This is a genomic window from Methanospirillum stamsii (assembly GCF_003173335.1).
GTDB lineage: Archaea > Halobacteriota > Methanomicrobia > Methanomicrobiales > Methanospirillaceae > Methanospirillum > Methanospirillum stamsii.
Map to the genome: position 1 here is coordinate 1 of NZ_QGMZ01000014.1, position 57,671 is coordinate 57,671.

The following is a 57,671-nucleotide window of genomic DNA, read 5'->3' on the forward strand; positions in this document are numbered from 1 at the left end:
AGTTAGAAGAATTAAAAGAGAATGAGGGGATTTATCGTTATGCGTCAGCGGGAATCAAGGTTGTAAATGATGAAACATATGTCGATGTCTATGCTCAACCTAAAAAGCAAGTGAAATACCATAATGTCCGTATTCCTGTCGCATATACCCTAGAAGAGGCCTTAAAACTGTTATCTGACACGATAAAAGAGATGAAGAAACCAGATCCTGATCCGATTTGAGGGTTTTACCCTCTTAATGGATCCGGTTTTTCATGGAAAAAGATGAGTAATGTCTGAATAAACAGTGGGATCGCAATCCAGATAATAGTCAGGGGATCCTTTAGGATCACTTCACCCTTAAAGCTGAAAAGTAAAATCAACGTAACTAATAGTGCGATTATTGTCACCGGTGTCAGAAAGTGCATGAACTTAGTTTTGAACCATTCCTCTCCTTTATACCGGATAAGAAGAATCCTGGAAAAATATCCACAGAAAAGGGGAAGAGCGACATATATTGCGATTGATAATGCTAATGCTTCCCAAGGAACGGGCAGTTGTCCGACGCCGAGAAGAAATCCTCCGAGTGGACCATACAATAAGAGCATTGAAAGGGAGTTAATCGCAACCATGACCAGAGTATGCCTGTCATTTCCTTTAGCTAGGTATCCCCAGACCAAAACCATGGCCGTGCATGGAGCGATGCCAAGAAGAATACATCCGGCGAGGTAACTTCTCCAAAGAGGAATTTCAAGCATTTTAACCCCGTTTTCCCGAACAATTGTTCCCTCTCCATAAGAAGTCCCAACCGGAAGATCTACACCAAATGGCATCTTTACAAGGTCTACTGCATCAGGTCCGATGAACTGAAGAAAGAGGTAACCCAGGAAAAATGTGGCAATGATATACATGGTAAATGGTTTAATTGCCCAATTTACAAAGAGGGTCAGACTTACAGGTTTGATGTTTTTTCCCGCTTTCAGGACTCAAGAAAAATCTATCTTTACCATGATGGGGTACATCATAAAAAAAAGACAGATAGCTATAGGAATTGAGATAACTGGGGCTTCTCCGATGTATATGGATAGACTATCAAGATATGTTGCAACTTCGGGAGCATACCGTCCAAGAAGTATTCCAAGAGCGATACAGATCAATACCCAGACGGTCAGATACTTTTCAAAAAAACCAAGGCCCTTAGATTTTTGTGAAGATTTTGTTGATGTCTGTTGTGTAGCATTCATAATGTATCACAAAGGTGATTCAAAATCATTTGAACTTTATGAGTACTTAAAGTTCTCTACGTTATTCAGTATCTCCAGTATGTTCGATTTTAGAGTGATAACTTTTAAAAATCGATATTTTCCGAAAAATAGTGGTGAATCCAGTTACTTTGTAGTTCTTGTTAACTTAAACCTACACTCTTCAAAAAATTCTGGTGATACGAGAGTTTTGAATCGGGTATTTTCAGAAAAAAATTACTTTTTCACCGATGTAGCATTGATTGAAAAGGTATCGTCTTCTCCCCGGGTCAATTTTCCGGATACTAATACAATCTCTCTCTTGTCAGGTATTTCTCCGGAAAAGATGACGTTAAGGGTTTCAGAATTTTTTCTTGCAGCCTGACAACTTGCACATCCCATAGAATCGGAGAGAATGAACCTGTGTTCCTTTGGATAAGATGTTGCAACGATTCCTTTCATGATTATTGTCTGTCCTAGATATGAATCCGGATCCAGATAGAGTGTAGCAATATTAGGGGGCAAAAGGGGATCAGAGCCCGAAATATTTCCACTAGGTTTTTCTGCCTGGATTGGGACGACGAGGAGGATACAAATGGCAAGGCAAAGAATTTTTAATTTCATCTCTTCAAGGGTTTAGTGGTTTTATGTAAAAGAGTAAATTTTTCTGAAATGAAAAGTTATCTCTTTCCTTTTGTTTTTTTCTCTTCAGAGCACAAGGACAGAGCCTTCACTCCGAGATCGGTTAATTCATATATGATCCAGTTCCCCTGGGATGTGCCTTCAATGAGTCCCATCGAACTTAATTTTTTCAGGTGGTATGAAAGTCTGGTATCAGATATTTCAAGCAATTCCCGGATGATACAGACACATAACGGTTGTACTGAGAGCATTGAGAGTATTTTTATCCGGAATGGATCCGAAAGAGCTTTAAAGAGAGAAACATTTTTTATTATTACATCACGGGGCATAGTAAGGCTTGAAAGCCCTTCAAGTCCGCCTATTGTCATTAGAGGTTCGAGAACTTCCGGAGGTATTTTGGCTGGAATTGCAGGGTCTGTACAATTCGTACTGCAAGCGGCCTTTTTCATTGTACAACTTATCTCCCTGATAAGAAGTTCAATATTTCGATGGAGGTGTAGTACCTATAGAGAATATAGAGAAAATCCTCAAATTGTTATAACGGATATTTAAGGATACTAATATCATGAATAAACCGATTGTTTTGTTTATTTGTACCCATAACTCTGCCCGATCACAGATAGCTGAAGGGTATCTTAAAAACCGGTATGGAGAAAGATATTCTGCATATAGCGCAGGAACAGAAGTAACCAGCGTTCATCCTCTTGCCATTAAGGTAATGGATGAAATTGGAATTGACATTTCAAATCATCGATCAAAACCACTCCTTGAATTTTTCGATACTGATATCGATATCGTTGTAACGGTCTGTGATGGAGCAAAATCCGTCTGTCCTGTCTTTCCCGGAGCGAAAAAAACCATTCATCAGGGATTTACTGATCCATCCTCATTCATGGGTTCGGATGATGAAAAACTGGCAATATTCCGGATTATTCGCGATGAGATTATCCGGTGGATTGATGAGAATGTAGATCCTGGCGGATTTCTCGTTCTGTAAGTAATACCTCGAAATATATTAAAACTCCTGCAAATAGTCGGTATTATCTGAGTGAAGATTGAAATAGTAAGCCATGGACAATACCGGTCGGGTTTCCATCCGAATGAATCCTCCAAGCCCCAAATATTTCACCACTCGTTGACGAGGTTGTTTTTTCCAGTTTTCATTGTGATATGTACACTTCCAATTTTTGTCATCAGGATATCACAATGGTATTCCTCCGAAAAGGGATGACGGTTCCGGGTTCATTATTCTGACCTGACTTCAATCCGGAGGTTTGGGGAGACCTTACACAGGTGTCAGAGAATATTGGGTGTCACCTTGATGAAAATAAATGTCCGGAAAAAAAGGGTTACTGGTCGTATATTTTTATTGACAACAACACGATCCTTTGGAATCGGACGAAGATTCGTCTCCCCTAATAATCCTGATGAGTACATTATGGATAATTTCTGCCGGAATTGACTCATATAATTCATCTGATATTTCAATAGCTCTGCATTCTGCAGTTTCGTTGTTAACGATACAGGCACAGGACTGGCAGGGCGTCTGGATTACCCTGGCATTCTTCAGGTAATCTTCGAGAGCTTTTCCGTTAATGATGATCCGATTGGATTCTGGCAATTGATCATTCGATAATACGGTTTCTTTAAATGCAATATGTACATCATTTTTCATTAATTCAGGTTTTAAGTCCTCTATGACCTGTAATAATGTTATGCCAGTTGCATTACACCGAACGCAGGTTGTTGATATATTTTTCCCGATATGTTGCCATTCGATGGTGAGGTTTTTTTGCATTGTTATTAGTGGATGCTATGTAATCTTATTAGATTTTGTTGTCTTTGGGTTCATAAGAACCGTTTGATGTATTCTCATAAAAATTAATTAATATAATTATGCTTGATGGTTTACCGAAATTTCACTCCGTAAATAAGTTCGATACGCTCTTTTTTTATGAAAATACGCTGATTATTTCTATTAGGTTATTCATAGGAAAAAATACGCCTATATGGGGGTTATTTTGAAATATTTCCACGAAATCTTCTTTTTATAACGGGTTTTAAAGGTCTCATTATAAAAGGGATATAAAGTATCGATTGAAAAAAGATAGGGCAATAGTGTTCTTCCAGTGAAGAGATAAATCCGGTCCATATTTGGTGGCAGCAGCACATTTGAGATGCCTCTCATAATTGGAAACAATCCGTTATGAATCTACAATCAAATGTTCCAAATTCCATTAATCTCATATACTATCCCTGAATATTCTCCTTAATGACTCCGGATAATCCAAGGTCATAGACTGCATACCGGATTGTCTTTATTCTTGGGATTGTTGCACTTTGTGGTGACATTATCTACGAAGGAGCCCGGAGTATCAGCGGTCCATATCTCATGTCACTCGGAACCATTACCGGAGTGGAACACTCAGGTTCATCAGCGAATTTGAATCAGTCATGATTAGGATTATTGATGTTACAAAAGGAGGGGTGGATACAACTCTCCGTTACAGAAATGAGATTGCAGAGAAGATTACTGACCGGCTTTCTGAATCCAGAAATGTCCTCAATTATTAAGAAGAACAGGAAAAATGTATCAGAGTGATTAATTATGGTAAAATGTCCTTGTTGCGGGTCTGATTTATATGGGTATGAACGGCCCTATGATCGTTTGAACCGATCAAAGAATGTTGGTGTGGCTTGTTGTCCATGGTGTAAATGGACCGAGACCGGGGAGAAATATCGGGATTTGGAAGATGACAAGGTGAGAATACCATACTGATTAGTATTTAATATCCCGGGAACTATCTAATCAGAAATACATCTGTTTCCCGGAATAATTCTGCCGATTGATGATTCAGGACTAAATATGGTAACATATTTTTGTATCCATTGTTGGCACGCCAGCCCGAACCCAACAGATCGGTGTCCGAAATGTGGAAGTACTGATAAGTTCTGTACCGAGCAGAAGTATGGAGAACTCATGGTCCGGTACCTGGACCACCCCATGCGAAGGTATCGTCTGGTGGCTTTAAAAAATCTCAAATGGATGAAGTGGAAAGATGCAATTCCTGATATCCGTGAACGTATCCGGATTGAGAAAGAACCCGATGTAAGGGCGGAGGCCAGAAGGACGCTGGAAGCTATCGAAACCTATCACAATCGGACTGATAAACCCGTTTCTTTAACCACTTCATCTGAACACACTCATATGTATGACCATATTTATGAACCAACATGCCGGGTAATATCTGTCAGGAAGGTGCTTCGAAAACATGGTCATCAAGGACTCAGATTTCACAAAAAGAAATAGTTTTTTTATTGTTTGATATTTTGAAAAAATGAGTCATCCGTACGTATTTTCAATAGTGGATGAGCAATTTTATTGGCCTGGCTTTTTAAGTGATTTTATGGAACAACTTCATAATTTCGTACTTTCAAAAAGGTAAAACACATCCTGAAAAAAGTGATAATTGGAACCAAGGTAATCCGGTTTTCACCGTGAACACCGAAGATGGTGGATAGATAGTGAGTGATTGTATCGTTCTATGAAATCAGAGGAATTATGAAATGAAATTCACCCCGTCTGAAAGTATCCTTGTCGGTATTGGCGGGTGTATCGGTTCAATTGCCCGGTATCAGGTTAATGAATGTATTCCTTCTCTCATTGGGACTTTTATTGTAAACGTCATAGGTTGTGTCGCTATTGGCATTCTTATGTACGAGTCAATTTATTTCGGGTCGTTTAGCCGGAATTCACGACTTCTTCTCGGAGCCGGGATGTGCGGGTCATTTACTACCTTTTCAGCCTTTGCAACCCAGAGTATTGAAGCCGGACCTGTTTTTGGCCTGATGTTTATTACAGCAAATATCATATGTGGTCTGCTTGGAGTGTACCTGGGACGTGACATTATCCTCCGGGGAGTGGCATCATGGAACATGTAATTCTTGTGGGAATTGGTGGGGCAATAGGCTCCATGCTCCGGTTTGAACTCTCAAAAATCAGACCCTTCCGGAATATTCCTCTTGGTACCGCCATGGTTAATATTCTTGGTAGTTTTCTCTTTGGATGTGTGTTTTTCTCCCGTTCACCCGGCGATATTTATTATCTTTTGGATGTTGGAATGTTCGGTGGTTTTACCACATTCTCAACATTTTCCTTTGAGACATTCCGGATGATTGAAGATCATGAATTTCGGACAATGATGCTCAACATTGGAATAAATCTTATTGGAAGTCTTGCAGGGGTTTTTATTAGTTATTTACTCATTTTGTTACTATTTAGAGGTGCATAATGTTTTCAGATGGTATGTTATTACGGGTATACATTGCAGAATCAGCAAAAATCGGGAAAAAACCTGCATATAAATATCTGGTAGAGATGTTTAAGGCGAGGGGATTTCCGGGATGTACGGTATTTCGGGGGATGATTGGATATGGACATGAAAAAACCATCCATACCGTCGATGTCCTGAACTTTTCAATGGACCTTCCGATTGTCATTGATGTAGTGGATACAAAAGATCGGATTTTGAGTATTGTTGACGAAGTGGAACAATTGGTGGAACACGGACTTGTCATCACCCAGGATGTGAAGATGGGAAGAAAACGGTGAGAAATCGGTTTTCCATCATGCTACACCAAAAGGTATAATCAAAAAATGAGCGGTTTTAGGTGAACCCTGTCACTTTTTTTTATGTAATCCCCGGTCAAGGGTGGTTTGACTCTCTTCATTGAGTCCGGTTACAAAAACCGATCTTCCCTGTGCCTGAAACTGATCAATCACCCTGGCGATTCCCATGACTGCGGACTGGTCCCATATGTGAGAGTTTGAGAAATCTATCTCGATTTTTTTCGGTCCGTCTTCATATCTGAAGAGATCTATAAAATGGTTCATTGTTCCAAAGAATAATTAATGTATATAACCTTCTTGAGGAAGACGCAAAGAAAGCAATGACCAGAACAATAGATGCATTAACCCAGGCCGGGATAGATTATCATCTGAAAGTCGCGATTGGTGATCCATCAACTGAAGTCGTGGAGATTGCAAAGAAAGAACAAGCTGATCTTATTATCCTTGGCACCCGGGGTCTTGGAGCAATAAAAGGCGTTCTTATGGGAAGTGTAAGCCAGAAGATTATCCAGGCTGCCTCCTGTCCGGTTATGATTGTAAAGTAAGCATTCCTGATAAACAGGCAAAAAATTCTTGTTATTGTGGGTTATTCCGGAAGGATAATTTTTTGTCTGCAATAAACAAAGAGGAGTTATGAAACGCATTACCATTAATGCAATAATCGATCTTTTTGCCCTGGTTTTTTTATTCCGTCACTAATTTCTGGAATTGTGCTGTACTTCTTCCTTCCATCCGGAGGAGGAAGGGGCGGATATCGGACATTTTTGGATATCTCTCGCGACCAATGGGTGCACATGCATGATTTTTCCAGTTTTATCTTCGCCGGATTGATAATCATTCATCTGGTTTTGCATTGGAAATATTTCCGGAATATAAACCGAACACTGGTCCCCAGGAAAAAATAACCGGTGGCTTGGTAATTTACTGGTAATATGTAAAATGGTCAATGTCGTCTTTCAGGGAATTCAACCGGTATGCTTGTCTTTCATTGAATTTTGTGGTAAATTTACTTTGTAATAGAATAATCTCTATCCATAAGAACTATATTTAAAAAAATGTAGGAGGAGAATCGACTTGTAGTTATCTGGCCGGATTCTATCGTTCCGGTTCCCTTTTTAACTACCTGTATATGAATTGTCATGGTAATTGTCAGGTCTGATCGAAGGATGCTCAGTACTACCGCACCAATTATCAGTGGTATTGGAGGGATTGCAGGGAACGCCCGATACAAGCCCGAGAATGGGCGATGATATCCGGTACTCATGACAGTATAAGAGGCCAGCACCCGTACTCAAGAAGTATGGATGATCCCTGGAATTTTTCGCGGAGGATTGGAGGAGGAGAGGAAGAAGGAAGAGAGGTATATGACGAGAGTGAGGGTTCCACTACCAAGTAACGAAAAAGGTGGGATTATTAGCGAATAGAATAGATAACAATGAGATTAAAGAAAAGGGCCACCTCTTTCGAAGACGTGTTAATATGAGAGTATATTTAGATGTCTGTTGTTATTGCAGACCATTTGATAATAAAACTCATGAGCGAGTAAGCCTTGAAGCAGATGTAGTATTAGCTATTCTTGATTTATGTAAGAATGGAAAACACACATTAATTGGAAGTGTTGTTATTGATGAAGAGATATCTTACATTTTGGAAAACGAGCGAAAAACGGCAGTTTCTAATTATATTGCACTAATCAAAGAATATATTCCAATAGATTCAGATATTATCACTCAAGCGAATGTTTTTGAGCAATTAGGCATGCATCTTTTTGATGCTCTTCATTGTGCATGTGCCAGGATTGCCAATGCAACTTTTTTGACAACTGATGATCATATAATAAATGTAATGCATAAAAATCCGCAATCTGGATTAAATGTTTTCAATCCTGTGAATTGGTTCATGGAGGTGAATTATGAAGACTATTAGTGAAATACGACGAGAAGGGATAGAAGCATTATCGAAGGCTCTTGGTCCTATTGATATGGCCAGATTTATTTCAAGTTTTGATCACGGATCTGGCGATTATACAAAAGAACGACACCAATGGTTGCCGACCGACCGCGAAATGGTTCTTAAGTCCCTTCTTGAGCGCCAAAAAAAGAGAGATAGATGATTCATCCTCTTCTCATAATATAAACTTGGATATTTTTCCTGGTAAAACCAAATTTTTCCTATTCTATTTAATTTAAAAATCGTTTTCTCATCTTTTCTAATCATAACGGTATATTTCATGCTTCGAATCATACATTTAAAATGTAAAAATGAATTTTTTCCGATAGAAAACGGAAAAAATATTTGTATTAATTTCTCCCATCAACGAAAGACCAATCTATTGAAGCTCACAATTAATATGTAACTGCCAGATCAGTAATAACGATTAATACTCTGATACCTTTGTATTATTTGGAGAATTACACAATATGCCAGCCATCCTATCAGGAAAACCTCATATATGACTCTATCTTTTGAAATTTTAGAAAAAGACATCGCCGGAAGAATCGGGAAGCTCTCCGGACAGGGAAAAACGGTAAAGACCCCTACCCTGCTTCCAGTAATTAATCCCCATCTGAACCTTATAACTCCTGCGGAAATGCAGAAGATGGGAGTAGAAGCAGTAATCACCAATGCGTATATCTTCTCCCGGTCTGAAGAGTTCCGGGAGCGTGCCCTCACCGATGGTCTTGCAAAAACCCTTGATTTTGACGGGGTAATCATGACCGATTCCGGATCATTTCAGCTTTCAGTCTATGGCGAGGTTGAGATAACGAATGCACAGACCCTTGCATTTCAGCAGGCGATAAAAAGTGATATTATTGTCCCGCTGGATATCCCGACTCATCCGGATACACCACGTGAACAGGTAGAGCAGGAACTCGCCATCACCATGGACCGGATCATGGAAGCAAAAGGACTTGCTGACCATGAGCATCACACTCTGGCCGCTCCGGTCCAGGGCGGACTGAACCTTGACCTCCGGGAACAGACCGGGCGAAAACTTTCTGAAGAGGGGTTCAAATTCTGTCCTATAGGTGCTGTTGTTCCCCTGATGGAAGCATACCGGTATGCTGAACTGGTTCAGGTGGTCATGGCAGCAAAACGCGGGCTTTCACCCTCAGTCTGTGTTCACCTCTTTGGGGCCGGACATCCTTCGATGTTCGCTCTTGCGGTGGCGATGGGGTGCGATCTCTTTGATTCCGCTGCATATGCACTCTATGCAAAAGACGGACGGTACATGACTACTCACGGCAGTTATCACCTCAATGAAATGACTTATCTGCCTTGTCCCTGTCCGGTCTGTGAAGGCCATACAGCAAAAGAACTCAATGAATCTCCGGATCGGGAACGGCTGCTTGCCATGCACAACCTCCGGGTAACACTTGCGGAGATAAACCGTGTCAGGCAGGCGATTCGTGATGGGGTGCTCTGGGAACTGGTCGATGAGCGGTGTCGCAGTCATCCGGCCCTGCTTCGTGGATACCGGACCCTTCTTGGATACAATGAAGAACTCACGGCAAAGGATAGGGAGACCAAACGCCGGTTCTTTTACCGGGGTGATGAGAGCTGCAAAAGAACAGAAGTTGTCAGGTATCAACAGATGGTCGGGAGACTTTCTGCCGGAGATACTGCCCTTATCAGTTTTAGCAGGCATATCAAAAAGAAACAGACCGAAGGATTTGACTCGGTGTTTTTCTTTAAACCTCCGTTTGGTCCATTTCCTGCCGAACTGACCGAGACATTTCCAATCGGACAGAGTGAGATCCCTGATTTTGACGAGGCCATGGTCCGGACCGGCTGCATGGGTATTGCAAAACTGATGGAGGGAAATCCTGACACCCGGTTTACCATCCGGTGTCGTCCGGTATGGATGGATCTGATACGTCAAATCTTACCAACAGTGGAGGTAGAGGATGAAAGGAGTTGAAATTTTAAGTCGTGACGGAACAGCACGGTACGGGCGGTTTGGAGTCGGGGAAGACACCTTTATATTCCCAGCAGCATATCAGACCACAGATCTCTTCCCTGCCATCTCGAAAAGAGATTTAACGAATATTCCGGTATTAGAAGACAAGGAATTTGTTGACCGGTACCTGGTCCGGGATGGAGAAGAACCGGTGCCTCTTCATATCCGGGCTGATAATGAAGTACCATCCGGAACCACCGTTATTACCCCGAACTGGCACACACTTCTGACCCGGCCACGGGATCTTTGCTCGTTTCTGGATACCCTGAAAAGTACCATTCCTCCGGATACCTGCTGGTATCTTCCCGGAGCGGCCCTTCCGGAAAATGCGGCAATTCTGGTTCATGCCGGATTTGATCTCTTTGATTTTATTGCCGTGGACCTGGCAACTGCACAGGGCATTTTCTGTCTTCCTGATGGGCGGTATCCGGAAAAAGTAATGGAAGAAGGTCTTTGTTCATGCAATGGATGTTCCTCCGGAAACCTTCTGGAACATAACCGGATAGCCTTACAACAGGAACTTGCACATATTAGCAGGAGAATCCGGGATGGGACATTCCGGGAATATCTTGACGGCCGGTGCCGTACAAAACCTGAATTTGTCTCTATTATGAGGCACCTGGAACGGTCAGAACGGATGGAACAGTATACGCCGGTATCAAGGAGTGGTCCGTTTTATGCAACGTCCGGGGACAGTATTCACCGAGTTGAGGTAAAGAGGTTTGCAGACCGGCTCGTAGACCGGTACATTCCTCCGGTTACTGATGTTGCGGTCCTTATCCCATGTTCGGCAAAAAAACCATATTCCCTCTCTCAGTCCCATCGGAAATTCAGTCAGGCCATAGGCCGGAGAGCACATGAACTTATTATGACCTCTCCTCTTGGACTTGTCCCGAGAGATGTTGAACTTGCATATCCTGCTGCAGCCTACGATGTGCCGGTAACCGGATACTGGGACCATGAAGAACGGTACCAGATAACAGAAACCCTTGTCCGGTATTTCACTCGCCATCCGTACAGGCGGGTGATTGCGCATCTTGATGGAGATGCCCGGTTAATTGCCCAGGATGCAGCTGATAAAGCCGGATTTGAACTTGAGTGCACATGCCAGAGTGAACGGCCGACCGATCATGAATCACTTTCTGCGCTCAGCCAAGCACTTAGCGGAGAGAGAAAGATAAAATCCCACCTGGTACGGGGGATGATCTCGTTCCAGTTCGGATATGATCTTAAAGCTCCAAATCTTGAGGTCAAAGGTTCATATCCGGAACAGGTAGTTAAAAGGGGCCGGAATCTCTTATTTTCAACCGATCCATCTCATGGGCTCATGAGACCAACCTTTGACGGGTGGTCCCTGCTTGAAACCGGATACCGGGTGTATATCGACGATTTTGTGCCCCAGGGAGATATTCTTGCACCCGGTGTTATGGACGCAGACCCGGTAATCCGGCCGGGTGATGAAGTTCTTGTCATCGGAGATAAGGCCATGACAACCGGAAGGGCAGTAATGGGTGCCGATGAGATGATTAGATCCTCACGTGGAGTGGCAGTGAGGGTGCGTAAAGTAAAGAAGCTTGAAGGGTAATAAATAAGGGCGCGAATAATTTTTCCGGATGTGACATCTGGTGTATATAATCGAAAAATCTCTCAAATTATCTGAAAATGTGTACGAAATATGGGTGAACGCCCCTCATGTCACCCGTAATGCAAAAGCCGGTCAGTTTGTTATCATCCGGACTGATGAAAAGGGAGAACGTATCCCCCTTACTATTTCTTGTATTTCCGGAGATCTGGTCCGTATAATCTTTATGGCCGTTGGAAAAACCACGCATGCACTTGCTGCAATTCCTGCAGGGGGTTCAATCAGTGATATTGCTGGTCCACTTGGGACTCCCAGTGAGATTAAACAATACGGAACCTGTGTTCTTGTCGGTGGCGGTGTCGGAATTGCTTCCACACCAGTGATTGCAAAGGCACTCAAAGAAGCAGGAAACCGGGTTATTGGTATTCTTGGTGCACGAAATGCCAACTTCCTAATTCTTGAGGATGAGATGGCAGAGATTTGTGATGAACTCCTTATTGCAACCGACGACGGTTCAAAGGGTCATCATGGATTTGCAGCAGATCTTTTAAAGAAAAAGATCGACGAAGAACAGGTTAATGCGGTCTGGATCATTGGTCCGACTATCATGATGAAAGTCACATCCAATGCGACCCGTGATAAGGGAATCAAAACATTCGTTTCATTAAACCCGATCATGGTCGACGGGACCGGGATGTGTGGGTCATGCCGGTGTGTTGTCGGAGGAAAGACCAAGTTTGCCTGTGTTGATGGTCCGGAGTTTGATGCACATGAGGTTGATTTTGATAACCTGATGCAGAGGCAGCGGTATTACATGGAACATGAGAAGGAAGCCCTGTCAACATGGCAGGAACACCAGTGTACCTGTGGGAGGCATGAATAAGATGGGAGATCGCAGTGTTTCAGACCGGCTGAAGGATTTTGAAGAAGTCGATATGGGTCTTTCACAGGAGGAAGCAATCGAAGAAGCATCCCGTTGTCTTCAGTGTAAAAAACCCGGATGCGTTGATGGCTGTCCGGTTAATATTGATATTCCTGCTTTTATTGCACTTATTGCCAATGGTGACTTTATAGGGGCGGCATCAAGTATCCGGGAGCAAAACCTCCTTCCTGCGATTTGCGGAAGGGTATGTCCCCAGGAAACCCAGTGTGAAGAGCTCTGTATTCTTGGGAAGAAAGAGACTCCAATCCGGATCGGACAACTTGAACGGTTTGCTGCTGACCAGGAACGAAACAAGGGTCTAACGGTCCCGGCAAGAAAGCCTAAGACCGGAAAGCGTGTAGCAGTTATCGGATCAGGTCCGGCCGGAATCGTTGCAGCCGGAGAACTTGCAAAAGACGGGCATGATGTGGTATTGTTTGAGTCACTTCATACACCCGGAGGAGTTCTGACATACGGGATTCCTTCTTTTCGTCTGCCTAAAGACGTGGTAAAGGCTGAAATCGATCTCATTCTTGCAATGGGAGTGGACTTAAAACTCAACCATCTTGTCGGTAGAACCGTCTCCCCTGACGAGCTTGAAGGATTTGATGCAGTTCTGCTCGGAACCGGTGCCGGACTTCCGTATTTCATGGGTATTCCGGGAGAAAACCTGAGCGGGGTTTATTCTGCAAACGAGTTCCTTACCCGGGTAAATCTCATGCATGCCGAACGGTTTCCGGAGTATGATACCCCTATCGCCCGTCTGAGCCGGGTTGTTGTAGTGGGAGGCGGAAATGTTGCGATGGATGCCGCAAGAACCGCACGACGGATGGGAGCAAAAGTTACACTTGTCTACCGTCGCCGGGAAGAAGACCTTCCTGCACGGGCTGCCGAAGTTCACCATGCAAAAGAAGAAGGCGTGGAAATTTTCACCTGTGCAAATCCGGTAAAAATCCTTGGTGAACAATCAGTCACTGGAATTGAATGTATCCGGATGAAGATGTGCCAGTTGGATAACGGCGGCAGACCTGTCCCTGAACCGGTTGAAGGCGATACTTTTACGCTTGATTGTGATATTGTCATTCTGGCTATTGGTCAGGGTCCAAATCCAGTCCTTGTCAGTCAGATTAAGGGTGTTGAAAAAGGCAGGGCAGGTAATGTCGTGACCGGGGAAGATGGCCGGACATCTCACCCGAAGATTTTTGCTGCCGGAGATGTTACTACCGGAGCTGCAACGGTAATTCTTGCAATGGGCGGGGCAAAACAGGCTGCACGCTCAATTACCGCGATGTTTGGTAACTGATACCTCATGACAACCGTGCAATCTCCTGAACAACTGGAACAGGTTTCCGGGTATTCTTTCAGGGATAAAACTCTCCTTATCAGGGCCCTTACACGACTTGCTTACTCAAAGGAACAGAGCCTTCCTGAAGATTCACACCTTGATGCTCTGGCAACCCTTGGAGATGCAGTTATTGAACTTATTATTCTTACAAGGATAGTGAAAGGCGGTGAGCATGACAAAGGTGCCGTTTCATTGAAAAAAATGGACCTTGTCAATATGTCTGTTCTCCGGGATGCGGCAAAAGCAATTCACCTTGAAACATATGTACGGTGGGGAAAGGGAGAGAGCCGGATGCATGTATGGACGTCGGGCCGTGTTCTGGCTGAGTGTATGGAGGCTCTTGCCGGTGCTGTATACCTGGATGGAGGAATTGAAGCAGCTGAGAAAGTCCTTGATAAATTTTCCCTCCTTCCAGAATAATCACACGAAAAAAGATATACTATCAAAAATAACATCTGCAGGAAATTTCGAAAAGGCTACTCATCATGGATAAAAACCAGAAAAAATGGATATATGTCTCTCTTGCTTTCAGCATGGTGATTCTTGTTTTTATCCTTCTTTCAACCTTTAACGAGGAAACGCTGCAATATTTGTTTCATATCAATATCTGGTTCCTGCTTCTTGCAATAAGTCTCCGTTTTGTTTCTTTTTCTCTTTGGGCTGCCAGGATTAAGGTTATGGCCGCATCACTCGGGTATCAGGTGAAGTACAGCCATTGTTATAACATGGTCGTTGCAAATCTCCTTATCGGCGCTATTACTCCCGGACAGGCCGGAGGTGAACCGGTCCGGATACATGAGCTCTATAAAGCTGACATGTCTCTTGGAGATGCAACCGCTGTGGTAATCATGGAACGGGTACTCGATGCCGTGATACTTGTGGCATTGACGGTTTTCAGTCTCATTATCATGGGAAAGGTAATCTGGGATATGGGAGAAGGGATTGTAATAGTTATCTTCTTTTCACTTGCGGTTCTTATCTTTTTCATCGGGTTACTTATTTATGCAACACGAAATCCGGAATCTGCTAAAGATAAGGTGATGCGTTTTCTTCACTGGATTGAGCTGAAGATGAAAAATCCGGGTATCCATAAAATTATTGCCAGCACCGATGTTGAGTTTGATAATTTCTGTTCAGGCATCTCGGCATTTACCAGTCATGGTAAGAAAGGAATTGCACAGGGAACGGTTTTTTCAGTCCTTTTCTGGTTTTCTGAATTTATTGTGGCATCGGTAATTCTGATGGGGCTTGGCCTTCCGCCTTCTATTTCAGAATCAATGCTCAGTCAGATTATTATCGCTCTTATCAGTATGATTCCCCTGACTCCGGGAGCATCAGGGATAGCAGAACTTTCAGCAACGTCGTTATATGCTTTGTTTGTTCCTACGGCAATCCTGGGAGTGTTTATCATTCTCTGGAGACTGATAATGTTTTACCTGAATATCGTATTCGGGGTAATTGCAACCGTTCTGATATTCAAGCGGGAAATATCTACCTGATCAATTGTTCAATGCCATGCGAATCAGGTCCGAATCCTAAGACTTAATACTCAATTCATCCACTATGGACTGGATATTGGGTCTTATCTTTCCGATATCGCGAGATGCAGTTTTGTAGATCAACCTGACATCAGCTTTGAAGTAGGCATGTATAACCAAACTTTGCCACTTTGCCTTCAAGCACTCATTGAGATCATCTATTATTGGGGAAAAAAATTTTGTTTCTCCTGCCATTCTTCGAAATATCATCTATGGATGTATGAATTCTTCTCGTGTTTTGTCATCCTGAATCACTCAATTTTGGTGTAAGAAAAGGACACCATTAGTAGTTTTTCTGTGGCTAACGTCCAAGATTCGTTCCCAATGATATGTCAGTACCAGTATGTAATCCCGTGTTTACCTTTATTAGAAAGACGTCTCTTAACACATGAGTAGAGCATTCCTTTTACGATGTGGTCAAGTCTGTAGAACTCATCTGAAGACACTGCATGTTTATGGTAAAGTGTCAATGAAGTAATCCGTCTCCACGAGATGATTATTTATCCTGAATCTATTTAGATGGGCCTTATTCTTGTCAATACTTCCTGAATGGCTTTTGCTTTTTTTATCTCCCGGACGACTGTTCTGGCTCTGGATTCCGGTTGTTCTTTCTGCAGCTTTTTATAAGAAGTAGAGATAGTAAGTACTGTTGGGTTTCTCTATTTTAATTCCTTGAATCCCTGATTCTTTATCAATAACCTGAGTATTATATGTTTCAAACTTAGTGATTACATTGTCATCGCTTTTGTAGATCTGCTTTCCGGTGATGTACTGGAGATTATCTTCCATTCGGACATTTCAGGAATGCTGTTCGCAGCCAGTGTTCCATACCTATTAGAGCGAAGAAATTGGATTACTGATACCATATGATGGATAATTAACACATCACCATTATGCGATGAAGGAGATGGAAGCAAAGAGGACCTGGAAGAATGAGTACTTCAAACGTGATATGGATGGGTGGATCTGGTGTTGTGGAGGCAGTATCTGTTCGATTTCGGAAAAAAGATGCCGGGAGAAAAAGTATTTTAACTTATGGTCACTGAAACCGTTCCGTCTTCACTCACGATTACCGTAAAATTTACCAGATCTCCAAACGGCACCCTGACCTTTTTTCCGGTTGTCGGATCAGTTGTCACCAGTACCGGCTGGAAGGTATACTGATAAGAACCCGGAGTGGTGGGGATGATCAGGGAACACATGAACACATATAGTCCGTCTTCCAGATCTCCAGGGAGTTCTCCTACTTCATTAGCCAGGTCATTTTCCGGTATCAGCCTGATAATACTCTTTGCAGGGGGAGAGATTTGTCCATTATTTTCGAGGGTAATGAACAGATTTGCGGATGATCCCGGAGTGGCATCCTCCGACAGTGTCACTGATACCACCTTCAGTGAATACAGAGGTGAATCAGGTAATGGATCGTCAAGGGATGTATCCCGGAGCGATGAGGAGGGTTCAGAGGGATTAGAGGGATCATTTATCGGGACCGGAGAAGGTTTTGACGTCGGAGTCGGACTTGGGGTTCTGACCAGCGGTGCATTGTCGTAAACCCCGGTGCTGAGTTCATAGGGTGTCGTTGAATAACCGGTGGAATTTCCTGGCTGATTGTCAGACCAACCGGTTCCCGTTTTATTACTCCAGAAGTTTCCGGCAACATTCGGACCGCCGACTATGTTTTTTCCCGGTGATGGTGTCTGGCTCCAGTCATAGACACCGGGGTTTCCATCACCGTCGACATTCTTTGTGTTGCCCAGGTAATTGTCCACAATCAGACCATTCCCGCCTCCTCCATCATTTGAGATATAAATGCCAACATCATTGTTCCAGATAGTATTTCCGGTGACCCTCACTGACTGTATAGAATCAATGACTGCAACTCCGTAGATATTTTGTGATACCTTGTTATTCTGGATAGTGAGATTTTCTGATTCAATTTCGTTATTCAAATTTTGAATACCCAAGCTATTTTTATAGACAGTATTGTCTGATATGACGGCATCACTTCCCTGGTTGCAGATCCCGAAAGTGTTATTAAACACGGTATTTCCGGAGATCTGACCGCCATTATCATTCACATATATGCCGTAAAGATTGTCTGAAGCGGTATTATCACTGACCTTCGTATTTCTGCCTGATTGCACATTGGTCCCGTGATCCTCGTTATTACTGATCACATTCCCTTCGATGATGGCATTGTCTCCGGTTGTCCGTATCCCATCATACCCGTTATATGATGCCGTGTTCTGTACAATCGTTACATTCTGCCCTGTCGCTACAATCCCTGAATTTTCATGTTTTGAAGCTAAATTATGTTCAATCAGGGCATTTTTTCCAATGGATTGAATGCCATAATCAGTCTGTTTTAATCCACTGTCGGCATTGTTCGAAGTGATAACCGCGTCATCCCCGCCGGAGTAGATATCTGCGTATCCGTCATTGGAACTTACATCATTATCAGATATGGTAACGCCTAAACCGGTTGAATAGATGCCATAATACGAGTTATTATGGATGTTATTCTCTGATAGAGATGCATAGTCACCGGAGGATTCGATCCCATAGTAGTACCCTTCTGCAGAATTACCCGAGATGGTGGCATTATCGCCTCCGGAATCGATCCCTCTCAATGAACCATAAGCCGAACTTCGAATGGTGTTATTAGAAATTGTGGCATCGTCAGCCCCCGCATAGAGGCCGTATGAATTATCGGTCAGGGTATTGCCTGACAGGTTCGCTCCCCTTCCATGGGATTCTATTGCCTGAGTATTTCTCTCTGCAGTATTATTCGTGATCCGGGCGTTCATCCCGGATGATTGAATTCCGTTAATCACATTATCATTTGCCGTATTCCCGTCAACGACGGCATTATCTCCTGCAACATAGATACCTCTGGCCCAATTATCAGTAATGACATTATTCCGTATGGTTGTATCAGCACTCCATGAGTCAATGCCAGAATCAAAATTAGTAATTGATCCGAAATTCTGAATCTTGACACCATTGGATCCGGAAGTGATATTTATCCCGATATTAGAAAAAGACCCGGATAGTGTTTTCCCGTTTCCGTCAAGCGTAACACTGCTTGCCTGGATCTCAATGGCAAATGAATGGGAAGTTGAAAGGTCCTCATCGAGATAATAATCGCCGCTATCGGTAATTATGTAATATCCACCGTCATCGGAAGAATAGGTATACCCGGTCCCTCCTGCAGATGAGAGTTTTGTCCCGGTTGCTGTGATGACAATCTCTCCAAGAGTTAAGACCTCCGGTAAAGCACCGGAGTCAGATGTATCTATATCTTTTGATTCAGACGAGAATGAACCGGCCAGGGTTTCGATGCTTTCCGAAGATCCGGATGGCGTGGAATTTGCTCCGGCATCGTATCCATCACTCCCGGTAGGTGAGACCGTAACGGTTGGAGTAGCGGTAATCGTTGGCTCAGGAGTCGGAGCAAGGGTGGGATCTGTAGTAGGTATAGTAGTAATCGTTGGCTCAGGAGTCGGAGTAAGTGTAGAATCTGTAGTTGGTGTAACAGTAATCGTTGGCTCAGGAGTCGGAGCAAGGGTAGGATCTGTAGTTGGTATAGCGATAATCGTTGGCTCAGGAGTCGGAACAGAGGTGGGCTTAGCAGTCGGGGTAGTATTACTATCTGCAAGGACGATTGTCCCAGATACGGAGAGTATGAAAAGAAGGAGGATCAGGCAGAATCTCTTCATATTGCACCCCCTGTCATCACAGTTAATCTTTTGAGGTAGGCGGCTGCTTTCGTCATTCCTGAAGGATCATTCCGGATTGCCGTTACAAACGACTTCTTTGCCTCACTCATCCTTCCTTGTGCAATCTGAAGGACCCCGAGGTTCGTCAAGGCAAGAGCAGCACCGGAGGGATCCACGTGAATTGCTTTTAGAAAATTCTTCTCTGCTTCATCGGTTTTATTTTGCATGAAATATACTGCCCCGATTCCGGTGTAGAGGTCTACCTGAACAAGGCCGGTCGCTCCTGATTCAGCCTGGTGAAATGCATTAAGAGCTTCATCAAGTCTTCCCAGAGAAGAGAGCAGAGTTCCTTTTTTAACCAGTGCTTCCGCATATAATGCAGGATCCTGTCCGGAAACTTTTCCATAACTATGCAGGGCATCATCCGGGTTTTCAAGTTTTTCCTGGACGACTCCAAGATTCAAATACCCCCGGTCATATCCGGAATCTACTGATACTGCATTTAAATAATACTCAAAAGCGATATCCTGCAGGCCGAGCGCCATGTACCCGGTACCGATATTATTGAGAATTGGTGCCTGGTCCGATCCTTCGGTCTGGTTAAGCATGTCCTGGTACCAGGAGATCGAACCTAAATAATCTCCTGCAGCGTACCGGTCTGATCCGGTGTCCGCTACTAACGAGGGGATCAACAGAGCAGTCAAAAGACAGGGAATCAACCTACTGGTTGAAAAAACAGGAGAAATCATATTGGTTCATGTTTTTTATGAGTGCAACAAGAAAAGAAGGATGGAAAAACCAGAGAAAAAAATTATGCAGATGCACACAAAAGTCACAGAATAAGATTTATTTCACTATTAATATAGAATACAATATCAGGTAAAGGAATCTATCTGCAATAAATGTGCAGACCCTAGGAAAAAGTATTCATAATGTCAGAACATTATGAAATTACTAATGTTCAAAGAGACAAACAGTCATTTTTTTAAAAAAACTGCATATTGAGTTGCACATTCTGATGATTAAAATTCAGATGCGAGGAGAAAACCTTTCAAAAATATCAAAACGTTTTCAACCGGTTTTATCAAACAAGAATAAATGTGCAACCATTAAAATCCCGTAGCCGGATGTGATAAAAAAATAATCCCATTGATGAGTCAGAAGAGATATTTTCTGAATTTATGCGGATAAAGAGGTACTATAATCATTTCTGAAATACTTAAGTAGAAATCCGACCAAAATCGCGGACACTAATAAAACCTACGGCCATCAACCGGGTAGTCGTATTGTGCAGTTATCTTAGTTTATATCTTTAGATACCAAATAACCTGAGAATGAAGGTTCTGTAAATAACGGGATTCGAAAAGGCCGGGGATCATATGCATCAATATTCTGTTTTCCAGATTCGGACAAATTATTGCAAGTTTTTACCAAAATGAAGATTTCTGCTGTAGATCAAGAAGTAATTCTTGCCACGTTCAAACAAAATATTCAGGGATTATCTATCTCTGATCTCGCACGTAAAAGTGGAGTCAACCGGAATAAAGCTGCAAAAATTGCCGATGATCTCCAGCATGCTGGAATCGTCAATTGTGTGCAACATAGCACTGCAAAAGTATATTCATTAAAAAACAGGTCTGCAGTACATGGTCTTCTGGAGATGCGCCATGAACCTTGGGTTATCATTGATGAGAAACTTAATATAATCGAAGCCAGTGATTCTTTTTTCAGGAAATATAACACAAATTCCGGGAAATTACTGGGGCAACCAATCTCTGATATTGCGTATTTTGCCCTACATCTTCGTTCCGGAGATCTTCAACAGATCATTGATACGAAGCAGGAAGGAGAAAAACGGATACTTGGATCAGATACAGAGTCAGAGCAATGGATGAGTATCCGGGTAACACTGTATGAACAATCCCGTGCCATCCTGCTGGTTTTGTTGACAGAACAAAAAGATAATCTACCCATCAGAGATATTTTTCCACCATCTGATATTCTCGAAGAACTATCTGCCAACCTCCCGAATGTCATTGATAAAAACCTGAATGAGGCAATTACTCACATTGTAAAGATTATCAGTTCAAAGTTTCCTGATGATCTTATCATCACTCTTACTGTCGACGAAAAGGCACAGATCGGGAGATTCAATGACATTCGGTTTCCGAAATCCGCCTCCAGGAGATTAACCGGTATCATTCCTTCTCTCTTTACCAGGGAAATATCAATTCCTCCGGTCAGCATTTTTAAGTACAAAATCGGAAGACCCTATTTGCACGAAGATATATCTCATTTCCTGGATCCGATGATGAGTCAGGAAGAAATCCGGATCGTGCGGGAAGCATTTCCAATCCCTACCATTTCACTGATAGGAATTATGAATCAATCCTCTCTAATCGGCATTTTCGGGATTGGAATACAAAATAAACCCCTTAAGACAGAAAGATACCAGAAAATCCTCGATGTCATATTCCGCTGTTTTATGGTGAAAGGTATTGTTCAACAAAAAGATGAAGAAATCAAGAAAAATTTGCTGGAATACCAGGATCAATACCGAAAGATCTATTCGGAGCTCTCTGAAAAAACCCTGGAGTGTCATTCCCTGGTATCTGAAACCCATCACCTCATGAATATTCTCTCTACAATAATGGATCAGAGAAAAAATCCCCTCCTTCTAACCCAAAACGACGGGAGAATTTTGTCTACAAACCAGACGGCTTTAGCTCTTTACCATATGGGAAACATTCCTTTGAAGAATGAATGGTTCCTTCAGGATATCCTGTCCCCGGAAATTGCTGACCGGATTTTGAACCATATCAGGGCATACGAAGATACACCAGAGCAAACCTGTTCATCAGATTCTATTATTGATTTTCATTGTGATTCTCCGATGGTCTGGCACATCCTGCAAAACAAGGATCCCCAGACTCAGAAGACCTACCTCTGTATTGGCGAACCTACTCCGGCACCCCTTATTCAGTACCTGACAGATCGGGGATTATGATCTTAAAACCGGTTCTTCGTCAGCCTTCGGGGATGAATCCGGTTTGACGAAGTTTTGATACGGTACTATCCTCTCGATATTTCTTGTTGCTTTAATCAGGATCTCTTGTATCTCCTTCATTGTATCAGATTTTGGATCAGAATCGCCTGATATCACATCTGATGCAAGACTCCACAAGTGGATCTCCTCATACAGGATATTCATCAGATTCCGGTTTATCTCAGAGAATTCATCCAATTTCCGGTAAATATCTGACATACCCCTGATACTCATCTCAACCAGGATCTGATCGCCATATACCAGGCGACTGAGCCTGACCTCTGCAGGGATTTCTTTATGATACGATTGGAACACCCACGAAAAATCAATCACCCGGCCTGATGAGGCCTGGGTACAATAATATCGTAATTTTTCAGGCACATCATCAGGATTTCTCTGGTGACCGGCAGACAGACTGACCGGATCCATCCCGATGATCGCTTCACCAAATTCTGGAAACATCCCATATGCCACCGGATTTGCTTCAATTATCCGGTTTTCTGATATAATAATGATGGCATCCCGGTGGGACAAGAAAAAATCCCTATATTTTTGAACCTGTGCAAGTTTCTCTTTCTCCCTGATTAACTGGGATTTTGTTTCCTGAATCTGTTTCTCAAGGTTCATACTGCTCGTAATATCGGTAAAAACTACCAGGTACCCTCCTTTTTCCCCGATATTTTTTTGGATCAATTGAGAAGATACACTATACCACCTGATTTCATCGCTGATAAGGGAGAATGGTTGCTCATACAAAATATCCGGGTGCTCCAGGATCTTTCTCAGTTCCGGTCGCAATGATGGAATTTCAGAAGGATGCCAGGAAAATGCATCAGTCAGTGAGATTTGAAGCAATTTCTCTGCCACTGGATTCATATCGATGATATGCCGGTCGCGACTAAGAGCAATGAGACCTGAAGTAGCGATATTAAAGAATTTTTCCCGGAAAACTGGAGAATATTGAAGAAAATCATAATGGATAATGCCAAATGCCAGGATAAAACCGGATAATGCCGCATCCAGGCACATCGGATCAAATGACGGGAAAATGTTGATATCAGTAATCAGTCCGCTAACAATGAGAATGTACGAACTGGTGATCAGAAAAATAATCTGATGCCTGAATTTTATAGAGACATCCGGATATCGTCTGAGTAACAAAAGACTACCTGCAATGGAAAGGCCATAAATATACCCGTATCCGAGGATATCTATCTCCCAGCTTAGTGAAGAGAAATAAAGGCCTGTGAGTACTTCATGGAAAAAACCTCTTGATGAAATCACTCGGAAAATACTCATCAGGACCGGAATAATCATCAACAAAGTGAAATTTCTTGCAGTCAGGAACTCGGGTTTTCCGATATAATGAAGACAGAAGAAAAACCAGGCTACCGGAAGGGCAAAATAACAATAGGTATTTATCCAGAACAGGTAAGGAGATAACAGTTGAGGAACCGGAAGAATCATCCCGATATTATCCAATCCAAAGGTCAGGCAGATTGTAGCATACAATACAAGTATTCCCCAGACCAGAGAGTGGCCGCTGATATGTTTCCTCCGGTATACCTGTACTGACAATGAAAGGAGGATACCTCCACATATAAAGGTAAGAAGGGCAAAATACCAGGGAATTTCCATGCATCTTATCATTTCCGATGGGCAAGTATCAATGTTGTGAAATGAACCAAAAAATGTGAAACCTGGATAAAATAGATCAATAATTCCTTTTTGGATCTGACATCTTTTCTGTAGACGAATGTTAAGAGCCCAAGTTTTACTAGTTTATTGGATAAGTTAGACACTATTGAATGTTTCGAACAGCCTGGAAAAGTTCTATAAGTAGGAGAGATGGTTGAAAAACAAGAGCAATTGAATTACGATCTTGGAGTTGTTCTACCTACATCGTAATGAATGGGTGGGAATATGGGATAAATGGAAAAATTTCTTTACGATGAGATGAACTTCTGCTAGTTTCCCCTGATTTTTTAATAAACCTCTATCTGTAGCATCAGCTGGTATTCGTAATTGGAATATTTGAAAAAACTAAAAAGAGACAGATGTTTGTTATGCCAATAGCCTTACCAGCAGGGCTTTTTGGACATGCAGTCTGTTTTCTGCCTGATCCCAGACTGCACTTTCCTTGCTGTCAATAACTTCATCAGTTATTTCCCAGTTTCTGTGTGCCGGAAGACAATGCATCACAATTGCTCCGGGTTTTGCTACCGATAACAGGTCTTTGTTTACCTGGTATGGCATGAAAATTTCTCTTCTCCGGTCGATTTCATCTTCCTGGCCCATTGAAATCCAGGTATCGGTCATCACCACATCAGCATCACGGGCAGCTTCAAAGGGATCAGTCACTACCCGGACTTTTGCCCCTTTTTCCAGTGATTCCTTGACCAAATCTTCTTTTGGAGCAAATTCTTTGGGAGAGCCGACGATTACTTCCATTCCGGTCAGAATGGTGCTCAGGATAAGTGATGTACAGACATTGTTCCCATCTCCAATCCAGGCAACTTTAATTCCATCAGTCCGGAATAACCGCTCCTCAATGGTCATGATATCTGCAAGGATCTGGCAGGGGTGTTCTTTGTCTGAAAGACCGTTGATAACCGGAATATCAGCGTGAACTGCGAGTTCCTGTACTTCATCGTGCCGGTTTGCACGAATCATGATTGCTGAAACAAATCTTGTCATGACCCGTGCAGTATCGCATATGGCTTCCCCACGTCCGAGCTGCATGTCTTTCGGGTTCAGAAATAAGGCATGACCACCCAGTTCAAACATCCCGGTTTCAAATGATATTCTGGTCCGGGTAGATGATTTTTCAAAGATCATTCCCAGGGTTTTATTAGCCAGGACCGGGGTGTGTATCCCTACTCTACGCTCTTCTTTTAACTTCCTGGCATGAGCAATGAGATTTGCCAATTCTTCACGGGAGATATCAAGAATTGATAAAAAATCCTTCTTCATCTAATCTCCTTCATGTGAAGAATCCTTTTCTCCAAAACTTCCGTTGTTCCGATGTCTTTACGGTGTCTGACCGGACCTGAAACAGCAGAGGCCGCTTCTTCTGCAAGACGTTCAGCTTCATCAAGGCTGTCACCGATTCCTACAAAGGCAAGGGTCCGGGAACTCTGTGTTATGAGATATCCTCCCTCTTTTACCACGCTGGCGTAATAGCAAAGAGCAGTATTGTCCGGTCCCAGAACCAGTTTCCCTCCTGAAACCGGAGTATCCGGATACCCTTCCGGCACAAGGTATTTGCATACCGTCGCTTTTTTAGCAAATGATACGTCAGCGGTATCAAGCGTCCCGGAGGTAATTGCCTTTACTATTCCGGTAAAGTCACTTAAAAGAAGTGACAGGACGTTCATCGCCTCCGGGTCACCAAACCGGGCATTAAATTCAATAACCATCGGGCCATTTGCCGTATTCATGAACTGGCCGTATAATATTCCGACATATGGGGTCCCTTCGGCTGCAAGAGCTGCGATGGTCTCTTTCATGATAGAAAATGCCTGGTGATAATCTTCGTCGGTAACGAAGGGGAACCGGTGGTCCGGAAGGGTATATGACCCCATCCCTCCGGTGTTCGGGCCGACATCACCCTCGTATGCCCGTTTATGGTCCTGGACAAGTGGCATGGGGACAAGGTTTTTCCCGTCGACAAAGGCCTGAAGAGTGAACTCTTCCCCGATGAGCCGTTCTTCTATGACAATATCCCCGGAGAGTTCATGCACATATGCACATGCTTCATCTTTGTCCAGGTGTTCTCCCATGATCCGGACACCTTTTCCACCGGTTAGCCCGGACGGTTTGATTGCGTAATCTTTTGTTGAAGTATCAAGAAATGTTTCTGCTTCTTTTCCGGAATGGAAGATATGATATTCGGGAAGGCCTGGGATCTGGTATTTTTTCATCAGGTTCCTGCAGAATGATTTATCAGTTTCAATTTTTGCAGCCTGTCTTGAAGGTCCCATGCATTTTACGCCTACCTCTGTAAGGGTATCAACTACCCCTGTTTCCAGTGGGGCTTCAGGGCCGATACAGGCAAAATGTATTTGATTTTCCTGGCAGAATTTTTTGATAGATTCGGGTTCTGTCTCTGGAGCAATAAGGACTTTATGTGCCAGTTCAGCAATTCCCGGGTTCATCCGGTTCATGACTGCAAAGATCCTTGTCTGCGGGTTTCGGGCAAGTGCACTGGCTATGGCATGTTCTCTTCCCCCGCTTCCGACTATGAGGATGTTTGAATTGGTAATCATTCCTTATTACTCCATAGAATATGTATCATTTTTTCCAGCTCATAAAAAAAATTCAAATACCACTGAAAACAGGCAAAAAGCCTTGTGATTTTTTAAAGATCCGTCTAGTTCTTTGAATAAAGAGGACTGTATCACTATTGAGAATACCTGGTACAATCAGATGGAGGAGAAAAAAATAGTCTCCCCTACTACATACTGTCATAGATATCGGATCCTGGAAATACTATTCTCGTATAATATGTGGTCTATCTCATTAAACCTATCATTTGATGACAGGTCAGTCATATAAAAAAGTTTTGAAAAATTCAGGTTAATTAAACTATCTCTAGGACTCTGTCACCTGAGAATTCTTCTTTTTGGCATAATCAGGATATTTCATGGTAAAAACAATTCCTATAATAATGGAAATCCACATGTATGCATCACCTATTATACCGAATGCATCCGGATAGTAGAATTCATAGATGCTTTTGAGGAGTCCAAGCAGGAAGAGGATACCCCAGAAGAAGGTAAGAATTTTGTTAATATGAACGAAAACAGGGTTTTCCCAACGTTCTTTCGGTACATCCCGTTTTGCATACTGGATGGTAAATGGAATGCCAATTGCAAGGCTTCCAAATGCAATTCCTGTCAGAACGGCATTTGATGCAATTCCGATGAACGGAATGATATCATACCAGTGAAAAACAGTCAGGGCGATTACCATGAGGATAAAGAAGGAGACTGTTATCCAGGGCACAATGAGTTTATCACGCATGTCCCGGTATCCAACGATAACCGCAACAACCAGAGAGAACATAAGAGCAATTTCAAGTTCAACAAGCGAATGTCCTGCAAATAATCCAAATAGGATCCAAGGCAGGAATGAAATCAAAAATATGATTGGATTCATTTTTAAATAGATTTGTCGTTATTGAATTAGTACTTTGTTACCTCGAGAGATTTTTCTCTTTCATTATGCATCATTTATATTGATAATCCAGGAACAGATACGGGTATTTGCCCTTAATAGTTACTCTTCGAATTTTTCTGGTTCTGTAGGTTTTTTAAAGAGTGAACTCATTCCTTCAGATATACTCTTATTTTTTCTTTTCTGATTGTAGACGACAATTGCGGTATGAACATATATTATTGCGAAAATGAGTATCAGATCGACAACGCCAATCAATGCTGCAGGCAGGTCTAACCCGACACTTGAATGGACATATGAGTTTATCAGCGGTACCATTGCTATTCCAACCAAAAAACAGAGAAATCCTGTAATGAGAACCATAATGTCATTAAAATTCATTATTTCATAACTCCGGATTTGTAAAAATATCATCGGTATATGGATAGATAAAATGCTCGGGACCGGAATATTTATTTTTTTTATGAAATTTCTCCGGACATGCCTTCAGTTCCGAAGGCAGAGGAAATGATACGGTCAGAAGGGTATTCTCTTATTGGGTCGTTCAGACTTCCTGATACCGGATGGTGGAATCATTATTATACTCCGTTAACCGGCCGGCTGGGAATGTTAAAGGAAAAATATTCAAACAACCAGGATGCTAGATGTATTATCCAGGGACTTGAAATGGAGATGGATATTCATCGGAAATATGCAAATGAGTATGGATATACCTATTTCATAATGAAAAAAAGGTCATCCGGATATTTCTAATAGGGGAGGGAAATAGAGTCGATTTTGGATTACATATTCTGAAAAACCCGTGTATTATGCGGCATCATATCCCGATATCTCCGGAGAATGATATGAGCAAGGCATTATCATGCAGCCTGGTTTTTTTGGTTACCCACTAGACCTGTCTCATCTTATTGCCTGTTTTTCAATAATAATTCTGATATTGTTACTATGCCCTAAATGCCAGAAAATGCGTAATATCTTAAAACCATACCTCAAAAAAAAGGTTCACTCGGAGACCGGTATGATTCTGTCTTTTAATTGTTTTTCACAATCCAGTTTCATCATCTCAATTACATTGTTCACGACACCACGGGTATATGTCCGGAATAAATCATCGTTCCTGAAGAATTCTCTATCTTCATTACTTGAAAATTCTGCACCATGCGTTCTGTATGCGATACCAAATGGAGCAAGGATAAATCCCATCTGTTGAAAATTCAGAAATATATCCATGCTGGTCTTAATCCCCCCGTCCTCATGACCACAGACCAGAATTCCGAGTATCTTCCCTTCTGTTAATCCGGGTTTTTTGAGGTGATAGAGGTTCTGCATACAGGTGGTCCGGTCTAAAAAGATCTTTAGGCGTGCTGACATGCTGTTCCAATTGATAGGGGATGCAATAATTACTGCTTTTGAATTTGCAAGCATCTGGTGAAATAAGTGCATATCGTCCTCACCATTCCGGCAGGGATAATTGCATGATTGTGCTTTGACTGCATAACAGCACCAACAATGGTCAATAGAGTATTCATTCAGGTTAAATCTCTGATAAGACACATCATTTTCTTTGAGCATTTCCTCAGCAATATCAGTCATGACTCCGGTGTTTCCTGCCCGGTGGGAACTCCCATTGATGAGGAGAACATCAAAAGGTTCATTGTGGTAAGTGAACTTTTCATTCCTTTCAGGGATGAATTCCCCGGATGGGCTATGGCAATGAGGGCAACCTTTTGGAGGCTTTTTTCCTTTAAAAAGAAAGCCGCATACTGTACATTTCCAGGTTATTTCAATCGTTTCAAATTCATGGTTTTCTGTTGGAACAGTCATGGGTATTCCTCGGATAATAAATACAAGAATAAAATCTTGGGCTTCATTTTACATTAACTTGTTTAATTTTAGTTATCTTCTTGCTGTGATCTTAATATGTGAAAAACATTATAAATTTAATAATATATTAAATTAATAAATAACCAATACAATCCTAATTTTCCCTCAAAACAGATGATATTCATCTCTTTTGCTGTCAAAACCCAGATTGTCCTGACTATGGAAAACGAGGATTAGGAAATCTTACCGTGAGTGGAACATCTGGTGGTCATGGAAACCGAATGTAGCGATGCAGGTCTTGTGGATATCGGTTTTCTGAAACCAGAGGCACTGTATTATTCAACTCAAAAATCGAGCACGAAAAAGCGGTTTCGGTCATGGAAAATCTCTCAGAGGGATGCGGAATACGGAAAACCAGTAGATTGACAGAAGTGAGTTTAGGGAAAGTGGCCAGACTCTCACAAAAGTCAGGGAAACATGCTCAATTAATCCATGATGAATTGTTTGGTTTTTCCCCCTCAGACAAATGAAGTTCAATTCGATGAAAAATGGAGCTTCGTCGGTAAGAAAGAGAAGAATTGTGATCCATGCAACCCAAATGATGACAATTATGGTGATAATTGGGATCATATTGCTTATGATCCCAAGCACCGGTTAATCCTTTCAGTCATTCCAGGAAAACGGACTGCAAAGAATACTCACAAACTCGTAAAAGACTTCATTTATAGAACGGCAGAATGTTACTGATAGAAATCGAAATTCACGAAAAATTTGGGAAAACACTTTTATTCTCTAAAGAACGAAGAGAAAACGAAGCAATGACGTTCTTTTGTCTATATAGTTACAATTTTTGTTGGCCTATTCGGACACTTCAAATACAAGATAAACGAGGGGAGCGATCAAAGAAAAGAACACCTGCAATGGCGGTAGGTTTAACAGATCATGTGTGGACTATCGAAGAGTGGATCCGTTTTCCATCTGTGCAGTTATGTTAGATCACGACCAAAAGTTATATTTTTTAAAAAAAATTCTAACAATGCAGACTAAAAAAAAATTTGGACTAAAGATGAATGCTATTTACGATATATTCAAATCCCTTTTCCGGAACTATAAATTTTAACAAAACTATTACCCGACCAGTTCACATTGAGATACACAATTGTAGTAATCATTAGCCACCTTACAATTATGAATACAAAGATCATATGGTTTTCCCGAACTTACTGCATTATCCGGGACACTTTTTATCATCTCAAGATATAACCCGGTTTCATTGAACGTTTTCTCATCCAACTGATGGAGGTTGAAGGTATCCTGTGCAAAAGAACTCAGGAGTTCTCCGTCATAATAATCAAGTGGTTTTACCTGAAGTGTGAGAATTTCATTGTTATTTGAAATAGACTGGTTTTCTATTTTTACTATGGAGGCTGATTTCGTTTCCGGACCATTGAAAATTGCTACAGCATTTATCGGAAGATATGTATAAACCATAAAACCAACCGGAACCTGGGTGGTATTATCCTCCTTTGTGATATTTACCAGAGGGTCCGGGTTATTGATCGTGATTATCATCATATCTTCAGTATCATTCACTATTGTGCTCTCTCCTCCCTTCAGGTATGCAAGGTATTCTGGAGAATCAGCGGCAAAGCAGATTCCTGTCAGAGAAAATAACAATATAAGAATAATGAGTCCGGTGAGATGTTTTCGATTCATATTATCTTCATATATCTGGTTATTTTTATTTTAGAGTTTTGATTCGGTAAGCAGATATTTGAAAGTAATAAGAATTCTAGTTGTGAGAAAAAGATATTCTGCAATAACTGGGATAAATATTGAAATTAATCCCACAATTCCATTTAAATCGGATTATAATTTTCAGGGATCTCCTCCCCAAAAAACCTTATCGGCCTTCCCACCAATCTTATACCCTCACTTTGAAACCTGGAGTATCTCATTGCCCGGTCATCATCTCTAAAAATTCAAATATTATAGAAGTCACGACATGCATACTAAAATCATCATTCCCGGAGAGATTACCTTTGTTTTTGGAATTCTCCTCATTTCGTTTGCCATCCCCCTCATGGTTAACGCAGAATTCGGGATATCAACCATCTCATCGCTTCCCTTCGTACTGAGCCGGATCTGGAATCAGATCTCTTTCGGTATCTGGAATCCCCTTTTCCAGGTCGGCCTTTTGATCCTTCTTCTGGCCATCACGAAACGATTCAAATCAGGCTATCTCATTTCTATTGTCCTCTCTGTCTTCTTCGGAATGAGTATCGATCTCTTTACACAAACCCTCTCCGGCCTTCCGTCTGAATTCTGGGAGAGAATCCTCTACTTTGTCTTCAGCTTCGGGATTATGTGTGTCGGCATTTCCCTCATGGTCGGCTCTAAAATACCGTTGATGGTCATCGATACTTTCCTAAACGACCTGACTCTCTTCTACCATGTCACCTACCGGCGGATCAAGACCATTTTTGACATCATCTGTGTCACCCTCTCCGTGGCTCTCTCCTTTCTCTGCCTTGGTCACCTCGAAGGGGTTGGGATAGGGACGATTATCATGGCATGCATCACCGGATTCGGTGTTCAGGCAGTAAATACGGTATTAAGCCGGGTAATCATCATCAGACCGTGGAGCAGACGACTGGAGGAGATGGTACAATGAACCTTTACCGGAATATCCTGATCCCGACCGACGGAAGCAGCACCATCACGGCAGCCATCTCTTTTGCCCTTACCCTTTCTAAAATCACCGGGGCTAACGTTACTGCTCTTGGTGTCAACGACGAGAGCAACTATGCGATTCCGGGCGATACAACAACTCTTGATCCGGATACGCCCCAGTATCAGGCCTGCGAAAAAGCTGTTGCCGGGGTAGTCAGCATGGGAGAGGAGGTTGGTATCGGCATTACATCCCGGATCATCGCCGGCATACCAGCACAGGTTATCATCGATGCTTCCGGTGAATATGATCTCATTGTTATGGGAACCGCCGGCAGATCCGGTATCAATCTCCTCCTCCTCGGAAGTGTGGCCCAGAAAGTCATAAGGTTTTCAACATGTCCGGTCCTTGTTATCAGGGGTGACTCTCCGGCACATGAGACATACAGCCGGATACTAATCCCCACGGAAGGAACCGGGATCACGGAGAATGCCATCAGCCACGGGCTTGAGATGGCCCGGATTTTCAAAACCGATGTTACTGCCCTGAGTGTGATCAGCGAAAAGAAGAGGAGAATATTGGGACCGGCAGAGAAATTTTTCTCCCGTGAAAATGCCGAGAAGGCTGTGACTGAAGTGGTTAGAAATGGGCAGAAACTTGGCATCTCCGTTACTCCGGTGGTCCTCTCCGGTCAGGTGGCCCAGGAGGTAATCACCGCTTCGACTAATCATGATCTCCTCGTTATGGGTACAGAAGGCCGCACAGGCCTTGAATATGTCAGAATGGGAAGTGTCGCCGAGAAGACTGTCCGGCATGCTCGGTGTCCAATCCTTGTTGTCAGGGGAGTAGATACCGCTCTACCGGAGGCCAGAAAAAACAAAAAGTTCGAATAATGCAAATAAGAATATTATTCAAATGTTAGAGAATGGATATTTTCTTTACCGAACCATTGATTAAGAGTATCCAAAGCGAGATGGGTTAATTCTTGAGTAAAAAGGATAGCCAAACGCTCAATTGGTCGAGAACATGAAACATAGAATAAGTTACGATTACGTTCGTAGGTTTCTTGTATGTTTGATGGAACCTTATTTGAAGGATTTGACCATTCCAAAAATTGATTAAAATTATAATGATACCATCCTCTTCCAATTACTATGAATGATTTCTGAAATAGATAGGTAATTTCATAATTATCAGGCTATTGCTGTTCCGTCCTGTGATTCTTACTGGTAAAATAAAAAGGTTTAACTTAGGACCTGAGAGGAAGATGTTATAGAGATCTAAGACAAATTGCTTTTCGAGGTACATGAGTATGCAGGAACTCTATCAGTGTGGCGTATGTGGTAAGATTGTACAGATTATTATTGCTGGAAAAGGGACTTTGGTCTGCTGTAACCAGGAGATGACGCTGGTTCAGGAGAAACGCGGAGAAGAGGAAGGAAAAGAGAAACATGTTCCGGTCCTTGATAAAACTGCTACCGGAGTAAAAGTAAAAGTTGGGTCAGTTCCACATCCCATGGCCGAAGACCATTATATTGTCCAGATTGAGGTCATCGGTGACAATTTCCAACAGGTTTCTCAGTTAAAGCCTGAAGATGCCCCGGAAAAAGAGTTTTGTGTTCCGTTTGAGCAGGTAAAAAAGGTCCGTATTTTCTGTAACAAACATGGGTTCTGGACCAATCTTTAATTTTTTTGGTTTTTGGTATACCCTTAAGGAGAAAGAGGGAGTCTGATAATTTTTTTACGCATCAATAATTCGATATTCCTCTTTTGGAACAGTTATCTCAAAACATATGCCTGTATCTGGTTCTCCTGTCTCCTCCAGTGATATTTTTGTTATTGAGAGGATCTCTCGTGCAAGGAAAAGGCTGGTTGCGTCTTTTCCCGTGTTTTCCCAGGCAAATATTTTTTCTTTGTCAATGTCCGGAATTCCTGGTCCGTTGGATTCAACCAGGATTGTGATACTCTCCGGATTCTGACGATAACGAAGGCCAACATGGGTTGTCGGTCCCTGCCGGATAATAGTTTCCATGAGGGCTAAAAATACATCTTCCAGTAAGGGATCTGCAAATATCTCAATCTCCGGGATTTCCTCTGTCCGGGATATCTTCGAAAAGTCAAGATGAGAGATTGCATTAATAAGAGTTAACTGAACATTCTGCCACTTTGGAGGTTTTATTCCGAGGTTTTGATATTTTTCCAAAAAGACAAGGATATGTTCAACGGATTGCAGGATTTTTTCCTCTTTGGTAAAGCAATCCATTGCCTCATCGATAGACTCTGCATCTTTTGATAACTGGATGTATCCTGATAATATGAAAAATGCGTTTTTAATATCCCTTATGGTGAGTTTACTCAGCAGGTTCAATTTTTTCCTGGCCTGCATCAGGGCTTCTTCACTTTTTGAGAGTTCCGTAAAATTATGCCGGAGTTCTTCATCCATCGCTTCAAGTTCTTCATAAGTAGCCATTAACTCGCTGTTTTTTCTGACCAGTTCAGTTTCTGCATGTCTCCGGTTTAGAACCTCTGAGTGTAATTCCTCATTCTGCTTTGCGAGTTCAGCAGTCTTACGCCTGACCTCTCGTCTGAGGATATAACTCATGCCAACAAAGAGGGCGGCTAGAAGAGCAGTAGTTCCAAGACCCAACCAGATCCAGGTCGGAATAGTCTCGCTGGTTTCAATCCCGTACCATTTCTGCATTGATCGGTAGTATACTGACGAAGGATCATTCTTGGCCTTATGAATGTAATTATTAATATCCTGCAGAATATCGAAGTTCTTTCCCTTTTTAAGGGCAAAACCAAGTCCTGTAGGATTGAACATCAGTGGAGTTCCTGCCAGTCCATATGGCTGGGCAAGCCCCTGTCCTGCTGTGTTATACACTACCAGTGCATCTGCTTCTCCTGATATAACTGCCTCAAAGGCATCTTCCGGAGAATTTTTTACCAGATATGTAGCATTGACCCCGAACTTTTGTGCAATATCACGAAATCCGGTTCCACAGGATGATCCGTTAATTATTGCGATTCGTTTCCCTTCAATATCCAGTATGGTATTGATCCCGGAAAATGGGCGTGCATACACCTGAGACCAGACTGAAAATGCCGATTCATTACTAAACGCAAAGTTCTCCTCACGTTCCGGCGTGGCGGCAACTCCCATGATAAGATCGATTTCACCAGAACTCAAATGTTCCCAGTTATTTGTAAGTGATCCTTCGACCCAGACAATATCCCATCCTTTTTGCCGTGCCAAATCAGTGATGAGATCAACAAAAAATCCAGCGGGATTACCAAGGTCATCGGTAAAGAGTGATGGTTTTAGCTCGGTAAGGGCCACCTTAACTTCCCGATCTGCAGTCACCATGGGACAGCATAAAGCGATGAGAATAATTAGAATTTCAAGTAAAATTACCCAATTGGTTAGGCGTTTTGTATAATTGTGTGGATGCAGTAATTTCATAGGTAAACCTGAATCATCATCCGAAACGTATGTAGAAACTGATAATATATATATGTGTGGAATACTAGCATGCCTGGCTAATTATTCTATTTGAGTTATTTGGTTTTGATGATAGTTTTCTTATCCGGGTTTATGTACGTTAATTTGTTCAACACAGGTGGTGAGAAAAGAATAATATTTTTCATCAGGCCATGGATCAAGTTCAATCAGTTTTTTATCTGATACTGAATACAATACACTTAAGGCGGGATTCATTCCAAGAATTTCTGCTGCCCTTCGATAACTCTCCAACTGGAACTGATATGATTCTTTTTGAGAGAGTTGCAATACTGCAAGAGCATCACTCTTATAATCAATGATTCTCCAGGTTCCGTCCGGTCTTCTGAAGAGTAGATCTATTCTTCCAGTCAGGGGAATTCCTGCAATAGAAACGGTAAATGCATACTCCCGGAAAACATCAGACATTTCAGCAATACTGATTTGGTTTAAAAATTCTTCTAATACTGTTTGTAATTTTTCCTGCTGTTTCTCATCCAGTATTCCGAATTCCTTAACTACAAGGTCCGGATCTCTTCCTCTGAGTACTTCATGAACAGCACTGCCAAACAGGGCTCCCTCTCCTTCATATTCATGATCAATCTCAATAAGGGGAAGACTCAGGTGTTCTGCAAGTTGTGTCACCTGGTATGGAATCTTTGAAGTCTCCTGGGTTTTGATAACTTTTTTCTCAAATGTTCCGTGACATTCCATGAGTTCGGGAGGAATAATAAAAGGAGGAACTCCGGGATCGATACTCCGGATATCCTCATCAGGAGTAATAATCCGGACGGAAATGTCCCTCCCATCAGCATCCTGAATCAAAATATGACCTTCTCCGATGTCATAATCACTTATCCCGAGGGTTGGAATTATCCAGTCAAGTCTGGTATTGTGTGTCCCATCCGGCAATTCCTCCCCGATTTCACCGCTCATAATCAAATGGTCTGCTGCTCGTGTAAGGGCTACGTATAGGAGACGTTTCTTTTCAGCCAGGAGTTTATAATCAAGTTCTTTTTTAAGGAGCCGGTATATTGGAGTTTTCGTGGACTCAAGGTTGTTTTCCGGGTCTGGAAGAACCACTCCCATAAGCGAGCGGCTGCTGCCCAAAAGAACCGGACCCTGGTCAAGGTTTGGTCTAGCAGCCATCTCCGGGATGAAAACAATCGGAAATTCAAGACCTTTTGCAGCATGTATCGTCATGACGGTAACAGCATCAAGGTCCGGATCATCAATCATTGCTTCTCCCTCTTCTTCCTCCCGGTCTAGGGCATCATAGAGATCGATAACCAGGTCAGGCAGCTGGTATTTCCCAATCTCCTCCTTGGTCCTGATGATATCAAGCAGTTTTTCTATGTTTGATATTACCTGGTCACCCTCAACAAGACCTCCATAAACAGCCATCACCCCGGATTTAATAAGAACAGACCGGATGAGCGGGACCAGGCGGAGACGACCGGCACATTGCATCCATCCGGTGAGATGGGTGTATACCTGTGCGAATTTCGGATATTCCTTTGAGGAGTTTAAAATTTTTTCCAGGAATGAACTTCCGGCATACCTGGATATTTGTAAAATTTCAAGATCTGAAAGACCAAAGTAGGGAGACCGGAGAAGTCCCACCATGTGGATATCATCATATGGCCGGTAAAGAACGCTTATCAGGCTGATTAAATCAAGGATTTCTTGCCGGTTGTAAAATCCGGTTCCTTTATGAACATAGTATGGAATATTCCGGATTGCCAGAGAATGGATAAAATGTCCAAGGTGTGTCCGGCGTTCAAGAAGAATTGCGATGTCTCCATAAATTGCAGCCCTTTCTACAAACGTTCTGTTTCCATCCTTATCCCGGATTCCCTCTTCGTATACCGTTGTTTGTTCTTTGATCAGAGTTTCAATATGCTGCGAGATCACCTCACATTCAGGCACTTCTGCATCTTTTTGAATAAGTATCAGGGTAACTGAACCTTCGTGGTTCTTTCGCTCGTTACTTACCTGAATGAAATCATAGGTAAATTCCCAGGGCTTTTCTGCCGTATGAAATAACCGCGAGAACAAGGTATTGACAAACGAAACAACCTCCGGCGAACTCCTGAAACATACATCTAAGGGAATATTTTTCCCGTTACATGCTCCGGTGATAAGATTTTGGGCATCCCGAAACCTGGTCACATCGGCATCCCTGAAAAGATAAATTGACTGTTTCGGGTCACCGACAATAAAGAGGCTGTTTACCTCCGGAGAAGGTTCACCAATGATGGTGTTTACAATTTCAAACTGTGCCGGATCAGTATCCTGGAATTCATCAATGAGGATGTACCTGTACCGGTCTTTGTAATATGAAGCAACAGTTTCTTGATTTGTCCGGAATAATTTCTTTGTATACCTGATGAGATCGTAAAAGTCGATACCGCCGGCATCTGATTTTTTCTTTTCTATGATAGTACAAAACCGGGAGAACGTTCTATTGAGATCAGCAAGAAACCGGAGGGTAAGGATACTGAAAGGATTTTCCGGAATAAATTCAGTTTTTCTGATATATTCGATATTTTTTTTCAGCAACTCATTCAGGGTTTTATTTGTCTCCCTGAGTTCCTTAAGCAAATCCTCAGACCAGTTCTTCTTTGACCCTCCCTTGAGAGATTCCTGCAGAAAAGATGATGATGCATCAAGGAATTTATCCGGATTATCAGTTTCAAGGAGTGATTCAAGGTATGGTTTTACGTCCTGGAGATATATCATTGCCTTGTCATCTGCAGGGATGTCCATTGCGGCAAATCCGAGCAGCGAAATTACCATATCGGAAAATTTTTTATTATTCCGGAGGTTATCCACTTCCTGTTCCCTGAATTTCTGGATCTCCTCCTGCCAACGGGAAATTACTACATCAGGGTTACTTTCCAGCTGGAAAAAGAATTCTTCGGCATCTTCTCTGTGGGAATAAAGGTACCGGGTAATTTTCTCAAGGCTGTATTCTCCGACAACAGAAAGGTTTCTAATCAGTGAATCTTTAATCTCTTTTTCTGCCGGTGTATGAATGAGTTCCTGGAAAGAAAGAGAAAAAATCCGGGAAGATTCTTCCTGGTCAAGAACATTGAACGATGGCTCAAGTCCGGCCTCAAAGGGAAACTCTCGGAGGACACTTGCACAAAAGGAATGAAAGGTCTGTACCGGGGCAATAAGAAACTCAAGCCTTGATCTCTCCCAGAATGCTCCTTCCCGCTTCTCAAGTTCACTTCTGATTCGCTCTTTCATCTCCGCTGCTGCTTTATCGGTGAACGTAAGAGCGAGAATATTCAGAACTGAAATACCATTAATTGAATCCGGATTCTGCCAGCCAAAACTCTCAAGAAGGTCCATGTATTTATTGACAAGAACATACGTCTTTCCGGTTCCGGCTCCGGCGGATACCACGACGGAAGTATCATGGCTTGTTATTGCCTCCTGCTGCCTTTCAGTCCCTGCCATCTTCTCCTCCTTCTTCGCTCTGTTCAGCATTTCTAAACCGATCAAAACGGCATATTCCGGAATATGGGCAGTATGATGAGATAGTGCATCTATCCTGTGGTAACGGAAATACTCCCGCCCTCATCCCGTTAATGTACTGTTGTGCAGCGGCAAGGGCTCCTTTTGTCACATCATGAAACCCGGTTGTTCCTCTGGCACGTGAATGTCCGGCGATATGCTTTCTTTCCGGGTCAAGAAGCGGCCAGGTCTGTTTTATTTTCCTGCTGATTTCAAGGTATGAACCACCTATTCCGATCCGGGGTTTATCTGTATTTTCATACATTTTTTCAAGTGCCAGGAGATAGAGGGGAAGCTGGAGTGCTTTTCCTTCGCTAATTCGTTTCCCGTTTGGATACTGGCTTCCTGTTTTATAGTCAATGATAGCAAAATATCCGTCCGGAGTGGTGTCAATTCTGTCAATTCTCCCTTGTATTCTGATGTTTTCACCTTCCCCCAGGTCCAGGGTGACATAATTCGGATTATTATCCGGAGAATCCGGTGATGACTTGATTTCGAATTCAAATCGTTCCGGATGCAGAAATCCTTCCCTTTCCGCTTCATGATCAAGTAGTCGCCTGAGTAATCCGGGATTATCATCATATCCAAGCAAAGATGCAACGGTTGCATGCCAAATCGGACTTTTGTATGAATAGGAGCCAGTGTATTTTTTCCCGATTCGAAGTAGAAGATCAGATGCCTCATCCATATCTTCTGTTCTAATCCGGCGGGGTCCGGAATTGCACCACTCTTTAAAAAATTCACAGAGGGTGTCATGGATAAGAGTTCCTTTCCGGGCAGGTGAGAGTGTCGGGTCTACTTCTAAAAATGGACGTATCCTTATTACCCGTTCAAGGAAAAATTTAAACGGACAATTTGCATAGGTTTCAATCTGGGTCGGAGACCATATCCTCTCCGGACCAAACATATTGGGATCCGATAGCCAGCTGATTACCTGTTCATCTTCACTCAGGATTCCATCATATTTAGAATCAAAAGTGCCGGTTCGGTACCAGTCTTCTATCAGGATGCGGTTTGCAACAGATCCGTAGGTCTGGTTAACTGAAAGCCAGGACAGGGGATTGTCCGGATCCACCCCCTCATTGGAGTTCTGCTGGCGGATGGTTTTTCCTGCCCGTATGGCTGCTCTTTTTTCCGAATGGGTGATGTCTCTTCCCCATTCCTGGGTATTTTTAACTTTCCGGACCTCTTCAAAAAACGAAGAGGTAAGCACTTTTCGCTCTCCCCGGGTATTTGATGTGGAGAGCCAGACCTTTTTTCCGGCTGCCAGGGTGGAAATAAAGTAATATTGTTCACCTATGATTACTTCATCAAGACCACGACTCCCAAGTTCCTGTGATTCAGTCGAGGTAAGCAGGGGAAAACGGGTAGACGGATAGGGGATGTCTCCCTCGGATAGGCCGCCAAGAAACATACAGGAATATTCCATTCCAACCGCCTGACGAAGCCCGGATATCCTGACACCTCCGGTATCTTCGGTCAGGTTTACCGGCTCTTCCAGAAGAAATGTCAAAAATCTTACGAATTCAGAAAGTTCAATTTTTTCATCTGGTAAAAACAAGGTGGAGAGTTTCTTCAGACAACCCTGGAATTGTCCGTATGCTTTTTTTTCACGGGTAATAATCGGATCGTCGGTGGGTTTTTTACGATATAAAAATTCAGGCTTAACCCATTTTTCAGATATTCGTTGGTATATTGCGATTCCTGCATGTCCGGTCAGGTTATCTTTGAACTGGTTGCAGTCCTGCTGTATTTCCTGTATCAAAGCGACAGCGGGATCTATTAATTGTTCAGAATAACCGGGGAGTGATTTTTTCGCATCTTCCGGGAGATCTTTCAGGGCAAGAAGTGATGGTTCCCATGATGTTTCTCCTTCGATACCAGCAGTTCGTGTTATCAGGTCAAATTCCAGAGCGGTGATTTGTGGAAGATTTTGATTGGGAAGATTACAATATGGACTGCTTAAGAGGCTGATGACCAGTTCCCGGGGGTAATCTTCCAACACGAGCGAAGGAAAGAGCAAGAAAAACCCTATTATTGGTTCCCGGATAAGTGGCTCGCCCACCTGTGAGTATGATGGTATACCAAACTCATCGAGTACTTCCTGGATCTGTGGTGAAGCAGACGATATCTTTGGAAAGGCAATACATATTTCGTTTAAGGTAACTCCTTCTTCGGCAAGAACATGTATTTCTTCTGCAATAGATTCCAATTCTTCTCTTGTCGATGGAAAAACCCGGGTCCGGATACCATCACCATTATCCGGAATGGGAGAGCTGGTGAAAATGTCAGATCGTGCCACGAGCTCATCGGTTGGCTCTGTCCGGACTATTTCACGAGGTTCTATCCAATCAGGAGGAGCATAGAGACGAGAGTCCAGTCCGGCAGGATACTCAAACCTGAATTCTTTTGCATGATTCCGGATGGCTAGCATGAGTTTTTTTTCCCTGGGCATTATTTCCAGGAGCTGACTAGTCCTGACCGAGGAGAAAATTGTGTCTTTTCGTTCTGATATATCCCGGATAACCCATTCGATAAGGGCTGTGTTATCAAGAAGACCTTCTGTCTGTAGGTTTTCCTTAAAAGAGGTAAGAGCATAAGAGATCTGCCGGCATTTTTCAGATTTTGAGATTAGTGGATGAGATGAAAAATCAGTTACACGCTGAGAGAGAATGGATCGGAGTTCATACAGGTCTTTGAGTGTGCCCGGAGATGGATGACCCCGGGTAAAAAAGAAGGGGATTTTATCTTTTATTTTTTCAAGGGTTGTTGATAAGATAAGGAGAGCCTGACCATCGGTGATAATCCGGGTAGTTTTTCCATGTTCTTCATGGTACTTCCGGCAGAAATCATGCAAGGTTGTGATCCGGTCCGGATTATGAGGGATTTGCTGATTGATGAGTTCCTTTTTTTTCTGGTTGGCGAGGAGGGCTGTTGGAAAAATAATCAGGTCTTTTAATGTTAGCGATGCACCAAATTCCGGTGTAGATGAAGGCTTTTGAGGAATGAATGTATCGTTGAGTGATTTTTGTTTTGACACGAATGTACCAGTATATACAGGGTATACAGGAATTAGGGATATGATTTCCTATCCGAATCCGGAAGAAGAACGAAAAGGTGCAATTAATATTAGGTTCTGCCTGGTAGAACGTACTAAAATAAATTGATCGGCTTTGAGAGGTTTTATGAGAAATGATTCTATACATTGAACCAAAGGATTCAATGGTTATCAGATCTTAATTGTAATGTGTCCTGAGGTTCAATGTTTACTAATATTCGAAACAATGAACTTTTCAAATCAATGTTACTATGAAATATAATACTGGAAGATATGAAGAGCAACCGAATGGATGTGTATGTTTTATTCCATCAAGTCTGCCACTTGATCCTCCATTAGACTATACACCAAAAATTGCGTCTCTACTTTCCAGTGCTGACAGGGCAATTGCGTACATGGATGGAACAATCCAGATGGTTCCGGATTCTGATCTGTTGTCATGTATGTTTGCACGAAAAGAGGCATTATTGAGTGCACAAATTGAAGGGACTATTGCAACTTTTTCAGGTCTATTACGATTTGAGAAAAACCTTAGTTCTCCTGATAATCCTGATCATCTGAAACAGGTAGTGAACAATTTTAACGCATTGACAGAAGGGTTTGCAAAAGCCGAAATAGATAAGATTTCTATGGGCTTTCTTTGCTCATTACATAAGACATTACTTGCTGGTGTTAAAGGCAAAGAAAAGATGCCTGGGTTTATCAGGCCAATACAAAATTTGGTTGGTGGTGACGATTGTTTCACTGCTACGTATGTTCCTCCACCCCAGGAGAACGTCATGTTTTGCCTGGAAAATTTATTGAATTATATTCGCATGGATGATGACACTCCTCCGTTAATAAAATCTGCTCTCATTTATGCATATTTTGAGATGATTCATCCATTTTTGGATGGAAATGGGAGAGTTGGCAGGTTATTAATTATTTTATATCTCTACTTCAAAAAAGTGATACGGTTTCGGTTTTTCACAATTAGTTATTACTTAAAAGAAAAACGTGAGGAGCATTATATAAGGCTCAATCGAATTTCTAAAGAAGGGGATATTGAGGGTTGGATAGAATTTTATCTGGAAGGGGTAATAAAATCGTCAAATTTGACAAGTGAAACTGCAGTTTCCATAAAAAAACTTAATGAAAAATTAGAGAAATGGGTTATAACAAATAGTGTTGGGGGCATTCATGGAATTCTATTGAATCAGTTACTATTTTCAAACCCTATTGTATCCATTCCAAATGTGAGAGATAATCTGAATATCTCACATCAGGCTGCCGGACGTCTTGTAAATAAATATGTAGATGCAGGGTTTTTAGTTGAAGAAACCGGTAAAAGTCGATATAAAGAATTTCTGTTTGTTGAATATGTGAAAATTTTATCCAAGGGAACAGAATTTCCGAAAGTCGAATAAGTTTCAATATTGTAACGTAAAATTTTACGTTACATGAAATAACGCTTATTCCATTTAATGTGCTATAAAGTTCAAGGTTGGAAATAGATAGATTAAATTGATATGCTGTATCGTGATAATGTTTAGTTGATTGACATTATAACTTTTTGTGATATTTCATTATTTTCTTTAACCGATTGAAATCCGGCCTTCATTATGTATCTTTTTTCCGGGAATATTCAAGAGCTCCCTTAACCGGACAAACATTTGTACATCGTCCACAAAGAAAACATTCCGCCTTATTGCTATTTTCATATGCCTCACCTACCGGACATATTTTCTCACATTTTTTACAGGTTATACAGTCACTGGTCCGGCGGAGTTTAAATATGGAAAAGTATGCTGCAGCGGTTAAAAGCAGTCCATACGGACAGATAAATCTGCAAAATGGCCGGTAAATAAAAAGGCCGATAACCATGATCAAGGCAAACAAGTAGAATTTAAGGGACGTTATTTCAAGGTAGAAAAAATATTTCATCCCCATACATTTTACCGGGAAATTCGGTATAAATAATGCAAAAAATACGAAGACAATTCCTACAACCAGGTGGATGATGAGAACCGCCCGTTTCCAGGGAATGGAAATTTTCGGAACAGGCACTTTTGAAAATAGTTCCTGAATTGCCCCGATAGGGCAGACTGCACTACAGTAGGCTCTTCCTCCAAAAACGGTAAGAAGAATAAAAAGGATAAGAAAGAATAAAACTGCTTCCAGGGGCAGACCCAGTTTTCTTGTCTCGCCAAATAATACCTGTTGAAACTGGTAGGGTGCCACTGGAGCAAATATGAGAAATCCAAGCAGGGTAGATAATAGAAGAAAAACCAACTGGACCGGAGTTTTGAATTTTCCTTTATGATACAGATAAAAGATAAGAGGGATAGCAATAAGAGCATATACCAGTCCTACTTGCTGGGGAATAGAAGATAATACCATGTTTGTATCATTCTTCGAAGAGGTGATAATATGTTCGATAAAATTTCCAATGATACCCGCAAAAAAGAATGGTACCAAGATCTTCTATACTTTATTCAGAAACTACAGTCTGGTTACCTGTCTCATTTGCATCCGGCTGGCTACCAATATCATTGGCATGAACCTTTACGTAATCCATGACAACTCCACTGACAGTCTCATTGACACCGATGTTGCTGAGTAATGAGGTTAATACTGAACTGGCAATTGCTGTCTTTACCTCGTTCAGCTCTGGGGATGCCTCAGTTTCTGATGCATTCCCTGCGTAATAGTTCTTAACTGTTTCTACAATTGCAGCAGTCTGGGTTTCATTTGTACCTGATTGCTTGAGCATTGAGATCAATAATGATTCGGCAACCATGGACTGAATTTCATCTGCAGAAATATTTGCTGTATCAGGAGTGACAGTTGCATTTGTTGCATCACTTGTGGTGATATTCTCTGCTTCTTCCTCCTCTGCGTAAACAAAAGTTCCGAGGGAAACCAAGCACATTAAAACAACAAAACCAATAGAAATGATACGAGACACACTTGTTTTCATTTTATCAATGCCTTTGCTTTGAACTTTTTAAAATAGTTCAGCAATGTATTTTTCGTATTCACATAAATAGAATCTGATAATATCAGTTATATACGCATAAATTTTTCAGGAAAAGCCTAAATGGAGAGAAAAATAGTAACATTAATGTTGATCTTGGTCTTTGTGGGTATTACCGCTACTCCGGTTATGGGTGAATGGTCATTACCTGGAGGATACTGGCTGAAATACCTTTCAACAGAAGAATGGGAGGTTTTTAATCTCACGGCAATGTTTGAAACCATCGATTCTCTGGATGAGAAAACAAAAAACGGTATTCCACTGACTCCAGGAATTACTGGTAAAGGATATATTTTTTACGGAACCGGCTATGATGACGGTTGGGTGGATATCATTTCACCAGGAGTCTATCATCTGACTGATGATCTTCACGTGTTCACATCGGATTATGGAATCCGAATATCTGCTCCCCGTGATATCCTGCTTAATGGGAATACCTATGGAATTATCAATGAACGAGCGAATAGATCCGGAACAGTAGGAATTGATATTACAAAAAATGCTACCGGGGCGACTGTTCTTGGCTTTGGCAGATCTGATGTCGGGATAACTGGTTTTGAAGACGGTATTTTATCCAAAGCATCTCCTGTTATCATTAGCAGAATGCAACTATCCAGAAATGATGTTGGTATCAATTCATACGGGATTTCCAGCATCATTACCGGAAATACTATCCGGAAAAATAGTATCGGACTGAACCTCTCTGGTCATGTAGGATTGATATTTGGAAATTCTCTCGATGAAAATACTGATGGAATCCTAACAAATGGAAGTACATACATCATTGCCAGAAACCATGTTGAAAACAGTGGGAAAGGTATAGAGACAACTGGAAGTTCGATTCTCATCGCTGATAATTCTCTGGTAGGAGATAAAAACGGTATCATATCATCAGGAAGTTCAATTGATAATCAGGCGAACCTTATTGAGTATACTGAATATGGAATTAATGCTACAGGTAGTTCAATAAACATAGCCGGAAATAGCATTTCAATGAGTGAAAATGGGATTTTTTCATCCGGTAGTTCAGCTAACATTGTTGAAAATGTCCTTAGCATGAATAAAGCAGGGATTATATCACGTGGAGCGTCTACGAATATCCAGATGAACAACCTCTCTTCTAACGATGTTGGAATCATCTCAACCGGGCATTATGCGGCAATCATGAACAATCTTGCTCATCAGAATGGTATTGCAATACAAGCTACCAATTATTCGGTAGATACCTTGCAAAACTGGAACTATATTTCTGAAAGCAGAGATATTGATGTTGCAATTATTGGAGATGTTAAGCCTGAGGATGAATCACTTTCATTCCTTTCTTCACTTGTAATATCTGATATTAGTATGCCTGATGGAGCCTTACCCGGAGAAAACACCACCTTGAACATATCTTTTACAGATAAGAGCGATCCCCCTCTATCGGAAGGAACGAAGATAACTCTCTCTCCAGGAAGTACTATTGCAAAGAATATGGGACTCATCGAAGGAACGCTTAAAAATGGGACTGTCCAAATGAATCCGGTAATTACCATACCTGCCCAAAATGGAACCTATGAATATTCCTTTATCCCTGAACGGGTAAAAATAAAATCCGGAAATCCGCTCCTCGTACATGCAGGACCGTTCATCCTGTTTACGATTACTGTTGGAGATGATGTTACCCTGAACCTTGTCCGGAGAAAACATCTGTAATGGGACAATTTTTGTCTCATTTTCTGGACGCAGAGGGAGAAAATTTTAAAATTTTTTTGACACCTTACCAATAACAATTCCTGGATTGCTCAATCATCCAGAATATTTCTTCCAGGTGACGATGGGAAAAGATTTGTTTTGGAATCAGGTTATCCGGGTAATACAAAGGAGGGAGGAAGGATCTTTATCTGTAGTAACTATTATTTGTTGGAATGGTTTTCTTGAATATTCATACAGTTATTGGCCCTGCCTATTGAAACAAATCACACCCACCTATTGGAATTTACCTGGACCATTCCAGCAATTAGTGTAGTCATCCATATTAATCTGATAAGCGGAATTACACTGATGTCGGCGGAAGGCGGCGGAAAGGTTCCGCTATCTAAATCTCCGCCCGTTTTAGAATTGGCCCTAGGGGGTGGCTCTGTTTGTTCATTTTTTCTGAGTTGGCGGAACGGCGGAAGGTTCCAGGTACACAGTCATATGAGATCCCTGGTTCGTGTGTGCTCTGTAAATCCCAACTCTTCCGCCTACTATAATAAAAAATTAATTTATTATAATATTTAGTAGAATAAGCCTTATTTCGGTCTTCGTTACCCGGCGGAAAGTTCCGCCAGCTTTCCGCCGCCTTCCGCCAATCCGCCGGGATCATCAAACTGATCATCTCTTTGGTTTCGTCCATATTCGGGAACAACCGGAAACAACATTCCGGAATAACCGTGTTCTGAATCAATCGGTCTTTGATAATTTTTGGATAGACAAATAGATATTAAAAACAAGTAGTCGCTTGCGAAGTAATTTTCAGTATTGAAAAGGACATTATTGGAAATCTGGATATATTATCCATTTCTTAATGAGTCAGTGTGTAAAAAGTAACATCGTAACAACAAAACATTCAGAAAAAAGATTTAGCGCCGAAAGGGAGATTTGAACTCCCGAGGTGTTACCACCAGTGGTTTTCAAGACCACCGCCTTCCCGGACTAGACTATCTCGGCTCCCTATACATCTCTGCATGTGTCACATAAAAACTATTCCTAAGATACCGATCAATACCCGTATATTCTTACACATTTTACCCTAAAGCAGAGGGATCATTCTGCATTCATCAGTCACGGTAACCGGAATCGAGGGTCTTCCCCTGATTCAAAAAGGTGATGACCTTCCCCAGTTGATTAGCGAGAGATGCGCTCTTGAAAACGGGGATATCATCTGTATTGCAAGTACGATAATATCAAAAGCAAAAGGATACAGTCGGTCCCTGTGCGATGTATCGCCCGGGCAGCAGGCAACCCATATTGCATCAGTAACCGGCGAGGACCCCCGGTTTTTGCAGGTAGTATTGGACCAGGCCTGTGATGTTCTGGTTGAAACTCCATTCACGCTTACTGAGCTCCCCTTCGGTCATGTCGGCGTCAGGTCCGGAGTTGATGCAAGTAACGTGGAAGATGGCCTTGTTATCGTTCTCCCTCCTGACCCAATGAAGGAAGCGAAAGAGGTAAGGGAGAGCCTTCTCCGGATAACCGGAAAAGAGTGTGGGGTCATCGTGACCGACACCTGTGGCCGATCATTTCGCCGGGGTCAGACCGGTCATGCAATCGGCTGGAGCGGTATGACTGCCATTCGGGATTTCCGGGGAGATACTGACCTGTTCGGAAGAACACTTGAAATTACCGAAGAAGCAGTAATAGATGAAATATCCGGATTTGCAAATCTAATCATGGGAGAGAGTAACAATGGTATCCCTGCAGTTCACTTCCGGGGAATTCCAAAATGGACAGGGCATGACAATATCTACTTCAGACCTGAAGAAGACATCATCAGAAAAGCCCTGAAAAAAATGTGAGAACAAATTTAGAAACTAACCATATTCAGGACGAAGATGGCAACACCACATACAACCGCAGTAGCTAACACCGCGTACGGGCTGATGTGGACTGCCCGCCGGTCTTCACTGTCATAATAATTGACGAGACCAGCAGATGAGATTAATCGTCCACCTGCTTTTTTTGCCATAATCTATATCTGACCGCTGAATTATATAAAAGACAAGGCCGGCAATTTAACATGATTCATGAGTATTCAGTATCGGGGACTGCTCTGACCGGAGAAGATTTAGAGGCGCGGGATGTTACGATTGTTGTTGAAGATGGCATCATCACGGCGATAGAAGAGGAAAACAAGGTCTCTCCATATTGGATCTGTCCTGCTTTTTTTAATTCGCACACTCATATCGGCGATACGGTCGCGATGGATGTCCCCTGTAATGGAACCCTAGAAGAACTGGTAACCCCTCCGGATGGATTAAAACATCAGATCCTGGCACAAACATCCCGAAGTCATCTCATTACAGCCATGCAGAATACGATGCATGAGATGATCCATTCGGGAACCGCTGGTTTTGCAGACTTTCGCGAGGGAGGACCGGAGGGGGTGAGTGCTCTTAAGGAAGCATCCCGTGATCTATCTGTAACTCCAGTTATACTCGGGAGAAATGGTGGAGAAATGTACGCTGAGGGAGCTGGAATCAGTAGCACCCGGGACACTACTTCCTGGTCTGAAGTTGCTCATCGTATGAAAAATGAAAAAAAGATAGTTGGTATCCATGCCGGTGAAAGAGATCCTGAAGATGTTGATACCGCTCTTTCTGCAGACCCGGACTTTCTGGTCCATTGTACTCATGCAACAAAAAAACAGATTCGAGAAATTGCCGATCGTGATATACCGGTAGTAATCTGCTGCAGATCTAATTTTCTTCTTGAGGTAACACAGGGTATGAGTCACCCGCCTGTTCATGAAATGATGGATGCCGGCGTCAGAATCCTGATTGGGACAGATAACGCCATGTTTGTACAGCCAGACATGATGCAGGAGATAGCATTTGTTCATACGGTATACCATGTACCTGCACAAACTTTGCTCGTATCAGCAACAAGCGGGTTTTCTCCCGGAGGCATATCTCACACCATAAAAAAGGGGAATAAAGCATCCTTTTTTGTATTGGATACTTCATGGGGGAATTTACACCATTCCCGCGATATCAAATCCACCATTGTAAAGAGAGCTCCAACGGGCCATTTTTGCGCAAGAATTTTTTAGGTTAAGTCCAAACTAATGTGGAAGCTATTTTAAGGGGTGTGTATGTACAACACAATTCTTGTTGCAATTGATGGTTCAGTTATCAGTGAAAAGGCATTTTCAGATGCCATAGAGCAGGCTATCGCATGGAAAGCAGATCTTCACGCAGTCTACGTTGTTGAATCAGGATTATTCTCTGATATCCCGGTAGACAGCAAGCTGGAAATTATGTATAGTCTGCTTGAGCAGGAAGGAAATACCGCACTTGAAAAAATCAAGGAAATCGCCCAGAAAAAGAATGTAACCGTAACCACTCATTTTGAGCAGGGACATGCAGGTGATACCATTCTTTCAACCGCGGAAAAAATCAACGCTGATTTAATTGTTATGGGTTCGCACGGAAAGAGTAACATTGACCGGATATTAATTGGCAGTGTAAGTTCATTTGTGGTAGAACACAGCAAAGTCTCAGTGTTGGTGGTGAGATCATAGTGGCAGTCCCGCTGGTATCAGACTACATGACGACTGATGTCGTCTCCGTGGAGATACCCGGAAACCGGGATGATGTGCTTAAAATTTTAAAAAGAACCGGTATTAGTGGAGTTCCGGTACTTAAAGATGGCAAACTGGTTGGAATAATTACCCGTAAGGATCTTCTCCATAAACCTGAAGAGAACCAGCTTGCTCTGCTGATGACTCCAAACCCTCTTACCATTCGTCATGATGCACCCCTGACAGAAGCAGCCCGGGTAATGCGAAAGTTAAATATTCGCAGACTTCCTGTTGTCGATGAATCGAATAAACTGGTAGGACTTATCAGCGTGGCCGATCTGGTCCTTGCAATCGCCAGAATGAAGATAGAAGACGAAATAAAAGATGTCTATACCAGTCCTACCTTTGCTCTCTGGGAAGAAACACCCCTGCCTCTTGTTGGCAGAATTATGGAAATATCGGGATTTGAAGCCATACCTATCCTGAGCAAAGAGTCAAAATTACAGGGCATAATTTGCGAGCGTGATCTCATCCGCTGCGCAATGATTGAAGATTCAGTGGAGACATCTGATCTTTCCACAACCGGAACAGATGACGATGAATGGACCTGGGAAAGTATCCGCGATGTGCATCATATCACCTATGGCATTTCCCGTGTCCAGCTTCCAAACCGGCCGGTAAAAAATGCGATGATTACCAATGTCGTGATGGTACCGCCAAATGCAGAAGTAAGTGAATGTGCCCTGAAAATGAAACGGGCCAGAGTAGATCAGCTCCCCATAGTAAATGGAGATAATCGTCTGATTAGCATGCTCTTTGACAGGGAACTTATTAAAGTTCTCCTGAATGAAAAATATCAATAAAAAACTTTAAATTATTGCAGGTTATTTGTAACTAAGGCATTTTTGCTTCTGCAATACTTTCGTATTTTTTCTAATTATTCCTGGAGTCCATTATGGTCGAACAGAGCGATACAATGAAAGGTACAACAACTGTCGGAATTGTTTTTGAGTCCGGTGTTGTACTTGCAAGTGAAAAACGGGCAACAATGGGTTACCTTATTTCAAACAAGACAGCCAAGAAAATATACCAGGTCGCACCCCGTATCGGACTTACTACTGCTGGTGGTGTTGGCGATGCGCAACAACTTGCACGTCTTATGACCGTTGAGGCAAACCTCTATGAAATCCGGCGAGGAAAGCGGATAAGTGTTCAGGCAGCTTCAACTCTTCTTTCCAACGTACTTCATGGAAACCGGATGTATCCATTCTATGTACAACTGCTCATCGGTGGTGTGGATGAAACAGGTCCGGTTCTTTTCTCAGTTGATGCAGTCGGAGGATCCGGCAGGGAAGATGGTATTGTTGCCACCGGTTCAGGATCGCCCATGGCCTATGGTGTTCTTGAGGACAGGTATGTCTCCGGAATGGATGAGAAATCCGCAGTAGAACTTGCAATTCGTGCACTGCGTTCTGCTATCAAACGTGATGCAGGATCAGGAGAAGGAATGGCAGTTGTAGTTATTACTCCGGATTCTTACCGCGAACTAACCGATGAAGAAATTAGTGTTTTGACACCAAATTAGAAAAATAAGACAATAGACTATTTTATATATTTTATTACTTTTTTAGGACGGTTTTATGCTTATTGAGGAACGTCTCAAAGAGATTCAGGAAAAAATCAAAAAGAAACTCCCGAAAGGGATTACTGTTGCATCGGTTGAATTTGAAGGTCCGGAACTGGTCATATATACAGATGACCCGAAAACTTTTGCAGATCAGGATGATCTCATCAAAATATTAGCCCGGGACATCCGCAAGCGAATAGTTGTTCGTCCGACAATTCTGGAAGATCCGGAACGAGCTGCATCAGCGATTCGTCGTGTAGTAGGAGAGAATGGAGGTATCAGTGACATCTTTTTTGAAGCTGATACTGGAGAAGTGTTAATCGAGGCTGAAAAACCAGGTGTTGTCATCGGGAAAAATGGGGCCACTTTGCGGGATATCACCCGTGAGATTGGATGGACTCCGAAGGTTGTAAGAACCCCTCCGATTGAGAGCAGCACGGTAAAGCAGGTACGACAGTATTTACGTGCCGCCCATCAGGAACGAAAAGAACTTCTTAAGAGAATTGGACGAAGGATCCACCGGGATGTCATTTCAAAGGATCAGTGGATTCGTGTTACTACACTTGGATGTTGTCGTGAGGTAGGAAGAGCAGCATTTTTACTCTCTACTCCGGAAAGCAGGGTTCTGATTGATTGCGGTGAGAAACCAGGTAATCTTGATTCTAACCCATATCTGTATGTCCCGGAAATCCACCCTCTTACCCAACTGGATGCTGTAGTGCTCACTCATGCCCACCTGGATCATTGTGCATACGTTCCACTTCTGTATAAATATGGATATGAAGGCCCGGTGTATTCAACTCCTCCGACCCGTGATCTTGCTGCAATGCTTCAACTTGACTATCTTGATGTGGTGAACAAGGAAGGAAAACCAATCCCTTATTCATCAAACGAGGTCAAGGAATATATCAAACATTCAATTGTGCTAAATTATGGCTGTGTAACTGATATTGCACCAGATATTAAACTGACTTTCCATAACGCCGGACATATCCTGGGATCCGCAATTGCTCATTTCCATGTGGGAGACGGTCTTTATAATGTAGCCTTCACTGGTGACCTTCATTATGGGAAGAGCCGTCTCTTCAATGCAGCAGTAAATCATTTCCCAAGACTTGAAACCATGTTCATGGAATCTACCTATGGTGGGGCCCAGGACATGCAGCCTTCCCGGAATGATGCAGAAGAGCAACTATACGAAGTATTTCGTGAGGTTCTCGGCCGGGGTGGAAAGATCATCATTCCGGCATTTGCAGTCGGACGTTCACAGGAAGTCATGCTTGCCATTGAGGAAGGAATGCGCCTTGAGAAATTCCCACAGGTCAAGGTCTATCTTGATGGTATGATCAAAGAAGCAACTGCAATACACACGACCTATCCGGAATATCTCAATTCCGAATTACGAAATCTGATATTCAAAGAAGGACACAATCCCTTCCTGGCTGAGTGTTTTGAACAGGTTGATTCCCAGGAGAAACGTGAGCGGGTTATTACCGGAGAACCCTGTGTTATCATCACTACCAGCGGTATGCTGAATGGTGGTCCGGTCATGGAATACCTGCGAAATCTTGCTGATGATGAGCGGAACTGTCTGGTATTTGTTGGTTATCAGGCTGACGGTACACTTGGCCGAAGAATTCAGAAAGGATGGCGTGAAATTCCTATCGGTAACCGCGAAACAATCATTGTAAATCTGGATTGTATCACCGTCGACGGGTTCTCTGGTCACTCTGACCGCCGTCAACTGATGAATTTTGTTTCACATATGCAACCAAAACCAGAAAAGATTTTCACAATCCATGGTGATGAAAACAAGACCATCGATCTTGCCAGCTCAATTTACAAGAAATTACATATTCAGACTACATCTCCCATGAATTTGGAGACATACCGGCTTATCTGATCCCATGGTCAGACCAGTATTTCTTTTTTTTGCAGTTTTTGTTATCATGGCATTATCAAATGCCATCGTACCTGTACTCCCTGACATTGCCGATGATCTGTCAGTTCAGACACTCATTTTTTCAGCATATTTTTTTGGTGCCATGATTGCAACACTTCCTTCAGGCATCGCAAGTGACCGTTATGGACAGGCACTGGTTATTCGGATTTCTCTTTGCATTGTCCTCGTATCCGGCCTGCTGATAAGCATTCTTCATGATCCTTTTGAACTGTTATTCTGGAGACTTGCTGAAGGAATAGGTTCTGGAATGTTTCTCTCTTCTGCTCTCTCCTGGATAAGTTACCAGTCTGATACGCTCCGAAACACCGGTTATTTCATGGCTTCACTGAATTTCGGGCTATTGGCCGGATTAATCGGCACCGGATGGCTGGTAATGGAATCCGGAGAATTGTATGTCGGGGTATGGGTCTTTACTCTGATGTGTGCAATGATAACCGCTTATACCCTTATATTTCCTGTATCTGAAGTTGGAGAAAAACTTTCCGTACCGGCAAAAATTCTCCTTTCAGAGACTGGCCATCAGATAATTCGCCAGTACCCACTCTGGTTTTCTGTCATTATTCTTTTGGGATGTACCGGGTATGCCCAGGCAGTATTTCCGGAATTGTCTGGTGTCCAGGTTCATGAAATAAGTCTTGTTCTTGCTGCGATGAATTTTGCAACTATCATAACCTCACTCCTCGCCCATCACCTGAAAACTGATCCGGTCATGCTCATCCGTGTATCTGCGATTATGATGATTCCGGTTCTTTTCACATTTCTGGAGTTTCCTTTCTCGGTTCTCATCATGGGGGCAATTGTCGGAGTTATCATGGTATCGCAGGTTGCGTATTTGTCCCTTGCAGAGGAACATCAGGGTATTGCAATGGGACTCTTTTCAACCTTTAGTTACGGGGGGATGACTCTTATCCCTGCACTTGGGGGATTTCTGATTGAGAAAACTTCCTTTCATATATCTTCACTGATTATTGCTTTATGTGCTTTGGTAACTGCATTTATCATTGGCAGGTGTTCCTGCAAGGGTTTTATACTTCATGATAATTTCAGATGACGGGACTTTTCCGGTTGAAGATCAACAGGAAGTGTGGGATAATGAATATAGAAAAAAAGGCAGACTCTGGGGAAATGTCCCACTTGAAGAGACTGCTTATAAAATGGGAGGAATATTTCTTGACCTCGGATGTGGAGACGGGAAAAACCTTCGGAGAATTACGACAGAAGATAATATCCGAATAGGTCTTGATTTCTCTTCTGAAGCGTTATCACTTTGTAGGAATAATCCTGAACTCAATGATGTCTCTTTTATCTGTTCGAATGCTCTGAATCTGCCCTTTAAAAAAAATTCTGTACAGTATGTTGATGCCCACCACATCTTAAGTCATCTTCTCCTCGACGAACGTATCCAGGTTGCTAAAGAAATTTCTGCAATCCTGTCTCCAGGGGGGAGAATTATGGTCACCGTTTTTGGAAAAGAGGATTTTCGTTATGGGGCCGGCATTACTGTTGAACCAGATACTTTTCTAAAAGGAAATGGTATTATCACCCATTATTTTTCGCCGGAAGAATTTCATTCCCTTTTTCCGGAATTGATCTTTTATTCACAAAAAAAGTATTCCTGGTCGATGAAAGTGAAAGGAACAGATCATCAGCGATGTGTGTGGACAGTCGTCTATACAAAAAAAGTTTGACCAATGATAACATTTAATCACATTTTCTTTCATATGGTAAAAAAAATTGATTAAAAACAGTCCCTACGTGCGTTTGGTGATCAGACAGTCCCGGAAATGGCATTAAAAAATTCCCGATGCGTTTTCTATCTGTACTATCCCTCTTACAATCACTCTGAATCGTGCATTAATTTTTCAAAATTTCTTTCTAATTGATGCAAACCTGAATTTTTTTATGAATACGTACTATCTGGATAAGACGTGAAAATTTATATGTACATACTGGTAGGTACATACCCTGTAAGAAAAAGATATACCTTATTACATAAATAGTAATCAGCATGTCACCAAGCTTTGCCGATTCGGAACCGGAAGATATCTACGAACATGATCTTTCCCGGATTGGTGTTTCTCTTCCATCAAATTTACTCCAGAGCTTTGATCAGATTTTAAAGACAAGAGGATATTCATCACGTTCAGAAGGTATTCGTGATGCTATCCGGTCATATATCCGGTACCATAAATGGATGGCAGATCTTTCAGGACCACGTCAGGGTGTTATCACGCTGGTGTACGATCATCACCAGCGTGGTCTTATTGCCTCATTAACCGATATCCAGCATGATTATATGGATTTAGTCCAGGCATCACTCCATTCCCATGTTACACATAACCGGTGTGTGGAAGTTCTTTTAGTGAAAGGTGATGCCCAGGAAGTAAAAAATATTGCCGAACGACTCATGGCACAAAAAGGTGTTGAGACCGTGAAACTCACCACCATTCCTCTTGAAGGATAACCTTTTTTTTCTATACCTGATAGGCAGGAAGGCTTTTCCTGTAAAACCAGTTCCGGTAAATAATTGGAGTAGATATTGTTGTGAGCAGGCTCATAAAGACTATCCCTGCGTAAATATCCTGTCCGATTGTTCCTGCTGTCAGTCCTATCAGTGCAACTATCATCGCTACCTCTCCCCTGGGAGACATACCAAACCCGACAATCAGTGAATCGCGGGTATCCATTCCCAGGAGTTTCGACGGCAGAGCACATCCGATAACCTTTGTCAGAATGGCAATTATGGATAGAACGAGCATGAAAATTACTCCCTCAAAGGTCAGGGCGTGAATATCCACTAGAACCCCGAGCGAAACAAAGAAGATTGATGCAAAGATGATCTGGAGATATTCTGCTCCCTCCTTGAAATCCCGGCTGTGACGAAGGCCCACGCTCTCCATTGACACTCCGGCCAGAAATGCCCCGACAATACCTGACAATCCAACAAGGTCTGCAACCATTGCATAGAAAAATGCGATCATCATTGCAGTAATAAAGATAAATTCAGGATATTTTTCTGCAATGGATGAATGGTCCAGTTTTATCAGGGCCCGGCTTATCACGGAGACTCCTAAAAGTCCGAATATCACCATGAATCCAATTGCTTTGAGAAATACGATTAAAATTCCTTCCGGAGTAAAAGTTCCGGACACCATATCTTCGGTAATGGCAAGAGCCATAAGACTCAATACATCATCAATTACTGCTGCACCAATGATTGCTTTTGCTGCATCTGACTGAAGCTGGTTTATTTCACGAAGGACATTGGCTGTAATTGCAATGCTTGTCGCAGTAAGTGCAGTACCTACAAAAAAGGCAGACTGCATGTCAAATCCGAACAGAAGAGAGGTTGCATATCCTCCTATCCATGGGATGATGACTCCGAAAACTGCAATAATTCCGTATTTCAGGTTAAATATATCCCGGATATTGAATTCAAATCC

Annotated in this window: 58 protein-coding genes and 1 tRNA gene (1 of these 59 running past the window's edge); 34 read left to right on the forward strand and 25 right to left on the reverse strand. The window is 42.3% G+C overall.

Annotated elements, in window-relative coordinates:
* Positions 1 to 221: hypothetical protein (locus tag DLD82_RS18475; protein WP_181391293.1), on the forward strand; the 221-nt coding region annotated here is incomplete at its 5' end.
* 5 nt (positions 222 to 226) lie between these two features.
* On the opposite strand, the gene DLD82_RS06575 is transcribed toward DLD82_RS18475, so the two are convergent.
* The 4 genes from DLD82_RS06575 to DLD82_RS06585 all read right to left on the reverse strand — a co-directional run bounded on the left by DLD82_RS06575 (position 227) and on the right by DLD82_RS06585 (position 2,310).
* Positions 227 to 961, reverse strand: a complete 735-nt coding sequence (locus DLD82_RS06575; RefSeq protein ID WP_342764557.1) for an arsenic resistance protein — start codon at positions 959 to 961, stop codon at positions 227 to 229.
* A gap of 3 nt (positions 962 to 964) precedes the next feature.
* The gene (locus tag DLD82_RS19315) at positions 965 to 1,222 is read right to left on the reverse strand and encodes an arsenic resistance protein (protein ID WP_281267993.1); all 258 of its coding nucleotides are present in this window, start codon (positions 1,220 to 1,222) and stop codon (positions 965 to 967) included.
* A gap of 234 nt (positions 1,223 to 1,456) precedes the next feature.
* Positions 1,457 to 1,843 (reverse strand): hypothetical protein, encoded by a 387-nt coding sequence (locus tag DLD82_RS06580; protein ID WP_109940320.1) that lies wholly within the window; start codon positions 1,841 to 1,843, stop codon positions 1,457 to 1,459.
* A 56-nt stretch (positions 1,844 to 1,899) separates the two neighbouring features.
* Entirely contained in the window at positions 1,900 to 2,310 is a 411-nt protein-coding gene (locus tag DLD82_RS06585) for an ArsR/SmtB family transcription factor (protein WP_109940321.1), read from the reverse strand.
* Positions 2,311 to 2,426: 116 nt separating this feature from the next.
* On the opposite strand from DLD82_RS06585, the gene DLD82_RS06590 reads away from it, so the two are divergent.
* Positions 2,427 to 2,858 (forward strand): arsenate reductase ArsC, encoded by a 432-nt coding sequence (locus tag DLD82_RS06590; RefSeq protein WP_109940322.1) that lies wholly within the window; start codon positions 2,427 to 2,429, stop codon positions 2,856 to 2,858.
* A gap of 369 nt (positions 2,859 to 3,227) precedes the next feature.
* Here DLD82_RS06590 and DLD82_RS06595 read toward each other — a convergent pair whose 3' ends face one another.
* The gene (locus DLD82_RS06595) at positions 3,228 to 3,659 is read right to left on the reverse strand and encodes a DUF2703 domain-containing protein (RefSeq protein WP_109940323.1); all 432 of its coding nucleotides are present in this window, start codon (positions 3,657 to 3,659) and stop codon (positions 3,228 to 3,230) included.
* 1,068 nt (positions 3,660 to 4,727) lie between these two features.
* Between DLD82_RS06595 and DLD82_RS06600 the strand changes: the two genes are divergently transcribed.
* The 4 genes from DLD82_RS06600 to DLD82_RS06615 all read left to right on the forward strand — a co-directional run bounded on the left by DLD82_RS06600 (position 4,728) and on the right by DLD82_RS06615 (position 6,473).
* On the forward strand, positions 4,728 to 5,171 hold the full coding sequence (locus DLD82_RS06600) for a hypothetical protein (protein WP_109940324.1): 444 nt from the start codon (positions 4,728 to 4,730) through the stop codon (positions 5,169 to 5,171).
* A gap of 257 nt (positions 5,172 to 5,428) precedes the next feature.
* The gene (locus DLD82_RS06605) at positions 5,429 to 5,803 is read left to right on the forward strand and encodes a fluoride efflux transporter FluC (protein ID WP_109940325.1); all 375 of its coding nucleotides are present in this window, start codon (positions 5,429 to 5,431) and stop codon (positions 5,801 to 5,803) included.
* Positions 5,791 to 6,153: a fluoride efflux transporter FluC gene (locus DLD82_RS06610; RefSeq protein WP_109940326.1), complete on the forward strand. Its 363-nt coding sequence runs from the start codon at positions 5,791 to 5,793 to the stop codon at positions 6,151 to 6,153. Before DLD82_RS06605 ends, DLD82_RS06610 begins: the two co-directional genes overlap by 13 nt.
* Positions 6,153 to 6,473: a DUF190 domain-containing protein gene (locus DLD82_RS06615; protein ID WP_109940327.1), complete on the forward strand. Its 321-nt coding sequence runs from the start codon at positions 6,153 to 6,155 to the stop codon at positions 6,471 to 6,473. Before DLD82_RS06610 ends, DLD82_RS06615 begins: the two co-directional genes overlap by 1 nt.
* Positions 6,474 to 6,542: 69 nt before the next feature.
* On the opposite strand, the gene DLD82_RS06620 is transcribed toward DLD82_RS06615, so the two are convergent.
* A complete protein-coding gene (locus DLD82_RS06620; protein WP_109940328.1) occupies positions 6,543 to 6,755 on the reverse strand; it encodes an STAS domain-containing protein in 213 nt (70 codons plus the stop codon).
* On the opposite strand from DLD82_RS06620, the gene DLD82_RS06625 reads away from it, so the two are divergent.
* From DLD82_RS06625 to DLD82_RS06675, 11 genes are all read left to right on the forward strand, one after another.
* Positions 6,755 to 7,036, forward strand: coding sequence for a universal stress protein (locus DLD82_RS06625; protein WP_109940329.1), 282 nt, complete (start codon positions 6,755 to 6,757; stop codon positions 7,034 to 7,036). The two genes, DLD82_RS06620 and DLD82_RS06625, sit on opposite strands and share 1 nt — an antisense overlap.
* A gap of 141 nt (positions 7,037 to 7,177) precedes the next feature.
* Positions 7,178 to 7,396, forward strand: a complete 219-nt coding sequence (locus DLD82_RS19535; RefSeq protein WP_109940330.1) for a DUF4405 domain-containing protein — start codon at positions 7,178 to 7,180, stop codon at positions 7,394 to 7,396.
* A 341-nt stretch (positions 7,397 to 7,737) separates the two neighbouring features.
* On the forward strand, positions 7,738 to 7,887 hold the full coding sequence (locus DLD82_RS18480) for a hypothetical protein (protein ID WP_181391295.1): 150 nt from the start codon (positions 7,738 to 7,740) through the stop codon (positions 7,885 to 7,887).
* Positions 7,888 to 7,895: 8 nt separating this feature from the next.
* Positions 7,896 to 8,417: a type II toxin-antitoxin system VapC family toxin gene (locus DLD82_RS06640; protein ID WP_146199715.1), complete on the forward strand. Its 522-nt coding sequence runs from the start codon at positions 7,896 to 7,898 to the stop codon at positions 8,415 to 8,417.
* On the forward strand, positions 8,404 to 8,604 hold the full coding sequence (locus DLD82_RS06645; RefSeq protein ID WP_109940333.1) for a hypothetical protein: 201 nt from the start codon (positions 8,404 to 8,406) through the stop codon (positions 8,602 to 8,604). Before DLD82_RS06640 ends, DLD82_RS06645 begins: the two co-directional genes overlap by 14 nt.
* 339 nt (positions 8,605 to 8,943) lie before the next feature.
* Positions 8,944 to 10,413, forward strand: a complete 1,470-nt coding sequence (gene tgtA / locus DLD82_RS06650; protein ID WP_109940334.1) for a tRNA guanosine(15) transglycosylase TgtA — start codon at positions 8,944 to 8,946, stop codon at positions 10,411 to 10,413.
* The gene (gene arcS, locus DLD82_RS06655) at positions 10,400 to 12,037 is read left to right on the forward strand and encodes an archaeosine synthase subunit alpha (protein ID WP_109940335.1); all 1,638 of its coding nucleotides are present in this window, start codon (positions 10,400 to 10,402) and stop codon (positions 12,035 to 12,037) included. Before tgtA ends, arcS begins: the two co-directional genes overlap by 14 nt.
* Before the next feature lie 40 nt (positions 12,038 to 12,077).
* On the forward strand, positions 12,078 to 12,917 hold the full coding sequence (locus tag DLD82_RS06660; protein ID WP_109940336.1) for a sulfide/dihydroorotate dehydrogenase-like FAD/NAD-binding protein: 840 nt from the start codon (positions 12,078 to 12,080) through the stop codon (positions 12,915 to 12,917).
* Between the two features lies 1 nt (position 12,918).
* A complete protein-coding gene (gene gltA, locus DLD82_RS06665) occupies positions 12,919 to 14,259 on the forward strand; it encodes an NADPH-dependent glutamate synthase (protein ID WP_109940499.1) in 1,341 nt (446 codons plus the stop codon).
* Positions 14,260 to 14,265: 6 nt separating this feature from the next.
* On the forward strand, positions 14,266 to 14,721 hold the full coding sequence (locus DLD82_RS06670) for a ribonuclease III domain-containing protein (RefSeq protein WP_109940337.1): 456 nt from the start codon (positions 14,266 to 14,268) through the stop codon (positions 14,719 to 14,721).
* A gap of 65 nt (positions 14,722 to 14,786) precedes the next feature.
* Complete coding sequence (locus tag DLD82_RS06675; protein WP_109940338.1) at positions 14,787 to 15,800, forward strand: lysylphosphatidylglycerol synthase transmembrane domain-containing protein; 1,014 nt, start codon at positions 14,787 to 14,789, stop codon at positions 15,798 to 15,800.
* A 371-nt stretch (positions 15,801 to 16,171) separates the two neighbouring features.
* Here DLD82_RS06675 and DLD82_RS19540 read toward each other — a convergent pair whose 3' ends face one another.
* From DLD82_RS19540 to DLD82_RS06695, 4 genes are all read right to left on the reverse strand, one after another.
* Entirely contained in the window at positions 16,172 to 16,309 is a 138-nt protein-coding gene (locus DLD82_RS19540) for a group II intron maturase-specific domain-containing protein (protein WP_369333090.1), read from the reverse strand.
* A gap of 258 nt (positions 16,310 to 16,567) precedes the next feature.
* Positions 16,568 to 16,705: a hypothetical protein gene (locus DLD82_RS18485; protein ID WP_181391297.1), complete on the reverse strand. Its 138-nt coding sequence runs from the start codon at positions 16,703 to 16,705 to the stop codon at positions 16,568 to 16,570.
* Positions 16,706 to 16,867: 162 nt separating this feature from the next.
* Positions 16,868 to 19,558: a right-handed parallel beta-helix repeat-containing protein gene (locus DLD82_RS06690; RefSeq protein ID WP_109940341.1), complete on the reverse strand. Its 2,691-nt coding sequence runs from the start codon at positions 19,556 to 19,558 to the stop codon at positions 16,868 to 16,870.
* Positions 19,555 to 20,307, reverse strand: a complete 753-nt coding sequence (locus DLD82_RS06695) for a tetratricopeptide repeat protein (protein WP_109940342.1) — start codon at positions 20,305 to 20,307, stop codon at positions 19,555 to 19,557. Before DLD82_RS06695 ends, DLD82_RS06690 begins: the two co-directional genes overlap by 4 nt.
* Positions 20,308 to 20,993: 686 nt before the next feature.
* On the opposite strand from DLD82_RS06695, the gene DLD82_RS06700 reads away from it, so the two are divergent.
* Entirely contained in the window at positions 20,994 to 22,565 is a 1,572-nt protein-coding gene (locus tag DLD82_RS06700; RefSeq protein WP_109940343.1) for a hypothetical protein, read from the forward strand.
* On the opposite strand, the gene DLD82_RS06705 is transcribed toward DLD82_RS06700, so the two are convergent.
* The 5 genes from DLD82_RS06705 to DLD82_RS06725 form a co-directional block, all read right to left on the reverse strand.
* Complete coding sequence (locus DLD82_RS06705) at positions 22,560 to 24,242, reverse strand: histidine kinase N-terminal 7TM domain-containing protein (protein WP_181391298.1); 1,683 nt, start codon at positions 24,240 to 24,242, stop codon at positions 22,560 to 22,562. The two genes, DLD82_RS06700 and DLD82_RS06705, sit on opposite strands and share 6 nt — an antisense overlap.
* Before the next feature lie 426 nt (positions 24,243 to 24,668).
* The gene (argF, locus tag DLD82_RS06710; protein ID WP_109940345.1) at positions 24,669 to 25,577 is read right to left on the reverse strand and encodes an ornithine carbamoyltransferase; all 909 of its coding nucleotides are present in this window, start codon (positions 25,575 to 25,577) and stop codon (positions 24,669 to 24,671) included.
* Positions 25,574 to 26,872 (reverse strand): phosphoribosylamine--glycine ligase, encoded by a 1,299-nt coding sequence (purD, locus tag DLD82_RS06715; protein ID WP_109940346.1) that lies wholly within the window; start codon positions 26,870 to 26,872, stop codon positions 25,574 to 25,576. The genes argF and purD overlap by 4 nt, the downstream gene beginning before the upstream one ends.
* A gap of 325 nt (positions 26,873 to 27,197) precedes the next feature.
* Positions 27,198 to 27,764: a hypothetical protein gene (locus DLD82_RS06720; protein WP_109940347.1), complete on the reverse strand. Its 567-nt coding sequence runs from the start codon at positions 27,762 to 27,764 to the stop codon at positions 27,198 to 27,200.
* A 120-nt stretch (positions 27,765 to 27,884) separates the two neighbouring features.
* A complete protein-coding gene (locus DLD82_RS06725; protein WP_109940348.1) occupies positions 27,885 to 28,163 on the reverse strand; it encodes a hypothetical protein in 279 nt (92 codons plus the stop codon).
* A 99-nt stretch (positions 28,164 to 28,262) separates the two neighbouring features.
* Between DLD82_RS06725 and DLD82_RS06730 the strand changes: the two genes are divergently transcribed.
* A complete protein-coding gene (locus DLD82_RS06730; RefSeq protein WP_181391299.1) occupies positions 28,263 to 28,535 on the forward strand; it encodes a hypothetical protein in 273 nt (90 codons plus the stop codon).
* Positions 28,536 to 28,784: 249 nt separating this feature from the next.
* Here the strand turns inward: DLD82_RS06730 and DLD82_RS06735 are convergent, their stop codons facing one another.
* Complete coding sequence (locus DLD82_RS06735; RefSeq protein ID WP_109940349.1) at positions 28,785 to 29,606, reverse strand: NAD(P)H-dependent oxidoreductase; 822 nt, start codon at positions 29,604 to 29,606, stop codon at positions 28,785 to 28,787.
* A 270-nt stretch (positions 29,607 to 29,876) separates the two neighbouring features.
* On the opposite strand from DLD82_RS06735, the gene DLD82_RS18490 reads away from it, so the two are divergent.
* Positions 29,877 to 30,032 carry a hypothetical protein gene (locus tag DLD82_RS18490; protein WP_181391300.1) on the forward strand — a complete coding sequence of 52 codons (156 nt, stop codon included), beginning with the start codon at positions 29,877 to 29,879 and terminating at the stop codon, positions 30,030 to 30,032.
* 702 nt (positions 30,033 to 30,734) lie between these two features.
* Here the strand turns inward: DLD82_RS18490 and DLD82_RS06750 are convergent.
* On the reverse strand, positions 30,735 to 31,322 hold the full coding sequence (locus DLD82_RS06750) for a hypothetical protein (protein WP_109940352.1): 588 nt from the start codon (positions 31,320 to 31,322) through the stop codon (positions 30,735 to 30,737).
* A gap of 289 nt (positions 31,323 to 31,611) precedes the next feature.
* Between DLD82_RS06750 and DLD82_RS06755 the strand changes: the two genes are divergently transcribed.
* The 3 genes from DLD82_RS06755 to DLD82_RS06765 all read left to right on the forward strand — a co-directional run bounded on the left by DLD82_RS06755 (position 31,612) and on the right by DLD82_RS06765 (position 33,964).
* The gene (locus tag DLD82_RS06755; protein WP_109940353.1) at positions 31,612 to 32,280 is read left to right on the forward strand and encodes a DUF6198 family protein; all 669 of its coding nucleotides are present in this window, start codon (positions 31,612 to 31,614) and stop codon (positions 32,278 to 32,280) included.
* On the forward strand, positions 32,277 to 33,170 hold the full coding sequence (locus DLD82_RS06760; RefSeq protein ID WP_181391301.1) for a universal stress protein: 894 nt from the start codon (positions 32,277 to 32,279) through the stop codon (positions 33,168 to 33,170). The genes DLD82_RS06755 and DLD82_RS06760 overlap by 4 nt, the downstream gene beginning before the upstream one ends.
* Before the next feature lie 419 nt (positions 33,171 to 33,589).
* A complete protein-coding gene (locus tag DLD82_RS06765) occupies positions 33,590 to 33,964 on the forward strand; it encodes a desulfoferrodoxin (RefSeq protein WP_109940355.1) in 375 nt (124 codons plus the stop codon).
* Positions 33,965 to 34,018: 54 nt separating this feature from the next.
* Here the strand turns inward: DLD82_RS06765 and DLD82_RS06770 are convergent, their stop codons facing one another.
* The 3 genes from DLD82_RS06770 to DLD82_RS06780 form a co-directional block, all read right to left on the reverse strand.
* On the reverse strand, positions 34,019 to 35,740 hold the full coding sequence (locus DLD82_RS06770) for a transporter substrate-binding domain-containing protein (RefSeq protein WP_109940356.1): 1,722 nt from the start codon (positions 35,738 to 35,740) through the stop codon (positions 34,019 to 34,021).
* A gap of 120 nt (positions 35,741 to 35,860) precedes the next feature.
* Positions 35,861 to 39,244, reverse strand: coding sequence for a UvrD-helicase domain-containing protein (locus DLD82_RS06775; protein ID WP_181391302.1), 3,384 nt, complete (start codon positions 39,242 to 39,244; stop codon positions 35,861 to 35,863).
* Positions 39,231 to 42,341 carry a PD-(D/E)XK nuclease family protein gene (locus DLD82_RS06780; protein WP_109940358.1) on the reverse strand — a complete coding sequence of 1,037 codons (3,111 nt, stop codon included), beginning with the start codon at positions 42,339 to 42,341 and terminating at the stop codon, positions 39,231 to 39,233. The genes DLD82_RS06775 and DLD82_RS06780 overlap by 14 nt, the downstream gene beginning before the upstream one ends.
* A gap of 269 nt (positions 42,342 to 42,610) precedes the next feature.
* Here DLD82_RS06780 and DLD82_RS06785 point away from each other — a divergent pair, with 269 nt between their 5' ends.
* Positions 42,611 to 43,765: a Fic family protein gene (locus DLD82_RS06785; RefSeq protein WP_109940359.1), complete on the forward strand. Its 1,155-nt coding sequence runs from the start codon at positions 42,611 to 42,613 to the stop codon at positions 43,763 to 43,765.
* 193 nt (positions 43,766 to 43,958) lie between these two features.
* On the opposite strand, the gene DLD82_RS06790 is transcribed toward DLD82_RS06785, so the two are convergent.
* Together DLD82_RS06790 and DLD82_RS06795 are read right to left on the reverse strand one after the other, a co-directional pair.
* Positions 43,959 to 44,738, reverse strand: coding sequence for a 4Fe-4S binding protein (locus DLD82_RS06790; RefSeq protein WP_146199716.1), 780 nt, complete (start codon positions 44,736 to 44,738; stop codon positions 43,959 to 43,961).
* Positions 44,739 to 44,829: 91 nt separating this feature from the next.
* Positions 44,830 to 45,306: a hypothetical protein gene (locus DLD82_RS06795; protein WP_146199717.1), complete on the reverse strand. Its 477-nt coding sequence runs from the start codon at positions 45,304 to 45,306 to the stop codon at positions 44,830 to 44,832.
* A 132-nt stretch (positions 45,307 to 45,438) separates the two neighbouring features.
* On the opposite strand from DLD82_RS06795, the gene DLD82_RS06800 reads away from it, so the two are divergent.
* Positions 45,439 to 47,070, forward strand: a complete 1,632-nt coding sequence (locus DLD82_RS06800) for a right-handed parallel beta-helix repeat-containing protein (protein WP_109940362.1) — start codon at positions 45,439 to 45,441, stop codon at positions 47,068 to 47,070.
* Between the two features lie 912 nt (positions 47,071 to 47,982).
* Here DLD82_RS06800 and DLD82_RS06805 read toward each other — a convergent pair.
* Positions 47,983 to 48,066: transfer RNA gene (locus DLD82_RS06805), tRNA-Ser, on the reverse strand.
* Positions 48,067 to 48,167: 101 nt separating this feature from the next.
* On the opposite strand from DLD82_RS06805, the gene DLD82_RS06810 reads away from it, so the two are divergent.
* The gene (locus tag DLD82_RS06810) at positions 48,168 to 48,914 is read left to right on the forward strand and encodes a coenzyme F420-0:L-glutamate ligase (RefSeq protein ID WP_109940363.1); all 747 of its coding nucleotides are present in this window, start codon (positions 48,168 to 48,170) and stop codon (positions 48,912 to 48,914) included.
* An 8-nt stretch (positions 48,915 to 48,922) separates the two neighbouring features.
* Here DLD82_RS06810 and DLD82_RS06815 read toward each other — a convergent pair whose 3' ends face one another.
* The gene (locus tag DLD82_RS06815) at positions 48,923 to 49,084 is read right to left on the reverse strand and encodes a preprotein translocase subunit Sec61beta (protein WP_109940364.1); all 162 of its coding nucleotides are present in this window, start codon (positions 49,082 to 49,084) and stop codon (positions 48,923 to 48,925) included.
* Between the two features lie 51 nt (positions 49,085 to 49,135).
* On the opposite strand from DLD82_RS06815, the gene DLD82_RS06820 reads away from it, so the two are divergent.
* From DLD82_RS06820 to nikR, 8 genes are all read left to right on the forward strand, one after another.
* Entirely contained in the window at positions 49,136 to 50,167 is a 1,032-nt protein-coding gene (locus DLD82_RS06820; protein ID WP_109940365.1) for an amidohydrolase family protein, read from the forward strand.
* Between the two features lie 42 nt (positions 50,168 to 50,209).
* Complete coding sequence (locus DLD82_RS06825) at positions 50,210 to 50,638, forward strand: universal stress protein (protein WP_109940366.1); 429 nt, start codon at positions 50,210 to 50,212, stop codon at positions 50,636 to 50,638.
* Between the two features lie 26 nt (positions 50,639 to 50,664).
* Positions 50,665 to 51,501 carry a CBS domain-containing protein gene (locus DLD82_RS06830; RefSeq protein WP_109940367.1) on the forward strand — a complete coding sequence of 279 codons (837 nt, stop codon included), beginning with the start codon at positions 50,665 to 50,667 and terminating at the stop codon, positions 51,499 to 51,501.
* Positions 51,502 to 51,593: 92 nt separating this feature from the next.
* Positions 51,594 to 52,223 (forward strand): archaeal proteasome endopeptidase complex subunit beta, encoded by a 630-nt coding sequence (gene psmB, locus DLD82_RS06835; protein WP_109940368.1) that lies wholly within the window; start codon positions 51,594 to 51,596, stop codon positions 52,221 to 52,223.
* A 55-nt stretch (positions 52,224 to 52,278) separates the two neighbouring features.
* On the forward strand, positions 52,279 to 54,168 hold the full coding sequence (locus DLD82_RS06840; protein ID WP_109940369.1) for a beta-CASP ribonuclease aCPSF1: 1,890 nt from the start codon (positions 52,279 to 52,281) through the stop codon (positions 54,166 to 54,168).
* Positions 54,169 to 54,172: 4 nt separating this feature from the next.
* Positions 54,173 to 55,279, forward strand: coding sequence for an MFS transporter (locus DLD82_RS06845; RefSeq protein WP_109940370.1), 1,107 nt, complete (start codon positions 54,173 to 54,175; stop codon positions 55,277 to 55,279).
* Positions 55,263 to 55,916 (forward strand): class I SAM-dependent methyltransferase, encoded by a 654-nt coding sequence (locus DLD82_RS06850; protein ID WP_109940371.1) that lies wholly within the window; start codon positions 55,263 to 55,265, stop codon positions 55,914 to 55,916. The genes DLD82_RS06845 and DLD82_RS06850 overlap by 17 nt, the downstream gene beginning before the upstream one ends.
* A gap of 320 nt (positions 55,917 to 56,236) precedes the next feature.
* Positions 56,237 to 56,692: a nickel-responsive transcriptional regulator NikR gene (nikR, locus tag DLD82_RS06855; RefSeq protein WP_109940372.1), complete on the forward strand. Its 456-nt coding sequence runs from the start codon at positions 56,237 to 56,239 to the stop codon at positions 56,690 to 56,692.
* Between the two features lie 10 nt (positions 56,693 to 56,702).
* Here the strand turns inward: nikR and DLD82_RS06860 are convergent, their stop codons facing one another.
* Positions 56,703 to 57,671 carry the 3' portion of a cation:proton antiporter gene (locus DLD82_RS06860; RefSeq protein ID WP_109940373.1) on the reverse strand. Its footprint extends 225 nt past the window's final position, so only the last 969 of its 1,194 coding nucleotides appear in the window; the start codon falls outside the window, past its right edge — the gene reads right to left on this strand; its stop codon occupies positions 56,703 to 56,705.

Coding starts and splice junctions, on each gene's coding strand:
- argF (WP_109940345.1), bottom strand. CDS start 25,577: ATGAAGAAGGATTTTTTATCAATTCTTGATATCTCCCGTGAAGAATTG.
- DLD82_RS06670 (WP_109940337.1), top strand. CDS start 14,266: ATGACAACCGTGCAATCTCCTGAACAACTGGAACAGGTTTCCGGGTAT.
- DLD82_RS19315 (WP_281267993.1), bottom strand. CDS start 1,222: ATGAATGCTACACAACAGACATCAACAAAATCTTCACAAAAATCTAAG.
- DLD82_RS06820 (WP_109940365.1), top strand. CDS start 49,136: ATGATTCATGAGTATTCAGTATCGGGGACTGCTCTGACCGGAGAAGAT.
- DLD82_RS06800 (WP_109940362.1), top strand. CDS start 45,439: ATGGAGAGAAAAATAGTAACATTAATGTTGATCTTGGTCTTTGTGGGT.
- tgtA (WP_109940334.1), top strand. CDS start 8,944: ATGACTCTATCTTTTGAAATTTTAGAAAAAGACATCGCCGGAAGAATC.
- DLD82_RS06770 (WP_109940356.1), bottom strand. CDS start 35,740: ATGAAATTACTGCATCCACACAATTATACAAAACGCCTAACCAATTGG.
- DLD82_RS06735 (WP_109940349.1), bottom strand. CDS start 29,606: ATGACTGTTCCAACAGAAAACCATGAATTTGAAACGATTGAAATAACC.
- DLD82_RS18485 (WP_181391297.1), bottom strand. CDS start 16,705: ATGGTATCAGTAATCCAATTTCTTCGCTCTAATAGGTATGGAACACTG.
- DLD82_RS06785 (WP_109940359.1), top strand. CDS start 42,611: ATGAAATATAATACTGGAAGATATGAAGAGCAACCGAATGGATGTGTA.
- DLD82_RS06610 (WP_109940326.1), top strand. CDS start 5,791: ATGGAACATGTAATTCTTGTGGGAATTGGTGGGGCAATAGGCTCCATG.
- DLD82_RS18490 (WP_181391300.1), top strand. CDS start 29,877: ATGGAAACCGAATGTAGCGATGCAGGTCTTGTGGATATCGGTTTTCTG.
- purD (WP_109940346.1), bottom strand. CDS start 26,872: ATGATTACCAATTCAAACATCCTCATAGTCGGAAGCGGGGGAAGAGAA.
- psmB (WP_109940368.1), top strand. CDS start 51,594: ATGGTCGAACAGAGCGATACAATGAAAGGTACAACAACTGTCGGAATT.
- DLD82_RS06615 (WP_109940327.1), top strand. CDS start 6,153: ATGTTTTCAGATGGTATGTTATTACGGGTATACATTGCAGAATCAGCA.
- DLD82_RS06830 (WP_109940367.1), top strand. CDS start 50,665: ATGACGACTGATGTCGTCTCCGTGGAGATACCCGGAAACCGGGATGAT.
- DLD82_RS06695 (WP_109940342.1), bottom strand. CDS start 20,307: ATGATTTCTCCTGTTTTTTCAACCAGTAGGTTGATTCCCTGTCTTTTG.
- DLD82_RS06725 (WP_109940348.1), bottom strand. CDS start 28,163: ATGAATTTTAATGACATTATGGTTCTCATTACAGGATTTCTCTGTTTT.
- DLD82_RS06775 (WP_181391302.1), bottom strand. CDS start 39,244: ATGGCAGGGACTGAAAGGCAGCAGGAGGCAATAACAAGCCATGATACT.
- DLD82_RS06760 (WP_181391301.1), top strand. CDS start 32,277: ATGAACCTTTACCGGAATATCCTGATCCCGACCGACGGAAGCAGCACC.
- arcS (WP_109940335.1), top strand. CDS start 10,400: ATGAAAGGAGTTGAAATTTTAAGTCGTGACGGAACAGCACGGTACGGG.
- DLD82_RS06840 (WP_109940369.1), top strand. CDS start 52,279: ATGCTTATTGAGGAACGTCTCAAAGAGATTCAGGAAAAAATCAAAAAG.
- DLD82_RS06755 (WP_109940353.1), top strand. CDS start 31,612: ATGCATACTAAAATCATCATTCCCGGAGAGATTACCTTTGTTTTTGGA.
- DLD82_RS06645 (WP_109940333.1), top strand. CDS start 8,404: ATGAAGACTATTAGTGAAATACGACGAGAAGGGATAGAAGCATTATCG.
- DLD82_RS06595 (WP_109940323.1), bottom strand. CDS start 3,659: ATGCAAAAAAACCTCACCATCGAATGGCAACATATCGGGAAAAATATA.
- DLD82_RS06720 (WP_109940347.1), bottom strand. CDS start 27,764: ATGAATCCAATCATATTTTTGATTTCATTCCTGCCTTGGATCCTATTT.
- DLD82_RS18480 (WP_181391295.1), top strand. CDS start 7,738: ATGATATCCGGTACTCATGACAGTATAAGAGGCCAGCACCCGTACTCA.
- DLD82_RS06825 (WP_109940366.1), top strand. CDS start 50,210: ATGTACAACACAATTCTTGTTGCAATTGATGGTTCAGTTATCAGTGAA.
- DLD82_RS06845 (WP_109940370.1), top strand. CDS start 54,173: ATGGTCAGACCAGTATTTCTTTTTTTTGCAGTTTTTGTTATCATGGCA.
- DLD82_RS06750 (WP_109940352.1), bottom strand. CDS start 31,322: ATGAATCGAAAACATCTCACCGGACTCATTATTCTTATATTGTTATTT.
- gltA (WP_109940499.1), top strand. CDS start 12,919: ATGGGAGATCGCAGTGTTTCAGACCGGCTGAAGGATTTTGAAGAAGTC.
- DLD82_RS06600 (WP_109940324.1), top strand. CDS start 4,728: ATGGTAACATATTTTTGTATCCATTGTTGGCACGCCAGCCCGAACCCA.
- DLD82_RS06585 (WP_109940321.1), bottom strand. CDS start 2,310: ATGAAAAAGGCCGCTTGCAGTACGAATTGTACAGACCCTGCAATTCCA.
- DLD82_RS06590 (WP_109940322.1), top strand. CDS start 2,427: ATGAATAAACCGATTGTTTTGTTTATTTGTACCCATAACTCTGCCCGA.
- DLD82_RS06815 (WP_109940364.1), bottom strand. CDS start 49,084: ATGGCAAAAAAAGCAGGTGGACGATTAATCTCATCTGCTGGTCTCGTC.
- DLD82_RS06765 (WP_109940355.1), top strand. CDS start 33,590: ATGCAGGAACTCTATCAGTGTGGCGTATGTGGTAAGATTGTACAGATT.
- DLD82_RS06705 (WP_181391298.1), bottom strand. CDS start 24,242: ATGGAAATTCCCTGGTATTTTGCCCTTCTTACCTTTATATGTGGAGGT.
- DLD82_RS06605 (WP_109940325.1), top strand. CDS start 5,429: ATGAAATTCACCCCGTCTGAAAGTATCCTTGTCGGTATTGGCGGGTGT.
- DLD82_RS06690 (WP_109940341.1), bottom strand. CDS start 19,558: ATGAAGAGATTCTGCCTGATCCTCCTTCTTTTCATACTCTCCGTATCT.
- DLD82_RS06620 (WP_109940328.1), bottom strand. CDS start 6,755: ATGAACCATTTTATAGATCTCTTCAGATATGAAGACGGACCGAAAAAA.
- DLD82_RS06730 (WP_181391299.1), top strand. CDS start 28,263: ATGCCTTCAGTTCCGAAGGCAGAGGAAATGATACGGTCAGAAGGGTAT.
- DLD82_RS06700 (WP_109940343.1), top strand. CDS start 20,994: ATGAAGATTTCTGCTGTAGATCAAGAAGTAATTCTTGCCACGTTCAAA.
- DLD82_RS06580 (WP_109940320.1), bottom strand. CDS start 1,843: ATGAAATTAAAAATTCTTTGCCTTGCCATTTGTATCCTCCTCGTCGTC.
- DLD82_RS06790 (WP_146199716.1), bottom strand. CDS start 44,738: ATGGTATTATCTTCTATTCCCCAGCAAGTAGGACTGGTATATGCTCTT.
- DLD82_RS06675 (WP_109940338.1), top strand. CDS start 14,787: ATGGATAAAAACCAGAAAAAATGGATATATGTCTCTCTTGCTTTCAGC.
- nikR (WP_109940372.1), top strand. CDS start 56,237: ATGTCACCAAGCTTTGCCGATTCGGAACCGGAAGATATCTACGAACAT.
- DLD82_RS06850 (WP_109940371.1), top strand. CDS start 55,263: ATGATAATTTCAGATGACGGGACTTTTCCGGTTGAAGATCAACAGGAA.